This window comes from Haliea salexigens DSM 19537, assembly GCF_000423125.1.
Lineage (GTDB): Bacteria > Pseudomonadota > Gammaproteobacteria > Pseudomonadales > Halieaceae > Haliea > Haliea salexigens.
On sequence record NZ_AUHJ01000009.1, the window covers coordinates 115344 to 173014 of the forward strand.

Consider the following 57671-nt stretch of genomic DNA (forward strand, 5'->3'; position numbering starts at 1 on the left):
GCGCTCGAGGTTGTCCGCCGCCGAGGCCTCGGTCGTGAACAGCAGGTCCGACAACTGATCGGTGAGAATGCGGTTGATTTCTTCCGGCATGGCGCGATCGCCGCTACGCAACCCCGCTTCCACATGCACCACGGGGATGCCTTTTTTCACCGCGACCAGCGCACAGGCTATGGTGGAATTGACATCTCCCACCACCAGCACCGCGGTCGGACGCTGCGCATCCAGTACCGGCTCGAACTTGAGCATGATCTGCGCGGTTTGCTCGGCGTGGGTACCCGAACCCACACCCAGGTCGACGTCCGGCTCCGGGATATGCAGCTGTTCGAAGAAAGCGTGCTTCATCGCCGCATCGTAGTGCTGCCCGGTATGCACCAGGCTCGCCTGCAACCCGCTGCCAGGTGCATTGAAAGCGCGCATGATGGGGGCAATTTTCATGAAATTGGGCCGCGCACCTACCACACAGAGAATGCGCGCGACCGCCTGCTCAATCGCCATGGCTGCGTCCTAGAAAGCGTGTCTGACGTTGAACGTGACGCGGTTCTCGTCGTAATTGTTCAGGGCAAAATCGGATTCCTGAGTCAGGAACTGGTAGGCAAGCGTGAGGGTTGTATCATTCCCGAGCCGGCGCGTTAGCCCCAAACCTGCCACCCAGGTTTCGCTATCCTGCCCAAAACCACCGAAGTTGCCGCCATCAACTTCCTGCCCCTCGCGCTCGTACCAGCGCAGGCGGGCATTCGCCGACAAGGTACTGGAGAGCGAGCGGGTAAAGGTAACGCCTGCCTCGCTGAACGTCGCCTCGGAGCCGTCATCGGCACGCTGTTGCCGTGAATCGGAAGCCGAAAGCGTTACGGAGCTTCTCCGGGCCTCAAAGCGATAGCGCAACTCGAAACGTTCGTCCAGCACCGGTGAATTTCCGATGAACGTGGGCTGCCCCTCATTTCCGAGGAGATCCCCCGGTAGTTCACCAAACCCCGGGCCGAAAGGATCACTGGGGTCAACGAGACTTGCGTCGGATCCGCGCAGCGTGCGCGGCAGAGTCAGCGTGCGCACGTAGCTCGCGCTCAGTTCACTGCGCTTGTGACGGTAGCGTATATCTGCCCGAGGTGTGCTGCCAAAAAACCGCTCACCGGTACCGACATTGACCTCGACCCGGGGATTGGGCGTCCAGCGGATTCCTACGTCCCAGTAGCTACCGTCAATATCGTCGCGCTGGCTGGTGAATTCGTTCCATTCCTCGCCAGCCAGGCCATTGATCTGCCAGCTGTCCAGCACCTGGAAGGCAAGACGGAATTCGGCGTTCGACAGCTCATTGTCAAAGGCGGGCTGGAAGTCCGTGGCTTCGTAATTGATTTTGCTGTACTGGCCGCCCAAGCCAGCGCTAAGGCGCCCCTGGCCCGGCAACGTGTCGAGATCAAATTCGACACGGTCTTCAGCGCTGTTGCCATAGATGTCGGCATCGTTGAACTGTTCGTTGTAGGCGTAACGCAAGCGCAGGTTGGCCGTCTGCGCCAGACGACGCTGCAATAACGCCCCCACAGTGTAGTCGTAGACGATATTAGTGTTGTCGCGCCCATTGCCGGTGCCCGGCGGCCCGAAGGGATTCAGCGAGTTCTCTCGCGCAGAGGCCGCTGCATCCAATCGTAGCCAGTCTTCCACCAGCTCATAGTCGCTATTGAAACGGACGCTGGGGATAAACGACTTGCGATTGCTCAACTGGGAAGCCTGACCGGTTTCACACTCCAGGTCGCTGTCCCCTAACGAATTGTACTCCACCGCCGCCTGCAGATTCACGTTGCCGCGCGCACCACTGCCAGTAACACTGATGTCCGGCCGCGCTGTCGCCACGGCCTTGCCTTCTTTGTCGTTCGGTGCGAGACAGATGTTGTCCGAGTAGTAGCCACCTACGGACATGCCCACATCGGTATCCCATTCGGCAGCCTGTGTCGGCAAGGCCAACAGCGCGCCCACCGCCGTCAAGGCCAGCAGCCGGGCCTGGGGCCATTGGGCGACAGGATAGCTGGACGCGGCACACCCAAGTGCGCCGCTGAGTTTAGAGACGGGTTCCTGGCGTTGTTTCACGGGTTCATCGCCCTCTCTGCATCCTGATCCGCGACCTCGGCCGCTTCAGCGCGGCCACCATACCCATAGCCGTACCCATAGCCGTAGCCGTAGCCGACGCCCATCCCGAAGAGCCCCATACGGCGACGAGAGGCGCGGTTCAACATCACCGCGACCATCTTGTCCTCGCCAATATGTTCTAGCGCTTCCTTCACAGCATGCTGCGGCGTGATATCAGCCGACGCAACAAACACGATCTGCCCCATGAAACTCGCCAGAACACCGGCCTCTGTGGTCAGCAGCAGGGGCGGTGAATCAAACACGATAATACGATCCGGATAGCGTGCGGACAGCTCCAACATGAACTGGTGCATATTCTCGCTGGCCAGTAGCTCCGTGGCGTGTTCATCGGCTGTACCCGCCGGCAATATGCGGAGTTTTTCCATATTCGTGCGCAGGATGACATCTTCCGGCTTCGCCTCGCGGCGCAACACGTCAATCAGTCCCGGCGTACCCGCCGGTATGCCCAGGCGATGGCCCGCCGTCGCCTTGAGTACGTCGGCGTCGACAAACAGTACGGTCTTGTCCCGCTCCATGGCAATGCTCAGAGCAAGGTTGATGGAGGAGAATGTCTTGCCGTCGCCCTGCAGGGCACTGGTTACCATGATCAGGTTGGCATTGGCAATCGGGCTTGCCGAATTTCCGGACGCATTCTTCAACAACGGACGCTTGATAGTGCGAAACTCCTCCGCAATCGCACTGCGGGGAATGGCCGGCGTCAGGAAACCCTGCGCGTGCAGCGCATCAAAGAGAATGTGAACCTGCGCGCCCTGCTGCCAGTCGCTTGTGTCCTCGCTGTCACTGCTCGTCAGTGCAGGCGGTGGCTGCTGCGCCTCACCGGCGCGTTCCACCGTCTTCTGTGGTGGCTCCGGTTGCGCCTGCTTGGCAGCCTCCATCTGGCTCAAGGCCTTCTCAATCGTACTCATTGTTGTCGTCTCCGGCCATTCAACCTGCTGCATGCCAATACTGCCGTATTGCTGGCTCTCATGCCGCTATACCCGGCGCCACCAGCACACCGGCAAACGCTATCAGCAGGGCACCACCGCACACCGTAAAACCTGCCAGCCGCCAGACGCTACTGCGCTTCTCTTCGGGTGATTTATTCCAGGTCACCGTTCCCAGCAGGGGCAGCCCCGTGGAGTGTGCCAGCATGCGGGCATCAGTAACAATGGGATGCACCAGAGCCAGCAGTAACGCTACGCCAACCCCTGCGCCGAGAGCGACTACCAACACACCGGCGTTAAGCAGAAGCTTGTTCGGCTTGCTAGGTTTTTGCGGTACGAAGGGCGGATCAATAACGCGGAAGGTCACCTCCCCCCCCGTGCTCTCCACGTCACCCGACAAGCGAGCGGATTCCCGCCGTTCCAGCATCTGCTGGTGCTGGCGGGCAATGACATCGTAGTCGCGATTCAGCTGTTTCAGTTCGGCTTCCACTTCCGGTATCTGGTTGACCTTGGCCGCCAGCTCATCCGCGCGCCGCTCGTATTCGCCTACCCGCACCCGCAGCTCGGCGGCCTCCGCCTCGGTTTGTGCCAGCATGCTGCGCATACCCTGGTACACGGGGCTGCTCGCCAGCCCGCCAAATGACGCCCCGGGTTGCTCACGCATACGGGCGTAGTCGGCCTGCCGCTCCGCTTCCAACTCCTCGATAAGGCCGCGCAAGCGCACCACCTCAGGGTGTTTTGCTGTGTAGCGAGCCAACAACCCATCCATCTGCATTTGCAGGGATTGCACCCGTGCGTCCAGCGGTGACTGCGCCATGCCACTGGAGCCTCCGGCGATGAACACCGGGTCTTCCCCCTCTATCTGGCGCTGCAGCTCCCGCCGCCTGTTCTCCACTTCGCGCAACTGCAACTGGGCCTGCTGGAGGGCACCACGTGTTTCCTGCAAGCGGCTGTAGTAGTCGCCGCCGCCGCCGGGCAATACATCTACATTCTCTTGCTTGAACAGGGCGAGGCGACGCTCCGCCTCCACCAGACGCCGCTCCGAATCGGCAATCTGCTGCTGCAGGAAACTCTGTGCACCGGAACTGTCCTCGCGCTTGTCGCTCATGGAATTTTCGATGAACACGGTAATCAGCGCCTGCGCCACACGCCGCGCCGTCTCCCGGTCCGGATCCGTGACTTCGATCGAGTACAGCGAGGCGTTGCCGCGGCTACCAGACAGACCGATGGACTGCTGCATGCGTTTAATCAGCGCTTCCTTCTGGCCTTCCGTTGTCGCGCCGAGATCGAGGTCGGTCATGCGCGCGAGCCGCTCAAGGTTCGGTCGGCTGAGCAATGTCTGGCTCATCATCTGGATGCGCTGATTGATATCCGGTGTGACGGTGAGGCCACGCATCAAAGGTCGCAGCACAGAGTTGGTATCCACGTGCATGCGCGCCGTCGCCACATAGGACTCCGGCATCTGCCACACATAGGCCCAACCTGTAAGCGCCAGCACCCATGCCATGCCCAACGCCAGCCAGCGGTGACGCCAGACACCGAGCACATAGCTCACCAGTTGCGCGTACACATCCTGCATGGCTCTCTACTCCGCCACCAACCTGAAACGCAGCAGCATCAGAACCAGCTCTCAGAAATGATGACAATGTCACCCGGCTGCAGCGGCATGTTGGCCGAAATATCACCTTTCTTCAGCAGGTCATCCAGGCGCAGACCGTAAGAGTCCTGCTTGCCACCGAAGGTGCGCACCAGTACCGACTTGTTACCGGCTGCAAATTCGGTCATGCCGCCCACTGAGATCATCAGGTCCAGCAACGTCATGTGCTGACGGTACGGCACGCTGGACGGCGTTGCCGCCTCACCCACAACCCTGACCTGCTGTTCCGGTACGCCCACAAACCCGTTGACGATAACGCTGACCACGGGCTGACGCACATAGTCGCCATAGGCTTTTTCAATGTCCCGTGCCAGCTCGGTGGACGTCCGGCCACTCGCCTGCAAGTCCTCCACCAGACGGGTTGTGAACTTGCCGTCCGGACGCACGATGCCTGTGGTGGTGAGTTCCGGGTTGCCCCAGACGAATATTTCCATGGTATCGCCGGGACCAATCACGTAGTTGTAGTCCAGCGCGGCAGAGCCCTCGCCGGCCGGCGCCGGAGGATGCGAGCCGCAGGCGGCCAGCAGTGCAACCATCAGCGCTACCAGCACCTGCGCAACAGGCGAACGCCCCCCTGGAAGTTCGGTGAATATGCTCATCTTCTTCTACTCCTCAGCGAGCCACTCGCGGCCCATATCGTTGTAACATTGATTCCCGGCGCCACCCTGACAGCACGCAACCGCACTGCCAGCGTAACATCAGGTAACCACACACGGTGGGCAATATCCCACCGTTTTCCCCACTATTCCAGAAAAAAACCGAGACTGAACCCGGTGGCCGCCCAGGCGACAAGAGCCACTGACGACACCAGAATAAGTCCAATGACCCAACCACCGCCGTGTTCGTGAGAAGGCTCCGATGTGCCTCGCGCACTCGCTGCCACCGGCTTTTGCGCCGCAGTGGCCCTGCGCCTGGCTTGCCTCTTCGGGATAGCTCTGGTGGCCGGCTTGGCATCCTCAGGCTGCGCCGCCTGCGCACGAGAAGCGGCAGCTGCGGGAAGCGGTTCAGCGTTCTCTCCGCCGTCTAACGGCGCCGACTTGTGCAGTGGTGAGGCAACAACCGACGCCCCGGCCGTTGGCGCTGGCGAATCGACCTCCGCTGGTGCGTGCAACGTTTCGACGGCCAGCTCATCGGTACCCGTACGCCGGGCCGCAACACCACCAGCGCCCGCGACGACCGTCAGATGCTGACGCCCGCGCGCTGTCACCGGCGATACCTGGGCGTCCGGCGTGATGGCTTCCTGTGCCGACTCAACGGCCTCGTCAATCGGTGCCACAGACTGCGGAGTTTCTACCGGAGCACTGTCAGACGCCATCTCGGGCTCTGCGTCCGGCACATCCTCAAGCCCGTGGAAATCGGCCTCGGACCAGGTCGCGCCCGCCGCCAGATGCTCGTCCTGCAGTTCGCCGATCACCTCACGCACATCCGCCACTTCCACGCGATGCCGCTGCTCCAGCGCACAGTGCAGCAACAGGCGGCTGCAAATCAGGTTGATACGCCGCGGAATACCTTCACTGAACTTGTACACCAGTGGGAAAACCGCCTGACTGAACGCGGGGTCACCGCGCCATCCCACCACATCAAGACGGTGCAGGATGTACTCGCGTGTCTCCTCCAGTTCCAGCGACTTCAAATGGCTGGCGGCCACAATGCGCTGGTGCACCTGCTCCAGCTCCGGGCGCAACACCAGCTCCCTGAGCTCCGGCTGGCCGAGCAGGAAAATCTGCAGCAACGGCTTGCCGCCGACCTGAATATTGGTCAGCAGGCGCAGCTCTTCCATCGCGGAGACGGCAAGGTCCTGGGCTTCATCGACAATCAGCAGGGCGCGGCGACCGTCGCGATGCCAGGCACGCAGCTGCTGGGTCAGGCGCTGCAGCAGCTCGCCCTTTTCCACCACATCCACCGCCACACCAAACTCGTAGGCCACGAGCTTCAACAGGTCGTCAGCTCTTAGCTGGCTGCACACCAGGTTGGCGACGCGCACGTTTTCACCGCTCAAGTGCTCGATCAGGGCGCCGACCAGAGTCGTCTTGCCAGTACCGGGCCGGCCGGTGACCATGACAAAGCCTTCCTCGCGCATGAAGGCGTAGGCCATGTACGCCCGCGCCTTGATGTAACCCTTGTGGGCATAGGCGAAAGCGTGATCCGGGCTGAGCCGGAAAGGCTCTGAATTGAAGCGGTAGAACTGGTCGTACATGGCGACGCGTCTCTACGGGTTACTCGTTATGACCCCAATGGTGCAGGCAAAGGCATTGTATCGCAAGGTAACATGTGCATTGACCTGCGTTACTGTGAACCAGTTCAAGGCGCTCACCCGCCGAATTACAACCGCCAGAGCGCCAGTCCGGCCTCCGCGGCCGCATTCCGGTCAAGCACGCCCTTGACGTCGATGACGACGCCACCCGGCGCCAGAATCGGCGCTACCAGCGCCAGCCCCTTGCCCACATACTCGGCGTGCGGCACGGCGAATACCACCGCATGGGCAGGCGGCAATGCCTCCCACGCGACCAGCTCAATACCGTACTCTTCTTCGGCTTCTGCCGCGTCGGCCAGTGGATCGTGCACGCTCACGTCACAGCAGTAATCCTGCAGTTCGCGGATGATATCTTCCACACGGGAGTTGCGCAGATCCGGACAGTTCTCCTTGAAGGTGAGGCCGAGCACCGTCACCCGGGCGCCTGCCACCGGATGGCCGCGGCTCACCAGCTGCTTGACGGTCTGTTCGGCAATGAACTTGCCCATACCATCATTGGTCTTGCGCCCGCCAAGCACCACCTGCGGATGATAGCCTGCACTTTCCGCCTTGTAGGTCAGGTAGTAGGGGTCGACACCGATGCAGTGACCTCCCACCAGGCCGGGCCGGAATGGCAGGAAGTTCCACTTGGTGCCCGCCGCCTCCAGCACATCCAGCGTGTCGATACCCAGCTTGTTGAAAATCATCGCCAGCTCGTTCATCAGGGCAATGTTAAGGTCGCGCTGGGTATTCTCGATGACCTTGGCCGCCTCTGCCACCTTCACGCTGGCGGCGCGATGCACACCCACTTCCACCACCGTCTCGTAGAGTTGGGCCACACGCTCCAGCGTTGCGGGTGTGTCGCCGGAGACCACTTTGGTGATGGTTTCCAGGCGGTGCACCTTGTCACCCGGGTTGATGCGCTCGGGGGAATACCCGATAAAGAAACCACTGTCGGCCGCCACATCCTCCCCGCTGCGCCCCGCCCAGGGCAAGCCCGATCCCGCCTCCAATAGCGGCACGCAGACTTCCTCGGTACACCCCGGGTACACGGTGGACTCGTAGATAACCACCGTGCCCGGGCGCAGGTGCTCTGCCACAGCACGCGAGGCGCCTTCCAGTGGGCTGAGGTCGGGGCGATGCGCGTGGTCGATGGGGGTAGGCACCACCACGATGATAATGGTTGCCTCGGCCAGTGCCGCAGCTTCGCTGGTAAACTCAAGCTGCGCAGCGGAGGCAAGCGCCTCAGGGGACACCTCTCCGCTGGGGTCATGCCCCGCCCGGTAGTGGTCCAGTTTGCGCGCATTCAGGTCGAAGCCGATTGTCCGCCGGGTGCGACCAAACGCCACGGCCAGCGGCAGGCCCACATAGCCCAGGCCAACAATTGCTACGGTTTCTTGCATGGATGAATCGCTCATTTGGAAGACTGCCCCATAAACCACGCTGCCGTACGTGACAGCCCCTCGCCAACGTCAAAGGCAGGCGTATACCCCAAAAGCTGCCCCGCTTTGCTGATGTCGGCCTGCGAATGACGCACATCGCCTTCCCGAAACGCGCCATACACCGGCTCCAGCGTCGCCAGTTCCGGCTGACGCGCGCTGAGGAGGTCGCGTATGCCGTAGTACAACTCGTTGAGCGTGGTGCGGCCGCCAAAGGCCACGTTGTACACCTGGTTCACCGCCTCCGGGGAATCCGCTGTGGCGGCCAGCACGTTGGCCTGAACGACATTGTCGATGTAGCAGAAATCGCGCGACGTTTCGCCATCGCCATTGATCTGGCAGCGCTGCCCGGCTGTCAACTCGCCAAACCAGCGTGGAATGACTGCGGCATAGGCACCTTCGGGGTCCTGCCGCGGGCCGAACACATTGAAATAGCGCAGGCCAATGGTCTGCATGCCGTAGGCGCGTCCGAACACATCGGCGTAAAGCTCGTTGACGTACTTGGTAACAGCGTAGGGTGACAACGGCTTGCCAATCTCGTCCTCGACCTTGGGCAGGCCGGGATGATCTCCGTAGGTGGACGACGATGCGGCGTAAACGAAACGCTTGACTCCCGCATCGCGCGCCGCCACCAGCATATTGACGAAGCCGTCGATATTGGCGGCATTGGTCAGGAGGGGATCCTCCAGTGACCTTGGCACACTCCCCAGCGCGGCCTCGTGCAGCACGTAATGTACGCCCTCGACCGCGCGCCGGCAGTCTGCCAGCGAGCGGATGTCTCCTTCGATGAATTCAAACGACCCGGCGCCGGCCGCTTCTTCTAACAGCGCATCCACATTGTGCTGGTGGCCCGTGGCGAAGTTATCCAGCGCACGCACCCGTTGCCCCAACTGCAGCAGCCGCTGACAAAGGTGGGAACCAATAAAACCCGCCGCACCCGTCACCAGCCACGTGACCGGACTTGCACGCAGGGTGCCCTCCGTTGCTTCCAGTGTTGTCATTCCCCACGTTTCCCCATCCCGAACACGCGAATCCACACACTGTTGTTAGTCTTGAAGTGTGCGGCGTTTGGCATCTGTAAAGCGTCGACATTTACACGCCGTTGCACTGAGTATAAGGTCTGGACGACATTACGGCCATGCCCCCGGTCGCCAGCGGCGACTCGGGGCAGTTTGCGCGGGGAGTACGACAAGCACATGACAGGCAATATCGGCCTGATTACCTACCTGGTCGCCGCCGTCAGTTTCGCGCTGCTGGCACTGCTGCTGGTGCTCCAATGGCGCGTGCGCCCCCTGGGCACCAGCCTGTTCCTTGCCTGCACGGCCTCCGCACTGTGGTCGGCTATCGTCGGCCTTGGCACACTGGCCGACTATCCCCCGGTGCAGCTGATACAGGTGGCTGAGCTGGTACGGAATATTGCCTGGGTGTATTTCCTGTTGCAGCTGCTCGGCCTGCAAACCGACGGTGCACTACTGACCCTGCGCGGTCGCGACTGGCGGCCACTGTTCTACTGTGGCGCGGCGCTGGCGCTGGTTGTGGTCATGGCGCCCATGCTGGCGCCACTTCTGGGTTCCGTAATCGGCTATGAGGCAACCCTCGCCCTGTGGCTGGCGTTCGCCCTCGGCACACTACTCATCGTCGAGCAGCTCTACCGCAACGCTTCAACGGCAGAGCGCTGGTCGCTGAAATTCCTCTGTTTCAGCCTCGGTGCCATCGCGGCCTGGGACTTCTTCATGTATTCGGAGGCGCTGCTGTTCCGCCGCCTGGATCCCGACCTCTGGCAGGCGCGCGGGCTGGTCAACGCCGTGGTCACACCGGCGCTGGGCATTGCCTTTGCACGCTACAGCTCGTGGCGCGGAAAGCTGCAGGTGTCGCGTCAGGTGGTGTTCCACACGGTCACTCTGGTGGGTGCAGGCATTTACCTGCTGGGCATGGCGGCCATCGGCTACTTCCTCAAGTTCATGGGCGGCAGCTGGGGCGCGGTGCTGCAACTGACGTTTCTGGTCGCGGCGGCAACACTACTGTTCAGCCTGCTGTTCTCGGGCCGCCTGCGGGCGCTGCTGCGTGTGCAACTCAGCAAGCACTTCTTCAGCTACCGCTACGACTACCGGGAGGAATGGCTCAAGTTTACCGGGGCGCTCGCGAGCCTGAGTGAAGACGTGGCAGAAGGTATTATCCGCACCATGGCGCCGCTGGTGGAAAGCCGCGCGGGTTTGCTCTGGGGCGGCAGCGAGGGTCAGCCCCTGCGCTTGCTGGCACACTGGGAAATGAGTATTCCAGAGGATGCGAATGAGGGTCTGGGGAATTTGCCCGCCTGGCTACAGCGCACTGATTGGGTGGTCAACCTGCAGGAATGGCGCAGCGCTCCCGACCTGTACGTGGATCTGCAGCTGCCCGCCTGGCTGCAACAGGATGAAACCCTTTGGCTCATTATCCCCCTCGTGTTTCGCGACCGTCTGGAGGGCGTGTTGATGCTGCGTAAATCCACCCTCAAGGACACCATCAACTGGGAGGACCGCGACCTGCTGAAAACAGCGGGCCGGCAGGCCGCGAGCCACCTCGCCCAGCACCTCGCCAGTCAGGCGCTGGTGGAGGCGCGACAGTTCGATGCCTTCAACCGTTTATCTGCCTATGTGGTGCACGACCTGAAGAACATTCTGGCGCAGCAGTCGCTTATCGTGTCCAATGCGGCCAAGCACCGCCACAATCCCGCCTTTATCGACGACATGATTTCCACCGTCGATAACTCGGTAGCACGGATGCAGCGCCTGATGGAGCAGATGCGCAGCGGGTTGCGCAGCGCCAGCGCAGGGAATGTCGAACTGGGGCCGCTGCTGCAAGAGGTCGTCAGTGGCAGAAGTAGCGTGCGCCCTGCACCCAGCCTGCAACCCCCGGCCCATGCGGTGCACGTAGAGGCAGACAGTGAGCGCCTGGCCACGGTGTTCAACCACCTGATCCAGAATGCGCAGGAGGCCACGCCGGCCGATGGCACGGTCATTGTGGAAGTCATCACGAGCGCGGGGCAGGTCGTTGTGGCGATACGCGACAGCGGCCGCGGCATGGATGCCGATTTTCTGCGGCAGCGCCTGTTTCGCCCGTTCGAGTCCACCAAGGGACTCACCGGCATGGGCATTGGCGCTTTTGAGAGCCGCGAGTACATCCGGCAACTGGGCGGCGACATCAGCGTGGAGAGTGAGCCGGGGGTTGGCAGCTGCTTCCGCGTGACCCTGCCGCAATCCGGTGAAGCCGATCCACAATCGCACCCAATCGACGGCGCGCAACCCGCGACCAACACTGAATAACCGGACTCGACATGGCAAAGACACAAAGCAAACACCTGCTGGTGGTGGAAGACGACAAGGGCCTGCAAAGTCAGCTGCGCTGGGCCTTTGACGGCTATGAGGTGGCCATTGCCGGCGACCGCAGTGAAGCCATCACCGCCCTGCGCCGCTTTGAACCCGGTGTTGTGCTGCTCGACCTGGGCCTGCCGCCCGACCCCGGTGGAGTCACCGAAGGCCTGGCGACCCTGCGTGAGGTACTGAGCCTGGCGCCGGAAACCAAGGTCATTGTGGTGACCGGTGACAACGACCGCGCCAACGCCGTGAAAGCCATTGCCGGCGGCGCCTGGGACTTTCACCAGAAGCCCGCTGACCCGGAACTGCTGGCCATGTTGGTAGACCGTGCCTACCACGTGTACGCACTGGAGCGGGAAAACCTGCGCCTGCAGAAAGCCAGTGAAAACATGCCGCTGCGGGACATCATTGCCGTGAGCCCGGAGATGCTGAAAGTGTGTCGGACCGTGGAAAAAATCGCGCCGACGGACATTACCACGTTGCTATTGGGGGCGAGCGGCACCGGCAAGGAGCGCTTTGCGCGGGCCCTGCACGAGCTAAGCCCGAGAGCCGGCAAGCGCATGGTGGCCATCAACTGTGCCGCCATTCCCGAGAACCTGCTGGAAAGCGAGCTGTTCGGGTACGAAAAAGGTGCCTTCACCGGTGCCAACCAGCAAACCATCGGCAAGATCGAGTACGCCAACGAGGGCACGCTGTTTCTCGACGAAATCGGCGACCTGCCGCTGGAACTGCAGGCCAAGCTGCTGCGCTTCCTGCAGGAGCGCGTGGTGGAACGCATTGGCGGGCGCAAGGAGATCCCTGTCGATGTGCGCATCGTCTGCGCCACGCACCAGAACCTGGAAGAGCAAATGAAGGAGGGGCGCTTTCGCGAGGACCTGTATTACCGCGTCAGCGAAATGACGATAAAAATCCCCGCCCTGAAAGATCGCACCGGCGACACCGCCGTACTGGCCAAGGCCTTCCTGGCGCGTTTTTCCGGCGAACTGGGCAACGGTGGTCGCAGCTTTGACGCCGCCGCGCTGGAGGCGATCGAACGCTACAGCTGGCCGGGCAACGTACGCGAGCTGGAGAGCCGGGTAAAGCGCGCGGCCATCATGGCGGAGGGCTCCCAGGTCACCGCGGAGGACTTGGAGCTGGATGTGGACGCCAATGAAGAAGCGCTGCCCCTCAACCTGCGGCAAGTACGTGACGCGGCGGAGCGCGGCGCCATTATCCGCGCCCTGGGCCACGCCGGAGACAATGTCTCCGAGGCGGCTGCACTGCTCGGCGTTACGCGGCCAACACTCTACACGATGCTGGAAAAATACGGCCTCAAATAACCGGAGCACGCAACGGTGATAGCGCCGACCCGTTCGCACTTCCCCTGGCTGTGGCTTGGCTACAGTCTGCTGCTGGTGTATGGCACCTGGTTTCCCCTGGACCGCTGGGACTGGGCCCTGGGCGGCTGGCAAGCGTTCATGGCCATGGACTGGCCGCAGCGCGTGGCCCGTTCGGATTTCATCCTGAACCTGATTGTGTACCTGCCTTACGGGCTGCTGGCAATGCTGTGCCTGCGCGGAACGTTGATACGCCGCCTGCTGCTGGCGACGGTTTCCGCCGCTGCGCTGTCCGCCAGCCTGGAGTTCGGGCAAACCTACCTGCCGGGACGCGTCAGTTCACTGGCAGATCTCCTGCTGAATAGTGCCGGTGGCTTTCTCGGCGCGCTGGGCGCGGGCCTGGCGGCACGCTTGCCACTCTCGCGACACCTACGGCAACAGGTTCTCGCCATGCTACGCGACCCCACCACCGGCCGGCTCGGCCTGCTGGCCCTGGGTTGCTGGTTACTCGCGCAATGGGCACCACTGGTGCCCAGCCTCGACATTGGCAACCTGCGCGCCGGTCTCGCCCCACTCAAGGCAACGGTGCTGGGAGTGACGCCATTGCTCGGCGCCAAGGTCATCAGCTACATCCTGATGTTGTTTGCGGTGGGCACACTACTATTGAGCATTCTCTCCCCAGGCCCGCGCCGGCTCGTATCGGTGTTCGGCCTGCTGTTTGCGGTGTTGCTGGGCAAGGTGCTGGTGTTGGGCCGGGTGTTGTCGGCAGAGGCGCTGCTGGCTTTTGCCTGCCTGATACCTGTGTTCTGGTTGTTGCGCAATGTCTCACCGCGCTACCTGCGCTGGGCTCTGTTGCTATCCCTGCTGGCCTACCAGATTCACGACGCCCTGCTTCCGGGCAGCGTTGATACCGCACTCCGCACGGTGAACTGGATACCATTCCGCGGGCACATCAACAGCGTGCACGGCGTGGTCAATCTGCTGGAAACCGTCTGGGTATTTATCGCCCTCGCCTGGGTGACCTACCCGTGGAGCCGCAGCCAGGTAGCTCGCGCCCTTCTGGCGTTTACCGTGGCAATGGGGACTCTCGGCCTGGAATGGTGGCAGCAGTTCGTACCCGGCCGCTACCCCGACCTCACCGATGCACTGGTGGCAACTGGCGGCTGGTGGCTGGCCTCGGTATGGCGCTGGGGCCACTACTCGGGGGATGCCGACAAACACGCCACGCGCGCTACCCTGTCCGGCGTGCGGCCTGGACGCGGTGCGCGAACGCGGCGACCGCTCTCGGGCAAACGAACGCGTCTGCTGCTCGGCACCGCCGCTGTGGGCAGTGTGCTTGTTCTGGCTGCCCTCTACGTGCTCCTGGCCCGGGATGAACGCCCGCCCTATGCACTACCCAGCATTGATACCCTGCCAACACCCACCTTTCCAGACTGGCGACAACAGCACCCCCGGCTGCCGGCGCCAGCCGCCGAAGACATCGCCTTGCTGCGCGCGCACAACCCGGGGTTCTGGGACCAACACCGCAAGCGCGCTGCGAAAGGCGCGCTGTATTCACGCATTCTGCTGGCGCGGGTTGAACCCGGCTCACAGGATCTGCAGGCACTGCACAGCGACCTGATGGCATTGGAACCCGAGTGGCGCGGGCACGAGCAAACCAAGCCACTGGCCCTCGCCTACGACTGGCTACATGCGTTGTGGACACCCGCGCAACGGCACAGCCTGTTGACCAAAGTGGAAGCCGCCTGCGCGTATCAGGTTCACGTCATCACGGACAAATATACCCTGTCACCGTACAACGTTTACCTCTACAACAGCCCCCTGCAGGCACTGATGATGGCTGCGATCGCCAGCCACGGCGACAGCGCCAACGATAGCTGCATGCGCTTCACGGCAGACTACTGGCGATACCGGGTACTCCCGGTGTGGCGGCAGGTCATGGGCACCACGGGCGGCTGGCATGAAGGCGGGGAGTATGTCGGCATAGGCATTGGCCAAGCCATTTACCAACTGCCGGCCCTGTGGCGCACCGCGACCGGGGAAGACCTGTTTGCCAGCGAACCCGGTATCCGCGGCTTTGCCGACTTCGCGCTACACCGTATGCGCCCGGATGGTACCTACATACGCAGCGGTGACGCCGCGTATTTCCGCCGCCGCATACCCGACCTCGCCCCCCTGGCACTGGAGACCCGGCACCGCCCTGCCTACTCGCTGGCGGCACCCCCACAGCAAACGGTGCCACTGGGCTGGCCCTGGGGCCCGCTGTCGCAGGCGAGTTTTGCCAATGACACAGCCCTGCAGCGGGAACCCACCAGCCGCTGGTTCGACGGTATCGGGTTACTGCTGGCGCGCTCCAGCTGGCAAGCGGATGCCACCTTCGTCACATTCCGCGCGGGTGACAACTTCTGGTCGCACTCCCACCTCGATCAGGGCGCCTTCACCATTTTCCGCAGCGGGCCCCTCGCGCTCGACAGTGGCCTCTACAACCGCTATGGCTCCGAGCATCACCTGAACTACAGCTATCAAAGCATTGCGCACAATGTAGTCACGGTAACGGACCCGGCGGACGACGCACCAATGCCGTCGAAAACCGAAGGCGAGCCGAGCCGTGTCATCGCCAACGATGGCGGCCAGCGACGCGTGGGTTCAGGTTGGGGGCGTGCGGCGCCTCTGGATTACCTGCACTGGCAACAGCAAGGAGAGCACTACCGCACTGTGGGTGAAGTTCGCCACGGCGATGCCGACGGCGTGTCCTGGGTGGTGGCGGACCTCACCCCGGCTTACACCAATGCGGCATCCGGCACGGGTGATTTCTCGGCCCGCAACAAGCGGATTCGGCACTACCAGCGCAGCTTCGTGTTTGACCGCCGCGCACAGGTGATCGTTGTCCACGACAGGGTCACGACGGAAGATGCCACGTTCCGACAGAAGTGGTTACTGCACAGCGAACTGGAGCCCGAGCTGCAGGGTCCGAACTTTCGTATTGCAGCGCCACACACCGCATCGGGGCCGCGAGGCGTGCTGAAAGGCCAAGTGCTATTGCCGGAAGACGCCAGCCTGACCGCGATCGGCGGCCCCGGGTTTGAGTACTTCGTCGATGAGAAGAACTACGACGAGGACGGCACGGTGCAGGCGGTCGCGCAACGCAAGCGCGAAGAGCGCGGTGCCGAACCCGGCGCCTGGCGCCTGGAGCTGCAACCCGGGCGCCAGGCAGAAGCCCGGGAATTCCTCGTGGTGATGCGCACGGGGGAATGGAGCGCCACCGAGTCGATAACACCGGCGCCTGCGGCCATGCTGAAAACCACCGGCGACACCCTGACGCTGACACTGGACGGCGACCAGCCCCTGACCCTGCATTTACCCCGGAACATGGGCGACATCACACTGCAGCGCGGCCGCTGACCACGCCGGGCATCATCGCGCCTGCGCCAGATCCGCCAGCAACCGCTCCAGCAAACCGTCCAGCGCCAGATCGATCTGCGCATACACCGCCTGGAATCCCGGCCAGTCACCATAATACGGATCCGCCACCGGCACACCGCCCGGGGGCACACCCTCCTGATACTCACCCAGCAACCGCACGCGTGAGAGGGCGTCGCTACCGGCTGCGAGCACGGCCAGCTCATCGCTGTGCACCTGCTCCATGACGAGCACATGGGTACTGCGTTCCAGCAGGGCAGGAGTCACCTGCTGCGCGCGGATTCTCCCCAGCGGGAACCCATATTCCCGCGCCAACCGCGCCACCCGTGGATCAGGCGGCCGGCCGAGCTGCCCCGGGCGCGTGCCTGCCGAGGCCACCGCAATACGGCGCGCCAGCCCCATGCTGCGTAACCGATGACGCAATAACGCTTCCGCCAACGGTGAGCGGCACACATTGGCGGTGCAGACAAACAATACGCGCAACTGTGGGCGCCACCAGAACATCAATCACTTCTCCCTGAGCAACTCAGTGCGCCACGCGGTCCAGCAATTCGCGCACCCAGGTCACCGGTATCACGTAGCTGATACCGGAGGGACGTTCCAGCACCGACTCTCGCGACTCCTTGACGAACACACTGTTCACCACACCAATGACGGCGCCTGTTTCCGGATCATAAACGGGACTGCCGCTGTTGCCGGGATAGGCCGTGGCGTCCAGTTGAAAGACATCAAAGGGGTTGCGCATGCGCTGCAGTTGCACCGCATTGAGGTCGCGCGCCGCATCTGCGGTACGCGCAACCGGGGTAATGGCCGACACCATGCCGCGGTGGGTGACCGGATACAGGCCCAGCACACCGCCGATGGGAAAACCCGTGAAGGCCACCGCATCACCCTCTCGCACCGTGGCGGAATCGCCCAGCCGCAAGGTGGGCAGGGGCGCGCTGGTAATGCGCAGAATGGCCAGATCGTGCACCGGGTCTTGCGCCGCGATTTCCGCGGGGTGCACCACCGCCTGCCGTCCGCGCCCGGAAAATACTGCGAGCATCTGCTGGTTGTCGTGGTCCAGCAGTTCCGGCAACACGTGGTAGTTGGTCACGATCAAATGGCCATTGCCCACCACAAAACCTGTGCCACGCAAACTGTCGGGGCGGCGTTCACCGATGGGTTGTCGCGGCGGATAGCTGGTACCCACACCTACAATCGCGGGACGCACGCCCTCTATCACATCGGCCAGCGATGCAGCCGCAAGGGGCTGCGCAAACAGCGCGCTGCACACCAGCCAGACCAGCGCCGGCAATCCGTTGGGATGAAAACGTGTCATGCACTCACTCCTGTGACAGCCAGCTGCACCGTGCACCGCTTCATACTTGCCGAGGCGGCTCGCACAGGCGACACTGCAAACCTGAGACCATAGTCCAGAATCATGAGCCCGCGCAACGGCGGCGACTCAGGCAACCCCAGGCAAGGAGAACCGCGGGTGGCAGACCTTATCCATCAGTTCATCACCCGGGCCGCGCAGGGTCAGGGCTCACGGCCCGCGCTGTTGTTTCGCGATACGGTGCTATCCTATGCAGAGCTTGCAGAGCAGGTGGAGAACGCGGCCCGCGGCTTGCTCGCAGAAGGGCTCGGCGCCGCGGAACGTGTCGCCATCTATCTACCCAAACAGCCGGAGACCGTGGTGGGTATTTTTGCCACGGCGGCCGCGGGGGGCTGCTTCGTCCCGGTCAATCCGGTGCTCAAGCCGCGACAGGTGAGCTATATCCTGCGCCACAGTCAGGCGCGCGTGCTGATCACCTCCGCACAACGCCTGCAACAATTGGCTGCCGAGCTGCCGGCCTGTAGCGATCTGCACACCCTCGTGCTGGTGGACACACTCGCCGCGGAGCGCCGGGAGACGCTCGCGAGCGAGCTCCGTGGGCTCAACGTGATAGAGTGGCAAGCGCTTCTCGCAGCGCCCGCACGAGCGCCCCATCGGCGCATCGACACCGACATGACGGCCCTGCTGTACACCTCCGGCAGTACGGGCAACCCGAAGGGTGTCGTGCTTTCACATCGCAACATGGTGGCGGGCGCGCGCAGTGTGGCCGAGTACCTGGAGAACACAGCGGACGACCGGCTGCTCGCCGTACTACCGCTCAGCTTTGATGCCGGGCTGAGCCAGCTCACCACCGCATTTTCTGTCGGCGCCTCGGTCGTATTGATGGACTACCTGCTGCCCCGGGACGTGCTGAAAGCAGTAGCGCGCTACGCGGTCACCGGGCTCGCGGCCGTCCCTCCCCTGTGGAACCAGCTGCTGCAACTGGCGTGGCCCGACGAAGTCGCCGACACCCTGCGCTATGTCACGAACACCGGCGGCGCCATGCCGGTAGCCAGCACGCGTGCCCTGCAGGACAAACTCCCGCATACGCGCGTGTTCCTCATGTACGGGCTCACCGAGGCCTTCCGCTCAACGTACCTGCCACCGGAACAGGTGCAGCAGCGGCCGCAATCCATCGGCAAGGCGATTCCGAATGCCGAAATCCTGGTGGTGAACGAGGCCGGTGAACTGTGTGCTGCCAACGAGCCCGGAGAGCTGGTGCACCGGGGCGCGTTGGTCGCTCTGGGCTACTGGAATGATCCGGAGAAGACAGCCGAACGCTTCCGGCCCGCCCCCGGACAGGACCCGGCACTGCCCCTGGCGGAAATTGCCGTCTGGTCCGGCGACCAGGTGGTGCGCGATGAGGAGGGCTACCTCTACTTTGTCAGCCGCAAGGACGACATGATCAAAACCTCCGGCTACCGGGTCAGCCCCACCGAGGTGGAGGAAGTTGCCTATCTGTCCGGCCTGATTGCCGGGGCCGCGGCACTGGGCCTGCCCCACACGCAACTGGGGCAGGCTATTGCACTGGTGGTAACACCGGCGGCTCAGGCGAACAGCGAAACGCTGGAGCGCGAGCTGCTGGCCTTGTGCCAGCGCGAACTGCCCAACTTCATGGTCCCCGCACGGGTTATCGTGCGAGCAGCCCTGCCCCACAACCAGAACGGAAAAATTGACCGGCGCGCATTGAATGCCGAATACGCGAGCCTGTTTCAGGAGCCAACGGAATGACCGAACAGCAAAACACATCATCCACCAAACCCCGCGAACGCGGTCGCCCGCAGCATGCGCCCCAGAATCACTTCCCCGTGCGGGACAACTGCCTGCAGGTTGGCAATCAACCGGTGACTGAACTCGCCCGTCAGGCGGATGGCAGGCCCTTCTACGCCTATGACCATCGCGTGATGGATGCGCGTGTGGCGCAACTACGGCAACAACTCCCCAACGCCATTCACTTGCACTATGCGATCAAAGCCAACCCCATGCCTGCCGTCGTGCAGCACATGTCAGGCTTGACCGATGGCCTTGATGTGGCCTCTGCCGCCGAACTTGCCACAGCACTGGCCACAGGCATAGACCCGGCAGAGATCAGTTTCGCAGGCCCTGGAAAGTCGCTGGAAGACCTTCGCGCAGCGGTAAGCGCCGGCGTCATCATCATTCTGGAATCCATGACCGAAATGCAGAGAGTCGCAGATATCGCCACAGAGCTTGCCACAACACCGCCTGTTGCCATCCGCGTCAACCCGGATTTCGAGCTCAAGGCCTCTGGCATGAAAATGGGCGGCGGCCCGAAGCCGTTCGGCATTGATGCGGAACAGGTACCTGACGCCATGGCGCGTGCAGACGCGCTGGGACTCGATCTTGTCGGGGTACATATTTTCAGTGGCTCACAGAACCTCCGGCCCGAGGCGCTCATCGAGGCGCATGACAAAACCTTTGAGCTCGCGCTACGGCTGGCCGCGCAGGCACCGAAGCCTTTCCGCTGGCTCAATATCGGGGGCGGTTTTGGCGTGCCTTACTTTCCCGGGGAAGAATCCCTCGACTTGGCGCCCGTGGTACAGAACCTGCAAAATCGTGTGGATGAAGCCCTGCGGCAACTCCCGGACGTAGAACTCGTCATGGAACTGGGTCGCTACCTCGTGGCTGAGGCCGGGATCTACGTTTGTACGGTCAGCGACAAAAAAGTATCACGCGGCCAGACGTTCCTGATCACCAACGGCGGCTTGCATCACCATCTGGCAGCCTCCGGGAACTTCGGTCAGGTGGTCCGCAAGAACTACCCGGTATGTATTGGGAATCGAGTGATCAGCAGGGAGCAGGAGACGGTGACTATCGTCGGCCCACTGTGCACGCCGCTGGACCTGCTCGGAGAGCGCATGCCGTTACCGACAGCCGACATTGGTGACCTTGTGGTGTTGTTCCAGTCCGGTGCATACGGATATACCGCCAGCCCGCACCTGTTCCTCAGTCACCCACAACCTCTGGAATTCTTCGTTTAGTGGTTGCGGATCTGAGAACCTTGTCACAAACTGTCACATTCCTTCTGTACTAATAGCGTTAGCTACTAGAGTTTATAGGCTGGTATAAGCGGCGCCCGTAAACCACGCGACAGCGCACAAGCAAAGTACACTGGGAACTGGCCATCATGTTAGCGAGCAGCCTGTTGGGAACCCGACGCGTTTTTAAACATCACGTTCATGTCGCCTATTACTGGCTGGCACTGCTTGATGCCGCCCTTTTCACGGGCGCCTGCTATCTGGGGACTTTGCTGTATTTCCTGCGCGACCAGGCCCTACTGGATTCCCACCTGCAAACCCTGCTGCCGCGTGCCCTGGTGTTTGCACTCACCACGGTGCTGGCGATGACCGCACTGGGGTTGTATCAACCACGCCTGCGCGAGGGGCTCAACGGCATTATGTTGCGCGTTGCCGGTTCCTTTGTGCTGGTGACTATCGCCATGGCAGCCATGTTCTACCTCGTACCCTCGCTGCACCTGTGGCGCGGTGTACTGGCTTACTCCTCCGCCATTGCGTTCACTTCGTGTCTCATTACCCGCGTGATCTTCGCCAACACCGTGGAACTGGAGCAGTTCAAGCGCCGGGTTCTCGTACTCGGCAGCGGCCAGCGCGCCGCCAATATCGCCGAGCGCATGCGCCGCAAAAGCGACCGACGCGGTTTTCGTATTGCCGGCTACGTGCGCGCCGACAGTGAACAGACGCTGGTGGAAACGGGAAACGTGTTCACCCCCGACGAGCCGTTGCACGAGTACGCTCTGGCACATGACATCCGCCAGATTGTGGTCGCGCTGGACAACCCCGCGGCGCTGCCCGCTGACGAGCTTATGCACTGCCGTACGTCGGGCATCGAGGTCGTCAACATTCTCGACTTCTTCGAACAGGAAGCGAGCAAGGTGTTGGTTGAGGAAGCCCCCCGCGAGTGGTTCATCTACTCGGACGGCTTCGCCGCCGGCGGCTCATCCAACAAAGGCAAGCGCATGCTCGATATGTTGGCCGCGTTTGTGTTGCTGTTTGGCACCTGGCCGCTGATGCTCGTCACCATTGTCGCCATCAAACTCGAAGACGGACTGCACGCCCCGGTGATCTTCCGCCAGAAACGTGTGGGACTCAACGGTCGCGTGTTTGATGTGCTGAAGTTCCGCAGCATGAGCGTGGACGCCGAAAGTGATGGCAAGGCACGCTGGGCAACCACCAATGACAGCCGGATCACGCGCGTCGGCCATGTGATCCGCAAGCTGCGCATCGATGAATTGCCACAGATCCTGAACGTGCTGGTGGGCGATATGTCTCTGGTAGGTCCGCGACCGGAAAGGCCCGAATTCGTGCGCGAATTGTCCGAGAGCATACCCTTCTTCGACAAGCGGCACTGCGTGAAACCCGGGATCACCGGCTGGGCGCAACTGAACTACCCCTACGGCGCTTCCAAGCGCGATGCGCTGCACAAGCTGGAATACGATCTCTACTACGTGAAAAACAGAAGCCTCTTCCTCGACTGCCTGGTGTTATTACAAACCACAGAAGTCATTCTGTTTGGCAAGGGTGCCCGCTAGGGTCCACGCTCTCGCAGCGCGGCCATCTTCACCCGCGTTTTGTGACGTCTGCATTACCCAAATGTGTCAGGTTTTTTAATTCTACAGCCTGCGGTTTCGCTTGAGCTGCTCCCCGGCATTAGGTAACCTCTTGATATCGAATACGTCTATCCTTGTTGGTGCGTAAATTGCAATCAGAATAACAACTTAGCGGTTAACAGACTTTAGTTGGCTGCTTCAGGCCAGCAACGTGAGGGGGAGTGAGCGGGGAATGAATACAGTACTGACAATTATCGCGATACTGGGACTGGGTGCCCTGCTCGTGTCCGTCGTGCTTTTCACCATGGCCGCCCGGCGCTACGTCTCCGACGATGAACCCGAACACATCTCCCTGGTACCCAACACGGGCCGGGATCACCAGCCACGCAATCGCGGCGACCGTCGTCAGACCAATGCGCCCACCTTGTTTCCCATTACCGTCAACGGTGAATTGATCACCCGCGAGCGCCGCCAGATCGCCGATCGCAGGCAGCAACCCCGACAATACGGCTGAGCTCCCTCTTGCGCATCCTGTCCTGCCTGGCTCTCGTTGCCCTATTCGCTGCGCCCGTTCATGCCGCCCCGGTAACACCGGAAACCCCCGCACCTATCGGCTCCCTGTTTGCCACCGACATTCTCCAGGCTGAATTACTGGCGCATCTCGATGCCGGCGAGTATGCCCAGGTTTTGCAGAAAACCGCCGCACACGATGGCTCACTGGACGCGACCAGCCGCGGTTTGCGCATTGCGGCACAGGTATACTCCGGTGACTTGGCGGCAGCGGAGTCCGGCCTGGCGACCTTCGGACCCGGTGAAAGACTCCCGGTGCCAGCGGCATGGGCGATTGCAGAGGCCTATCTCGCGGCGGGTTACCCTGAACTTGCCGGCTACAGCACTCAGTTGGGTTTGATGGAGCAGTTTGACTCCAGCCACCTGTTGTTCCTCATGGGTAGACTACAACTGCAGGCAGGACGCAGCCACGAAGCAGCCCGCTATCTCCAGGCAGCGGCCGCATTGCCTGCCAGTGCGCAGGAGTCTTTCGACCGCGACCGGCTGCGGGACACGACGGCCAACCTGCTGCTCACGCTGAACCAACCCGCAGAGGCTCTCGCCCTGTTCAATGCTGACACCACGGCACCTGTACCCGCTACAACCCCGGTGTACGCCATCGCCAGCGCTCGCAGTATGGCGAGTGACGGTCGATTTGAGGCCGCGGATAGTGCAGTGGCGACTGATATTCGCGGCTACTCGCGCGAGCTGGCGGTGACACGCGCCCAGATCAAGGTTCTTGCCGGGCAGCCTGAAGTGGCGCTGGCGCTGATGGATGCACCAACGCTGGGTACCGCGGATGCCGCCATACTGCTCACGCGCTCGCTGGCCCACATGGCCATGAGCCAACCCGACGCGGCAGCCCAAGCCCTGCAACCACTGGGTCCGGCCGCTACCCTGCCTCCCGCACTGCAACCCGGTATGGCGATGATCGCTCTCGGCCAGGGCGATGTAGACGCGGTTCTGGCGGCCATGCAGCGCGCCCCATTACCCCTGTCTGAACTCGCGCGGCTGCCGGCACTACCGGACCACCTGCAAAACACCGATTTGGCGGCGCCCCTGGCCCTCGCCTACTTCGCCTTTGACCAGGGCTACCACCGCCAATCTCTGGAGCTGCTCGACCAGGCCCTGCAAGAATGGCCGGAGCACCCACTGCTCCTGTTGCTGCGTGCGGAAAACCTGCGGCAAATGGGTCACTACACGGCAACAGCCGCTGCACTGGAAGACGCCCTGCACGTACTTCCCGGCAGCGCTGCCCTGCGCCTGTTGCTGGCCACGGCGCAGGAGGCCGGCGGCGATGATGAAGCTGCCCTCACAAGCTACCGCACCATTATTGAGGCGCACCCCGATTTTGTTCTGGCGCAACTGGCACTGACACGCTTGTACACAGAACGCGGTGAGCACGAGCGGGCGCAAGGTGCTTGCGAGTGGGCATTGAACTTCAAGCCTGACTCTCCCGCATTGCTGGCTGCCCTGGCCTGGGCGCTGGCCGAACAGGGCAAGGCGGAGGAATCGAGGGCGACTCTGCGCGCGCTGCAGCGCGTTGCCGGCAGCTCCGCGCAGGCCACGACCAGCCACATCAACGGCTATCTGGCACTGCAGGCAGGCGACCTCCAGGCCGCAGCCACGAGTCTATACAGCACGCTGCGCCTGGGCACACTGGAACCACGGCTGCTGCAACACCTCACCCGCCTGCACGAGGAAATGGGCCATCCCCAGGCAGCGAACAACCTGGCACGGCAGACGCAGCTACTGGCGCGCCACGGGGCGCCGCGCTAAGCGCCATACCAACCACACACCCCACACAAGCCATAGCATGAACGCGGTCCGTGCAAGCTGGAATCCGTGGAGCGTAAACCAGGTCTGCTCCTGCAACGGTGTGACCAGCGCCTGCACTATGCCGGTGGTGGCCGGCTCCGAAGCCACAACGACTTTGCCCGTGGGTGAGATGAACAACGACGAACCGACATTGGCGCTGCGCACGACAAATCGGCGATTTTCTATCGCTCGCAACACCAGGTGCGGCATCGGAATGGAATAGGCTCGTTGCAACGGGCCAAACGCCGCCTCGTCGTTGGACATGTTCACGAGCAACTCCGCACCGGCGTGAGTCAGCGCGCGGACATGCTGCGGGAAAAAGGCCTCCCAGCAGATGAAAACCCCGAGCTGCAGTGCGCCCGCATCAAGCGGCCCGCTACTGTCTCCCGGCGCCATTCGCGATGGCCACCACTCCCGCAAACGCTCCGGCAGCCACCGCTCCAGCGGATTGTGTTCGGCGCCCGGCACCAACAGCACCTTGTGGTATTCCTCGGCGATATAGCCGGAAACAGGAACCAGAAAGGCGGCGTTCAATAACTGAGGTGCTCCCGAGGCGGTAAGGGTCATGGAGTAAGCACCCACCAGTACAGGCGTGCCTGTGTCCGCAGCAGCCTGCGATAACGCCTGCATAATGTCCCGGTACTCCGTGGAGCGCAGCCAGAGTGGCAGACTGGTCTCAGGCCATACGGTCAGGGCGGCCGCACCGGACGCATCCGCAGCGTCTCGAGTAACGCGGTTGAAATTGTCGAACATGCGCCGTGTTGCGGCTTCATCGTGTTTTTCTTCGATCGTCACAGCGGTGTGCAGGGCACGCACCGGCACCCCAGGCACCGCCTCAGTGGCGCTGACCACCGCCGCCTGACGCCAGATGCCGTACCCGAGCACCAGCGCGCTCAGGCACGCAGTGAGCACCCACCAGGATACCCTGCCTGCACCGCGCGCCTGCCAGCACTGCGCAGCCAACACGTTCACGACCATAATGCCGAAGCTGATGCCGAAGACCCCAGCAACGTCGGCCGTTTGCAGCAACAACGGCACCTGCCACAGGTAATACCCCAGCGCATAGGATGGCAAGCCGAGCCACAGGTCGGAGCCCAGCACCTCAATCGCCGTCCAGCTTAACGCCGTCCACAACAACAAGCAGAAGCCCCGCAGGCCTGCACCAACAGCCACCCACACCGCGAGCCCAAGCATCGCCGGCATCAGCGCGAAACCGGCCAACACAGGGAGCAGCCACAGGGGCTTGAACTCGACCAACCAGTAAAAATGGGAGGCTGCGTAGCAGAGTCCGACCAGATATCCACCCAGCAGAACCCGCCAGAACCTGCGCGGCTGTACGGGGTTGGCAGACGAGCCGGAATCATGCCAGAAGCCTGTCAAGGCGGGTGCCAGCGCGACGAAAACCAGCGGCCATGCACTCAGCAGCGGTGACGCCAGAATCATCAGCACACCGGAAAAAATGTATCTGATCACCCTGCTCCCACTCTCTGCTGCAACCTGCGCACGTTCTTCATTATACGGTCCCACTCACGCTGCAAGCCAGCCGCGCTGCGGGCGATGCCAAGACTTCCTGACGACGCGCGCGTAATGCCACAGCGACGTCCGCCACAAACCGGCTTTTCCCACAGGTTTCAGAAGACAGTTACCCGCAGAACACCTAAGCTTTGTTTGGAGCAAATTGCAAACGAGGCGCGAGTCGTTGAAAGCAGCAGCTATTGCAGTGATTGTTCTGTGTTTCGCCGCCGTCAGCGGATGTGGCGGGGGCGGCGGTTCTGGAGCCGACCCGGCGCCGGACGCGCCGCCCGTTACCCCAGCCCCCATTGAACCAGAGCCGGAGCCAGAGCCTCTTCCGGGAGAAGAGCCCCTGCGCGGCATTGACGCCGCCGCCAGGCTGGCATCGCGGGCCACCTTTGGTATGCCCTGGGAAGGTATCCGTGCTATCGATGAGGCGAGCGAGAGTGGCTGGCTGGACGCGCAGCTCGGCGCCAATGCAAGCTCACACGATGCGGTAGTCAGCGAATTGATGGCGCGCGCCGCACGCGGTGAATTAGCCGCACTGGACCCGGACCCAACCCGCCTCGAAGGGCTTTTCAGCCGCATGGCGTGGTGGCACACAACACTTACCGCGCCGGACCAGCTGCGCCAGCGTGTCGCGTTCGCCCTCAGCGAAATCTTTGTTGTCTCTGACAACGTCGACCTGCTTTACCAGTCGCCTTACGCGCTGAGCAATTATTACGACACCCTACTGCAACACGCCTTCGGCAACTTCCGCGACTTGCTGCTGGCCGTCACCCTGCACCCAGCCATGGGTGTGTACCTCAGCCACCTGCAGAACGCCGCGGCCGACCCGGAGGCCAACACCTTCCCGGATGAAAACTACGCCCGGGAAGTGATGCAGCTGTTCAGCATTGGTCTGTTCGAGCTCAACCCCGATGGCACAGAACGGCTGGACGAGAGTGGCCAACCGATTGCCACCTACAGCAACGACGATATCCGGCAGTTTGCCAGAGTCTTCACCGGGCTTTCCTGGGGCGGACGCAACGCGGACTTCCGGGCTTACAAACCGCTGTTCCGAGAACCCATGCGCATGTTCGAGGCGTTCCACGACAGCGGGGAAAAACGCTTGCTGCGCGGCACCGTCCTGCCCGCAGGGCAAACCGGCATGCAGGATATCGAGGACGCTGTGAACAACCTGTTCCAGCACCCGAATGTGGGGCCATTCATCGGCCGCCAGCTCATTCAGCGTTTGGTCAGCTCCAACCCCTCTCCCGAGTATGTCGCCCGCGTCGCGGCCGCGTTCAACGGTGACGGCGGCGAGCCGCGTGGGGATATGCGCGCCACCATCAGGGCGGTGCTGCTGGACCCGGAAGCGCGGGCCGAACCGGACCCGGCGCAATCGCGTGGCAAATTGCGAGAACCGCTGCTTAGACTGATTGCCACCCTGCGCCAGCTCAACACCACCAGCCCGGATGGTTTCTACGCCAATGCGGGCTTCTACGTGCAGGAGCAAATCCAGCAGCACCCATTATCTTCGCCCAGCGTGTTCAATTTTTTCCTGCCGGCTTTCGCGCCAGTGGGCGAGATCGCCGATAGCGGGCTGGTCGCGCCTGAATTCCAGATCACCAACAGCAGCTCCATCGTCGCCATTTCCAACCTCCTGCAAGGCGCGATTCTGGGTGACTTCCTCAACGACCTGCGGGAACCACCGTTCAGTGCCGCCACGTTCGACCTGAGCGAATACGTGGCGCTGGCAGATGACGTGCCCGCCCTGCTGGATCGACTGGATACCGTCTTTACTTACGGTACGTTGGGCGAGGAGACCCGGGCAAGCCTGACCTCCACGGCGCTGCAGCTGGATGACCTGGAACTGCGTACCCGCGTGGTGCTGTACCTGCTGTTGATATCTCCCGATTATGCGGTGGAATTATAATATGCTGACGCGAAGAGGACTTTTACAGCGCGGCCTGCTGCTGGGCGGTGCGGCCACCGGCGCGAGCAGCCTGCTACAACTCGGACTGGTGCGGCGCGCCGCCGCCCAGAATGCCAGCGGCGACTATCGCGCCCTGGTGTGTGTGCTGCTGGCTGGGGGCAACGACTCCTTCAATATGCTGGTGCCCTGGGACAGCGACGGTTATGCCGGCTACGCCAGCATGCGCTCGGACCTCGCCCTGCCGCGCAGTGCACTGCGACCGCTTGCCGGCAGCGACAGCGCGGGGCGCGCCTATGCGGTGCACCCCGGCATGCCCGGTTTGCAGCGCCTGTTCAACGAGAGCGATGCCGCGCTGCTCAACAACGTCGGTGCTTTGGTCGCACCACTGGATAGCGCTGCCATCGCGGCTGGTAACTGGCCGGTACCGCTCGGACTGTTCTCGCATGCCGACCAGATCCAGCAGTGGCAAACCGCAGTCTCGGATGCACGCATCGCCCAGGGTTGGGGCGGGCGCATTGCCGATCTGTTGCAAGCGCGTTCGCCCTACAATGGCCTCGCCATGAACATTTCGCTGTCCGGGAATAATGTTTTCCAGAGCGGCAATACCACCACGCCCTACAGCATCACCACGGATGAACAGGGCGCGAGATCACTCAATGGCTACACCGATGACTCACCGGGCGGCAATTTTACCCGCGCAGTCGTCGACGACCTGCTCGCCCGCAACCAACAACAACTGCTACGCCGCGAATATGGCGACCGGTTTACCGAGGCGCTCGCTACGCAGCAAGCCGTGTCTGGTGCGCTGGCGATGGCGCAGCCACTGAGCACGCCATTCGGCACCGACCCCTTTGGCCAGGCGATGCGCCAGATCGCGCGCATGATCAGCGTGCGCGATCAACTGGGCGCCTCGCGGCAGACGTTCTTTGTTACCGTGGGGGGCTGGGACCACCACGATGGCCTGCTGGAGAACCAGGCCTCCATGCTGCCGATGATCGATGCCGGGCTGCTGGCGTTCCGCGATGCCCTGGGGGAGCTGGGCGCACTGCCCATGGTGACCACATTCACCACCTCGGACTTTGCACGCACGCTCACCTCCAACGGCAAGGGGTCGGACCACGGCTGGGGCGGGCACCATATCGTGATGGGCGGCGCCGTGAATGGCGGCAGATACTACGGTGAGTACCCGGACATACACCCCGACAATCCCCTGGATGTGGGGCGGGGCGTATACGTACCCACCACCGCGACCGACCTGTATTTTGCCGAGCTGGCCCGCTGGTTCGGTGTCAGCGACAGCGACTTGAATGCGGTACTGCCAAATCTGGACAGGTTCTATTCGATCGGCTCAGGTGCGCCACTGGGCTTCATGCTGGACGGTTGAGGCACTAGACCCCACAACGAAAAAGGCCCCGCAGTGCGGGGCCTTTCAACATCGAGCTGAGTAGCGCGTTCTAGCGACGCTGCTTCAGGCGGCGCGCACCCGCCAGGCCAAACAGGCCCAGGGCGAAGATGGCGAGTGTGCCGGGAGCCGGGACGGGGCTTGCCACTGCTGCTGCCTGTACTGTCAGCGATTGGAATGCGCCACCAGCAAGCGAGACGTCGTAGACGCCCGCGGCACCGAATGACTCGTCAAACATCAGTTCACCGACCAGAGTCCAAGAGGCTGAATCGCGCTGCGTGGTGCACAATGCTCCTACGATGGGGTAAGTATTGCATTGAGCATTGTCCACAAAAGAGCTGGGGGCTCCGCTCGCTGCGCTGCCGATTGCCTGGGGACCAATTGCCAGTTCCACGTTCTGCGCGTCGGCGTAGGCAGTGCTGCCACTGAAGCGTGAGTAATCAAGATCAATGGTGAGGGCGTACGTCTGGCCCATGGTGATGACCGTGCTGCTATCGGTCCAGGCACTGCCGTCCAGCGATGCACCGATCACCGTGTAGGTGCCAGTGAGATCCTGGTCTGGCGCTGACGCGTTGACAAAGCCAGCCGCGATACTACCGAGAAGACCAAGTGCAAAATGCGAAATCTTCATAAAAAAACCCTTACATATGAAATTGGACGATGACGCAATACATTAAGCACACATCGTGCCAACTTGCCGGCACTGAGTCGAGCGCGTGTACCCAAGATAGATCAAACACTGCCGGCGCAACAGACGATAAAGATTTTTTATCATAAAAAACAGTTTGTTATGGAATTGATAGCGACACCAAACGTTCAGGCGGAAAAATAGCCGGGATGTCGGAAAATAGGTAAAACCTGCGGCAGAAAGAGCGAGGAATTCTCTGAAAACTGAACCACTGTAAAAAAAACCGACAGGGTCGACAACGCCAAACAGCCAGCGACAAATGAGTGACAAGCTCTTGAAGCGCGTCTAAACTAGGTTGCTGGACGCAAACAAGAATATTAACTCTGCCGGCGGCAGGCCCCATGCGCCGACCGGCATGCAGCTACAAGGACCTTCCATGTCAGATACCATCGCCATCGCCGGAGGCAGCGGCGGCCTGGGTGCGGCCATGTGCCGCCACCTGGGTTCGCAGGGTTTACACGTTGTGGTCGGGTATCAACGCCGCTGGAAGCGCGGCGATCTAGGCTGTCGAATTCTGTGAACCACAGTGAATCCACTGATTGTGGATCCGAGCTATCTGTGGGTAGGACTTGAGATTAATCCGTGTTGGTGAGGAACCGTTTGATGCTGCTTTCGTAATCAGCAAACACAGCATGGAGATCCAGCGCCTCGGCATTTACCAGCCACTGATAGATGAGACCGAAAATGAACGCGTTGAACTGCACTGAAAATTGATCCGGGCTGATCACTGGGTTTATGTCGCCCGTCTTAATTCCGGAGCGCACCCAACTCACCACGTCTTCTCGATAGATGCGATGATGTTCTGCCAGCTTATTGCGAATCTTCGAATTGTGACCCAGCGACTCATACCATAGGATATACATGGCACGCATATAGTCGCCCTCGGTGGTGAGGAAATCACGCACTCCGCCCAGCGTACCAAGCAGAGCAGCTATGCCGGTTTTCCCACCGACATAGCTGCCAAGGTGTACTTTCCAGCGCTCATCGAAACGCTCGAACAGCTTGTCGAGAAAGGCCTCTTTGGAGCCAAAACGGGAATGCGCGAGGCCACGGCTATATCCCGCGCGTTCGCCAATTTCCTTTAGCGTCGTGCGCTCGGTGCCGCGCTCTACAATCAACTCAACAGCCACCTCAAACATGCGCGTGTCAGACAGCGCCACTCTCTCCGCCTGCGTTCTGCGACGCGTACGGGTGTCGTCTGCCCGCTTACCCGATGCTGTCACCCTCTATTCTCCCACCCCTGCAACGTTCACAATACTCCGCTCCATCGCTTTTCCTAGTCAATGACGTTTTTTGGCTGCAACGCGCCTTAAAAGCCTTTCATGCTGTTTTTCTGAAAAAACATCATGCCAAGCCTCCCATATATAAGACGCAGGTTTTGGTGTTACATAGGTGCGCATCCTGGCCGGCTCTCCTAGCGGGGGATACTGATTTCCATACGCGGCATCGCCTCGGGCATGCCGCCCAACGCCACCGCACAGCGCGATGAGCCATTGAACCATGCCACCAACAGTGACAGGTGCAACAACTCCGCCTCACTGAACTGATCGCGCAACGCGCTGCGCAACGCGTCATCCATGCCGGCAGGATCCAGGTTGTACTGATCGACAAACGCCACCAGCAGCCGCTCCCGCGGCGACAGCTCGGCGTCCGGCTCATTCGCGCGTATCATCTGCACTTTTTCTTCGGTCAACCCATCGCTGATCGCCACGTCATACCGCACCGCCTGACACATCACGCAACCCGTGTGGCGCGCATTGCGCAACCGCGCCAACTCCACTTCAGCAGCGGGCAGAGGGCCCGCATCCCACACCGCGGCATTGAGCGCCAAGTAGGGCTCCAGGGTGCCGGGCACAATACCCAGCGCGGAATCGCGAATGACGTTGCCGGAGTTACCCGCAGGTGGTTGCACTCTCGCACTAACTGGCATGTTGATGTACTCCCACAGGCGCTGCCTGCCACAAAAGACCCAAACGGATGAGCCCGTCAAATACCCCCAGCGCCTGCAACAGGGCCACCAGGCCGTCCTCACCGATGTGCGCCTTGACCGCATCGGCCTGGGCGTCGGTGATGGCGCCACAGTCCATCGCATGCACCTCGGTAAACTCGAGGCAGGCGCGCTGCTCATCGGTAAATACGGATGCGCGCGGCCAATCCTGCAGCTGGGCGCGCTGCTCGGCGGATACCGGCACTTCCTGCAGCGCGAAATCTGCATCGCTGCGGTGCAGTTGCGCGAGCCGCAGGCGACACAGCTCCAGGGTTTCAGGAGCCACCTGTGGCAACCGATACACACTTCGGTAGAGCTCACGAAAAGGACCGCTGATCGCAGGCAAGCGGTCCAGCAGCTGCTCCCGATCGAGCCCCTCGACAATCCAGTTCATATGTTCCTCCTCTCCCTGACGGGCGCCGACCGAATCACCATCAGGCGCTGAATGCAGCACCCGCCTCTGCCTGACCCAGGCGTATCAAGCGGCTGTCTGCAACCGCTACCTGACGGTGCACGACAATCGCACGGTATTCGGGGTCGGTGACCATGGCCATGAAGGCACCGGAATTGGGATAGAGCGCCACAAACGCGACATCCCATTGCTCGTCCGCCGGACCAATGACGACACATTCGGGCCGCCCACGCCAGAGGATGCTGCCGCCCAGACGCTTGAAAACCGGCCCACTGTATTTACCGTAACGGCTGTAGGCTTCTGCCCCGGTGATGGTCTCGCCATCGGGGTACACGGCCTCGGCGTTGAGCCGAACCAGGTTCAGCATCATGATCGGCGTATCACGCGGCAGCGACTTGAAAACATCAAACTGTTCGCGGGTGGGATCGACGTTGTGACTCATACGTGCTCCAGTGTTGCTTGTTATTCGGGCGCCAACCGTGGGGGCTCGGCGCAGCGGCAGCGAACCGCCTTGCGCCCAAGCTTAACGCTACTGCCTGCGCAGGTATAGCGCACTGCCCGGGATTGAAAATTGTGCGCCCGGTGGTAGCCATACTAAACCACGCGCGCTGTACAGCACCGAAAGACCGGCTATGTTTTCAGTATGCAAAAGACCAGTGACATCCTCTGGCAGGACGCGCAGCATCAGACGCTGTTCGCGATCCTTGACCTGATCGCCCAACCCGAATCCGGCGCGGATGTGGTGCGCCACCTGCACGACTACGCGGAAAGCCACTTTGCGCTGGAGGAACACTACATGGCCGCCCTCGCCTACCCGGAACGCAGCGCGCACATTGCGGCGCACGATCAGTTTCGCGAGGAAATTGCGTCGCTTCTGGAGCAGGAGGCGGACGATGCCGCCTTCAGGGCGGTGGTCGCCACCTTCCTCACCGAGTGGCTCCGCCGCCACGTATTCGGCATCGACAAGGCACTCGAGGCGTTCATACTCGCCTCAGAGCGCAAATAAACGGCGGGGAGGAGTATCGCCCGCCGCGGCGGTCGTAACGTGTGTGTTGTTTAAAATGCGACGTGAGCCGTAAGCCAGACTTTGTCGGTATCCTGATAGGCTGGCGTGCCATCGCCGTCGAAAAACGCCGCTTTCAGCTCCAGTGACAGTTTGGGCGTAAGCGCCCAACCGAGCAGCAGGTCCAGTTCCGAGCCGAGACTGCGGCTGTTCCGGTCGGTCTCGAAGTCGTGGTACACCGCGCGCCAGTTGAAGGCATCACGCTTGCCCGACACCGCGAACCAGGCGTCCTGGATGCCGTCACCGGGCGTACCGAGAAACTTGTCCGCCCAACCCTGGAATTTGTGCAGTGTGGCCAGCGGCGTGCGAAAACCCTGCCCGTTATCGCTGCCCAGTACCTCGTAACCTACCTCCAGCCTGGCCAGCGACAGGGCCCAGCCGGCGTCCACGTTGTAGTAGGTGGCGCGGTAATTCGCTGAATTGTCGCCTGCATCAGACTGGGTTGCGAGTGCCAGATTGAGATTGAAATCCGACCATTGCCCACTGTACTCAACGCCCACCGTGTCGCTGGCATTGGCGACGGTGAGTCCGGGCGCGAAGTTGGCATCCGGATCGATATCCAGCAGATACGCAAACCCGGACAGGCTCTGCTTCTCTGCCGGCGACCAGGTGGCCCGCAGCAGGCCGATGTCGCCGCCCCAATCCGCCGGCTGAGCGCCATCATCGGGCCCGAAGATGCGCCGTACGCGGTACACGTAGCTCGCGTCCACCTGCAGGCCACGCGCGGGCTGCCACTGTGCGCGCAGGCCGTCGTAAGTCTGCTCGTTCTGGCGCCAGACCACGTTGCCGACAAAGCGGTGGTTACCGTGCAGGATGCGCTGGCGACCCAGGGTGCCGTGCACATCACCATTGCGGTAGTCCACCTGCACGCGGTTGATTTCGGTGCCCTCCGGGTCCGCCACGACGGGATAGCGCAGTTCGCCATTGGTGGTGGAGTTGTAAAGATCGTTGCCGATGGCCGTGACATCATCGATTTCAAGTACAAACGACACGCCCGCCCAGTCGGCGGAGACCAGGGTCAACCGCGAGCGCAGAGTCGAGGCCAGCGCTGTATCAGCGAACGGTGCCTGATCCACGTACTCGAGCCGATAACGAAAATCGAGATGGGCACTGCCATTGCTGATCATGCCAGCCACACCATTGCCGTTACTGTCGGCGGTAACGCCGGGCACTGCTGTCAGCGTGGTACCAAGGAGCAGTCCGTATAGACCGTTGGCGCGAACGCTCGGGGCCCCGAAGGGCCCCTTTGCGTGGCTGCCAGATGACAACGGTGAACCCATTTCAGTAGATATCCTTGCGTGTGTTGTACACGTTGAACTTGCCCGTGGGGGTTACCAGCCTCGGATCCTTGATGACATGCTTCAGCTTGCGCGTCTTGTCATCCACGACCACGATGGCCGACACCTGCTCCATACCGTTCCAGACGGAGAACCAGACCTCGTCGCCGGCGGCATTGTACTCGGGTTGCACCACGCGTGCCGGGCCTTCTTCAATCCCTGCCCACTCGGCGATGGGCAACACCTCGTAACCCGCCTCGAAGTCGTCAATGTTATACACCGCCGCCGACTGGCTCACGCTCTCCTGCGGATGCAGGGTATTGTCGACCCACAGGTTGCGGGATTTGGGGTGGGTCTTGACGAACAGCGAGCCACCACCCTGTGCTTTCAGCGTACGCACCACCTTCCAGGCGTGCTGCGGGTGGTTCTCGGGATCGGTGCCGATGAAGGTCATGTTCTCGTTGCCCAGTGCCGAGGTCACCCATACCGGCCCGAACTCAGGGTCAACAAGGTTGGCGCCACGACCGGGGTGCGGGATCTTGGTGACATCCACCAGCGCTTCGATATTCCGGTCCCGGGAATCTACCACAGCGATCTTGTCAGACTGGTTGGCAGCGGTGAGGAAATAGCGGTGGCTCGCATCCCAGCCGCCGTCGTGCAGGAACCGCGCCGCTTCCAGTGTGGTCACGGAAAGCGCATCGAGATTGCTGTAATCCACCAGCAGGATCTTGCCGGTTTCTTTCACATTGACGATGAATTCGGGGTGCTCGTGGGAGGCCACGATCGCCGCAACACGCGGCTCCGGGTGGTATTCCTGCGTGTCTACGGTCATACCGCGTGTAGACATGATCTTGGTCGGTTCAAGTGTGGCACCGTCCATCAACACATACTGCGGGGGCCAGTAAGCACCGGCAATGGCGATCTTGTCTTCGTAGCCGGGGAACTTCGAGGTTTCCACGGAACGGGCCTCAAGACCAATCTTGACCGTTGCCACGCGCTGCGGTGGGTTCATGTACAGGTCGATCATGTCGATCTTGGCATCGCGTCCGATGGTGTATACGTAGCGACCGGAATGCGAGGCGCGTGAAATGTGCACCGCGTAGCCGGTTTTCAGAATGGTGACGATATCCTTGCTGTCCCCGTCAATAAGGGCAATTTCACCGGAATCCCGCAGGGTCACGGAGAAAATATTATCCACATTGTAGCTGTGCTGGGGCTTGGTGGGCCGCTCGGACTCAGGCACCAGGACTTCCCAGGTGTCCATCATCTCCGCCATGCCCCACTCGGGCGGTGCCGGCGGTTCGTGCTGCAGGAAGCGCGCCATGATATCGATCTGCTCTTCGGTGAAGTCGCCAGAAGTGCCCCAGTTCGGCATGCCGCCCGGCGAACCGTAGTTGATCAATACCTTGAGAAATTCTGTGCCACGCTCCTGGGTAATATCCGGTGTCAGGGGCTTGCCGGTGGCGCCCTTGCGCAGTACCCCGTGACAGCCTGCACAGCGCTCAAAGTACAGCTTGGTGGCCAACTCGAACTCGGCCTGGGTCATATCCGGGGCGCCGGGTGAGATCACGCGTTTCATGTCGCCGGCCATGACAGGCGCGCCTTTGTACGCCATTTCACCCGGCGTAACACCGGGGTGGTCAGTCTTGTCCTGGCTCAGCGCCGCTGCGGCGCTCAAACCCAGTGTCACGGAGAACAGGCCTGCGCCTGCACGTTGCTTCCAGCGGTTTGCTTTGGTTTTCATCATCCTTCCCCTTAAACGCGCTCATGTTCAATGCGCTTCTTAAAATGCATTTTATCTGCATGTTCTAGTAGACAACATGACGCAGGTCAACTTTCAGTCCGCCCGGCGGATGCATCCGTGGCGATAACGGCATCCTCCGGCAACTGGCCCTGATAACGCTTCTTGCGCTTGCGCACCAGCGGTGGGCAGCGGTGCCCATCCCAGTAGGTCACCTGACAATCCAGACAGTAGTGGCATTCGTTATCAATAATCTCGCCCGTGGGGCGTATCGCGCCAATCTGGCACTCGTTGGCACAAGTCTGACAGGGGTGGCCGCACTCCACGCGACGGCGCAGCCAGTCAAACACCTTGAAGCGTGTGACAAAGCTCAGAGCCGCGCCCAGCGGGCACAGATACTTGCAGTAGAACTTGCTGTTGAACACCGTGAGAACAAGTAGCAGCAGCGCGTACAGCACATAGGCGGGTGGGCGATCGAACTGCATCACAAACACCGTTTTGAAGGGCTCGACCTCCGCCAGGCGCGCGGCATTGGCCATGGACTCCAGCGCCAACCCGAGAATTGCCAGGAGAATAAGGTACTTGATTGCCCACAGGCGCTCGTGCACCGCGTGCGGGAACTGCCAACCGGCAAAGCCCAGCGCGCGCGATGCCTTGGACAACAGCTCCTGTGCAGCGCCAAAGGGGCACAGCCAACCGCAATACACACCGCGCCCCCAGAGCAGAATGCTAAGCGCTACAAATGCCCAGAGCAGAAAAATGACAGGGTCGAGCAGCAGGCTCTCCCAGGAAAACCCGCCCGCCAGGTTGCGGGCAAACCCCAGCAAGTTGACGACCGATAACTGGGCGTGACAGATCCAGCCGATATACACCACGGTGAATGCGAGCCAGGCGACACGAAAACGCTGAAAGAACCGCTTGTGCTGCACCAGCCAATCCTGCAGGAAAAGCACCAGTAACAGCACGAACAGGGCAACCGCGAGTACCGCCACCTGCACACGGTGTTGCTGCCAGCTCCAGTGCCACTCCGGCTCCGCGGGCTCGGCGGCACGGGACTCGGCTGCAGGTGGCTCGGCTGCGCCTGTCGGCACATCAGAACCTGGGGCCGCGGCGGCATAGGCGGCCAGCACCTGCTCTGCGGCGCGCGTGACGGTGCGCGTAATAACCATTGCGGTGATAGTGGCGCCGCTCAGCCCGTCAATACCGACATACCCCTCCCGATCGTGGGCGCCAACGCGAATAGCGTCAGACGCGTGCTTGCCCACAAACTGGTTCACGAACGCCCGAAGATCGCGGTCGGTAATGCCGACCACCAGAATGGGTTCCTCATGGGCCAGCACGCTGGCGGCCACAAATTTACCGCTTGGTGTCAAGGCGACCAGCACGTTGACGGGCACGCCGGAATACGCAGGAATATGCACGAAATCACTGGTTTCAAATAACAGAACCGCGCCCCCGCCCGGTGCTTGCGCGCTGTAGAGCCCTGGCACCGATTGCACAGGTGCAGCTGCGCCGGCTCCCGGCAAGAGGCGCTGCATCGCTGTTCGATCGACCGCCTGTGCCCTGATCGGCAGTAGCAGCAGCACTAGACCCACCGCCAGCGACAGGATGACGGGCAACAGTAACCGGTAGTTCAACACGTCTTTGCATCCCGCAACTTTATGGGAACCAGCATAGACAAGGCTTTATAAGAAGCAAATGACTTGCATCATTTTATTCCCGGCCTGAATACGGTTTACTGCGCACATGAATCGTTGGATGGCCTGCTTACTGTTCGCCGCCGGCGCTGCCAGCGGCGCCGACAGTGACCTCGTGAACGAGCGTTTCACAACCTCAGGGGAAGATATGGAAGCGCATTGGGCGATCGACTGTAGCGCCACCGTGGCGGCATTGACCGAGCCCGGCGCACAAGGCGCGGGGCAAAGGCGCGCCGAGCTGGCAGACGCCCTGCGCAAGTGCGGTTTCATTTACCAGCCACCCGGTGCGGACACGGTTGACCACTGTCCCGACTACAACCGCTTGTTGCAGGCCCTGGAAAAGGATGACACGTCCGCGCTGGACAAATCACTCAAGCAGGCGCCGGCCTGCGCAACTACACTGCACTAACTGTCTGGATATTCAATGACCTATCGTATGCCACCCTTCCGACTTAAGCCCGACTATGTCGCTCTCAGCCTTGTCCACGGCCTGCTGTTCTGCACAGCGTCGGGCCTTGCTGCCACCAGCGCGGAATTGCCACTGGAGGAAGTCGTGGTGACTGCCAGCCGTGTCGAAGAGCGGCTCCTGGACAGCAGTGCCAGCCTCAGCGTGATGACTCGCGAGGACCTGGCACGCATGACAGGCAGCAGCGTCGCCGACTACCTCCGCGATGTGCCCGGGCTGCAGGTTTCCGACTCCGGCCAGGCAGGGCTGAAGCGCATCCGCATTCGCGGTGAAGACTCCCGCCGTAGCGCTATCCTGGTCGACAGCCAGGAGCTGGCGGACCACAGCGAAGTCGGCACCCCCCTGACCATCCATCCCGACATGCTGGGCCGAATCGAGATCCTGCGCGGCTCGGGCTCCGTGTTGTACGGTTCCAAGGCGCTGAGTGGCGTGACCAACCTGATGACATTGAAAGGAGGCACCGCGCCGTTACAGGCTACCGTGAAAGGTGGCTACGACGGCACTACCGGTGGTGACACACTATTCGCCAGCGTGCACGGTATGCAGGACGGCTGGAGCTACCGACTGGCCGCAGCCGACAGTGACCACGGCCTGCGCCGGACGCCGGAGGGACGTGCAGAAAACACAGCGTTCGAGAACCAGGGTTACTACGGCTTTCTGGAAAAAGCTGCTGGCAACCATGCACTGGGACTGACCTGGGACCAATATGAGTCGCGCTCGGACATCTTCGTTGAAGAGGTGGCCCGCAGTACATTTCCGCTCGTGGACCTGGCGCTCAGCACACCGCAACGGGATCGGGAACGCTACGCCCTGGATTACACCTGGGAGCCGGCCTCCGCCTTGCTGGACAGGCTGCTCGTCTCGGCATTCACCCAGGACAGCCTGCGCCATTTTGTGAGCAACACCGAGACCGTATGGTATCGCCGCGACATCGATACGCGCAGCACATTGCGCAGCGACGGCCTGCTGCTACAGGCGGACTGGCTGCCCTGGGGACGGCATCGCGTAGTCACCGGCCTGCAGTACAGCAACGACCAGGTGCGCCAGGGGCGCCAGGTGGACACACTCTCCTGGACCCCCATCGCCAGCACCGGTACCGAGCGCATCGATGATAAAGCCAGTATCCGCACCCTGGCCGCCTTTGTGCAGGACCACTGGGCCCTGAGCGACCAACTGACCGCGGTTATAGGGGCACGCTACTACCAGGTTGATGGCGAACTGGACCGCAGCAACCGCCCCGGCCTGCGCGCCGCGCCGCTGGATTCTGACAGCCACCTGATCGCCTCTGCCGGGCTGAACTGGTCCACCGGCCCCGGCAGTGCCTTGCGCGCCAATATTTCGGAGGGCTATCTCTACCCCTCTCTCATGCAACTCGCCACAGGCGCCTACGCCGGCTCGAACTTCGTGAACCCCAACAGCGAGCTCACGCCCGAAACCAGCATCAACTATGAGCTGGGCTGGCGCTTCATGCAGGGACAATGGACGGCCGACGCTGCGTTGTTTTTCTCCGACTCCAGTGACTACATTGACCACATCTTCTGCACCAGTGCCGACAACTGCCTCGGACCGACAGACAAGGTATACCGCAACATCGGCTCCTCCAACGCACACGGCCTGGAGCTGTACCTGGCCTGGGAAACCGCCGATCAGGCACTGCAGCCCTATGTAAATTTCACCTGGATGCAGCGCAACAACGACTTCGGCAGCTTCGACACCTGGGATACCGGCATTCCTGCACTCGCGGGGCGCGCCGGGGTGATGCTGGAGCCACAGTTCACCGGGCTTTGGCAGACCCTCTGGGCCGACCTCTACCTGCGTGGCGAAAGCGGATCCCTGCTGCTGGAGCCCGGCGCCAGAGGCCTGATTGAAACCAAGCGCAGTGGCTGGGCTACACTGAACGCGGCACTGGGCGTCAGCCTGGGTGACAATCTACTGCTGGCCGTGGAACTGCAGAACCTCCTCGACCGCGACTATCGCGAGTCTACTGAAAATCTGCTGGCGCCCGGACGCAGCGCCTCCATGAAGCTCACCTGGAACATCAACTAGAATTCGCGAGGTCGGCATGTCGACAGTGGATAACGCAGAGGCGCGGGCAGCGCTTGAGCAAACGGGGAAGGATTCGCCGGGTCGGGGTACCGCGGTTATCGTCTACGGCTTGTATCTGGGCGCCATCATGAGCATCGTCACCCTGCCCCTGGGGGCGCTTGTGGCGCACTACCGGCTCGGGCGCAGTGCACCCTGGGTTAACAGTCACCTGCGCTTTCAGGTGCGCACATTCTGGTGGATGCTAGCGGCTTCCGCAGCTGCCGTTGGCCTGTGGCAACTGCTCGGGGTGTTGCACATCTCACCTCTGGCGGCCTGGACATTCGGCTATCTCTACATCACAGCCATGCTCGTCTGGTTTGTGGCGCGCTGCGGTGTGGGGATTGCTCGACTGACGTCCAACCGCCCTATTGACCGACCGGGGAGCCTGCTGTTTGGCTAGCCGGGAACGCACACCCGGCAAGCCGCGCTCCTGGCATTTCCGGTGGCGCTTTTACTGCGCCACAATTTGCCGGTAAATCGCCGGTAGCGCCGTCGACAGGTGTTGAGGCCGATATACCACTGAATAGCCACCGCGACCAAAAATACGGGGGAAATACCCCTGTGACTCGCGGTCGATCGTCACGGCGAATACACGCACCCCGGCGCGGCGCGCCTCACGTACGGCGTGGCGTGTATCTTCCAGCGCGTAGCGCCCCTCGTAATAATCGGTGTCGTTGGGTTTGCCATCGGTCAATACCAGCAACAGGCGATGGCGCTGGCCGAGGTCGGCAAGGCCGCTGGTGAGGTGACGAATTGCCGTACCCATGCGGGTGTAGTAACCGGGCTTCAGCGCTCCGATACGCTGCTCCACAGCGTGGTTCATCGGCTCGCGGAAATCTTTTAGCGTTTGCAGCCACACCTTGTCCCGTCGTCGGGAGGTGAAACTGTGAATGGCGAACTCGTCGCCGCAGGCCTGCAGACCATGCCCGAGCACCAGCAGGGCCTCTTTTTCGAGGTCTATCACCCGGCGGTCATCGACCCAGGCTTCTGTCGACAGTGAGACGTCGACCAGTATCGATACCGCGAGATCGCGCTCTACGGTACGGGCATCGGCATAGAGGCGGTCGCTGCTGTTGCCCGATGCGGATTGATCGGCCTGGGCGCGCACCACGGCGTCAATATCAAGTTCATTGCCGTCGAGCTGGCCACGCAGCAACATGCGTTTCGGTCGCAAGGCCTCAAACTGCCGCCGCACACGACGTACGCGCTGCTTCATCGCCGCATCTGGCTGCCAGATGTCACCATCCGCGGCCTGCTCACCCGGCAGCACCGTACAGTGCGCGGGCAACATGACACGCTTGCGGTAGTTCCACTCGGGATATGTCACCTCCGCTGCGGAGGCGGCACCCAGGGCCTCTCCGGGCGGCAGGTCGAGATCCATACGCAAACGCGCCGCAGCCTGTTGCTGGTGCGGGCTTACGGTGATCTCCTCGAGCTGCTCCGCCGCTTTCCCGGCGTCCTCATCCTCTTCATCATCGACCATGCGATTCACGTTGACCATCTCGGCAAACGAGAGCATTTTCTCGAAACGGTTGAAAATCAGCGAGTCCTCGCGCTCGGCCTGGTCCTGTTGCTGACGACGCGCCTTGCGCTTGCCACCCTCCCGCTGGTCTTGCAGGGGCGTCTGCCCGTCCTCGTCCTCCGCGTCCGGACGCTCCACGTTGTGGGTACCCAGGCTGAAACGGGTGGCCCACAGAGGCACCGGTAGCGGCGGATGATAGTTCGCCGGCGCCTGAACATTGTCGACAGGAACACCGGGGCTGGTCACCAACGTCACCAGCTGCCCGGCAAAGGCCGATGCCGGCGTTTCTTCACCCAGCGCGTGGCGAATCACCACCTCCAGCGCCTGTTCCAGCGGCGGCAGTTTCCGGTATGGCCGCAGTGGCAACAAGGCGCTGCAGAGCCGCTGGTAGCGGTCGCGAAAGCCGGGGAGCTCGCTGCACACACGCTCAGCAGCGGTAAGCGCAGCACGCAAGGACAGCAGGTCAGCCTGAACCGCATTCTTCGCTGGGGGCGGCGGCTGCAGGGCAGCCGCGTGCGCGGCGAGCCAGAAGTACAGATCGCGGTTCAGGGCCCGATCGGGAAAGAGGTCTATGCAGGGAGGCAGCAGCAGCGATTCCTCGTCGATGCGCGCCTGGTCCATCACTTCGCGGTCAAAACCCAGGCGCTGGCGCAAGCGCAGGCGGTGCCCGGACTCCCGTGCCGCAATGGCGCCGACGGCAGCACCGCCCTCTCCCCCCACCGCACGGAAGAAAACGCCCAGGACCGGGGCGATGTCATCGAGGTGCACAGCGGCGTGCGGATGATGGGGATAACTGCTGGTGGCCGAGGCCCAACGGTGCCAGTAACGACCAACCAGTTCCTCGAATTCCAGCAGGTGCAGCATGTCGCAAGCTCCGCTATGCGGGCGATTCAGTCCGAGCCAAAGGCCATTGCGATCACTTCCAGCAGGGCCTCCTGCACATCGGGCTCATCCGTCAGTGGCTCCACCAGCGTCGCCCGGGTCGCCTGCATGATCGGCATACCCGAGGCAATCAAGGTGGCACAGTAAATCAGCAGGCGTGTGGAAACGCCCTCTTCAAGGTCCTGCCCCTTCATCGCACGCAGGCGCTGCGCCAGCGTCACCAGTGCGCGGCAGCGCTCCGGCGCAAGACCACTCTCCCGGGACACAATGCTGACTTCCTGATCGGCCGGAGGAAAATCGAAGGTGCTGGAGACAAAACGCTGCCGTGTACTCGGCTTCAGTGCCTTGAGCACATTCTGGTAGCCAGGGTTATAGGATACGACCAGCATAAACTCCGGCGGTGCCTGCAACAGCTCGCCGGTCCGCTCCAGCGGCAACAGCCGGCGGTCATCGGTCAATGGGTGGAGTATGACAGTCACGTCCTTGCGCGCTTCCACCACCTCGTCGAGATAGCAGATGCCGCCTTCGCGCACCGCCCGCGTCAGCGGTCCATCGACCCAGCGTGTTTCCCCTTCCAGCAGCAGGAAACGGCCGGTCAGGTCTGCGGCTGTCAGGTCATCGTGGCAGGAGACGGGAAACAGCGGCCGCCCCAGACGCGCGGCCATGTGCGCCACGAAGCGCGTCTTGCCACAGCCCGTGGGACCTTTAAGCAGCAGGGGCAGGCCGTGCTGCCAGGCCTGCTCGAAGAGCTCACACTCGTCGCCCACCGGTTCGTAGTAGGGAACCTCATCGCGCGGGACCGGGTTCGGTTCAGGCATGTTCACGCGTTGGCCACGCCTGTTTCACCGGCGGGCAGCTCTTCACGCGCCGGGCCGAACACCGCCCAGAGAAACACGACCGCCGCCACAGCAACCACACAACCAGCGCCCAGGCGCATCATGTAGAACAGGCTCAGCTGCTCCTGTACCTCCATGTAATTGATACCCATGACGCGCTGCAGGTGCGTCTGCACCACACCGGCAAACGTCAGGGTAAAGGTCATGAAACACATGGAGGCCGTCATCAGCCAGAAGCTCCACATATTGATGATCTGGTTGAAGGGCTGTATGCGCCGCAGCTGCGGCATGGCATAGGTGACCACCGCCAGCACCATCATCACGTAGGCGCCGTAGAAGGCGAGGTGCCCGTGCGCCGCCGTAACCTGGGTGCCGTGCGTGTAGTAGTTGACCCAGTGCAGGGTATGCATGAAGCCCCAGACCCCGGCACCGAAGAAGGCCACCGTTGCACTGCCCAGTGTCCAGAGCATGGCAGCCTTGTTAGGGTGATTGCGGCGCCCTTTCCAGAACATGTAGAAGGCGAACATCACCATGGCGAAAAACGGCGCCACTTCCAGGGTGGAGAAGAAGCTACCGATGGGCTGCCAGTATCCCGGTGCGCCAATCCAGTAGTAGTGGTGGCCGGTGCCGAGCAGACCGGAGAACAGCGCCAGGCCGATAATCACGTACAGCCACTTCTCGATGATTTCACGATCCACACCGGTCAGCTTTATCAGCAGGTAGGCGAGCAGCGATGCCATGATCAGCTCCCACACACCCTCAACCCAGACGTGGACAATCCACCACCAGTACAACTTGTCCAGTGCCAGGTTGGACGGGTTGTAGAAGGCGAAAAACCAGAAGATTGCGGCCAGCCACAAACCCAGCATGAGGATGGAGTTGATCGCCGTCCTGCGCCCACGCAGCAGGGTCATGCTGGTGTTGTAGAGGAACAGCAGAAAGGAAATCGTGATAAGGATCTTCGACCACAGCGGTTGTTCGAGAAACTCGCGCCCCTCATGAATACCGAACTGGTAACTCACCAGCGCGCCGGCACCAGCCACCGCGAAAATGGCGAGCTGAATGTAGGCAATCAGCGGGCTGTGAATCTCGGTTTCTGCCTCTTCCGGCATAAGAAAGTAGGTGCAGCCCATGAACCCGATCAACAACCACACAATCAGCAGGTTGGTGTGGCTCATGCGCATGATATGGAACGGCACCATCTCCACCATGAATTCCGGCAGGACATACACGGTGGCGGCCAGAATGCCGAAGATGACCTGTAGCGCGAAAAGCGCCATGGCGACTGCGAAAAAGGGCAGTGCGACCCGTTGAGTTTCGTATTTCATTGCGTTCTCCTGCCTGCGTGTGCGCTGGACTCAATTCTGCAAAAGGGTTCAACCGACCGGATGCGGTGGCCAGCCCTGGGTGTTGATGGAGTCGGCCCAGCGGAAGAAATCCACCAGGTTGTCCAGCTCTTCCTCACTGAGGTCAAACTTGGGCATCTGCCGGCGGCCGGGGACATTCAGCGGTTGCGCCTTGATCCAGCCCTTGATGCCGGCGCGTGCCGCATCCGGGTTCTCGCGGCCACCGTAACGTGTCCACACATTCCCCAGCTCTGGCGCGAAGTAGGCGCCCTCGCCGATCAGGCTGTGGCAATTGATACAGCTGTGCTTCTCCCAGACGTGTTTGCCCGCCGCAACGCTTTCGGTCAGGCCCTCCTTGTCTGTCGACACATTCACCATGTACCAGTGGCTGTGTGCGGTGAGCCCTGCAAAGGCAAGAAAAAAGAACAGCGAGCCGCCAAAGAAGATATTGCGCGCCGCTGAACGAGAGAGTGATTCCATCATGATTGCTGCCCCCTTGCGTATTCTGCGGCACCCCCGCAGACACGCTCGTTATAAAATGCATATACTATGCATGTTTTAATTCTCACACTGCCGAGCGGGGTCGTCAACCAGAGAACCCCCGCCTTTTGCGGCGGCGTGAGAGTGAAAATGCCTCCCATTAACGAAAACCTGATGCAGATCAAGCAGGCACCCCATGCACAGTGCAACGACGACCATCCCCGCTCCGTTTCGCTATCCGTTCCGGATATTCTTTCTCTCCACCGCTGTCAGCGCCGTACTGCTGATTCCGCTGTGGCTGTATTTCCTGCTGGGCGGCGCACTGCAGCCGGCCCTGCCTGCCTTGCATTGGCACCAGCACGAGATGCTCGGTGCCTTCGTCAACAGCGCCATTGCCGGTTTCCTGCTCACGGCCGTCTGCGCCTGGACCGGCACCCGGCCGGTGGCGGGCTGGCTGCTGGCCGCACTCTGGTTGCTGTGGTTGACTGGGCGCGGCGCCCTCTTGTTCGGCACGCACCCCTGGCTTGCAATGGCGCTTGACCTGACCTTCCTGCCTGCTGTGGCCCTGCTCGCCGCGCGCCCCATCGTCGCCAAGCGGCAGTGGCGGCAACTGCCGCTACTGGCCGTGCTCACTCTGCTCTGGCTGTGCGACCTCGGCTACCACCTCTGCGGCGACACGCAATGGCTGCGCGCCGCGATGTTGCTGACCGGTGGCCTGATTCTGGTGGTTGGGGGCCGCATTACGCCCGCGTTCTCGCGCAACTGGCTGCTCCAGCAGGGGCAACCCGCAGCTGACATCGGCACCTGGCGCTGGCTGGAAGCTTTGACGCTCGCAAGCACTTTACTGCTCGTCCTGGCGGAGGCAAGCGGTCGATTACCGGCGTGGCTGGTAGCACTGGTGGCACTGGTCGCGGGCCTCTCAGCGGCGTTGCGCACGTTCCTCTGGCGCGGCTGGCGGGTGCGCAGGGAGCCCCTGCTCGCCATCCTGCATATTGGCCTGCTCTGGGTTGCTGCAGGCTTTCTGCTCAGGAGCCTGGCCGGTTTCGGGCTGGTGACCGATGCTGTCTGGCTGCACGCGCTGGGCGCCGGCGCCATGGGCACGATGATCCTGGGAGTCATGGCGCGTGTCGCGCTGGGGCATACCGGCAGACCTCTGGCACTACCGAGTGGTATCACATGGGCATTCGGGCTAATATTCCTCGCCGGCCTGCTACGCGTCATCGCGGGGCTCGGCTGGCTGCCCTGGGCCATCGGAATCCACGCAGCATCACTGTGCTGGACGTTGGCCTTTGCGCTTTTCATCTGGCGCTATTTCCCGATACTTACCAGACCCCGGATCGATGGAAAGCCCGGCTGATGCGCCTGACTCAATACACTGACTACGCCCTGCGCACGCTCATCTACCTTGGGGTCAGTCAGGGCAAGCGCCACACCATCCGCGACATCGCCGAGGCCTATGACATCTCCCGCCATCACCTGACCAAGGTTGTGCAGCACCTGCACCGGCATGGGTTTGTGGCCGCCACACGGGGCAAGGGCGGCGGTATCGCGTTAGCTCGCCCCGCCACGGATATCGTGGTCGGCGACGTGGTACGACGCATGGAGCCTTCCACGGCGCTGGTTGAGTGTTTCGACAGGGGCGGCCAGTGTGCCATTCAGGGCCATTGCAAGCTGGCGCGCGCCCTGCGCGAGGCGTTCAACGCGTTCATTGCGGCTCTGGACGAATACACGCTGGCCGACCTGCTCGATGAGCGTGAAGAGCGCTTGCGTCACGTCCTCGGCATCCCCACCCTCACACTCCCAGACTGAATACCCGGCGCAGAGCGGGATAGTCACCGTCATGCGCCAGATCAATACACATCCCTTGCGGCCTGCGTTAACCTGCGCCGAGCGACCTTTCGACCACAATGGAGAGTCGACATGCCCAACCGTCCCGCAACCCCACCGCTGATCGCCACGCTGCGCGCGGAACACGTGCACCTGGCGCGGATCTCCGCTCTGATGACGGAGCAGCTGGATGCTCTCGACAATGGCGCCGTCGTGGACAGTCATATTCTTTATGAAATCATGAGCTATATGGTCAACTGGGCTGACCGCTATCACCACCCACGTGAAGACCTGATCTACGGCCGCGCGGCAGAGCTGGATGCGCTACTCGCCGACGACGTCGACAGTCTTCAGCGTCAACACGACGCCATGGCCAGCAATGCCCTTGCGTTGCAGAAGCTTATCGGCCGCTGGCGAGCGGGCAAGGCCACCGATGAAGCCGTAGTGCGGGCCGGACGCGACTACGTGGCCAACAGCGACCGCCACATGCAGAGCGAGGAGCAACTGGTGTTCCCGCGTATTGAGGCAGTGCTGGGCCCCGGCGACTGGCAGGAGCTGGAGCTGGACGACCGCCTGCAGGCAGCGGGCGACCCGGTATTCGGCCCACGCGTCGACCGCGAGTTCAGAAACCTCGCCCGCAAGTTGCGGCGGAGCGCCCGGCGCACCATTGAGCGCGGGGTGATGGCCGAGTGGGCGGGGCTGGAGTCAGCACTGGAGTCACTGGAGATTCTCGGCAACGCCAATCGCATGGCGCTGCAGACGACCGGCGACACCCTGCGCTGTGCGCTACAGGAGTCGCTGGATATCGTACGCGATACGCCGCTGACCGCAGCGCCGCGCTGCGCAATCAACAATGCGCGCTTGAGCGGTCGCTGGTTGGGCGCCCTCGCAACCATCGCCGGCGACACCGTGAACGACCTCACGCGCATACGGCGCGAAATGCGCCGCCAACTGCATACGCTGGATACACTTTAGACGCTAGGCCGGCACGGTGTCGTCCAGTGGCAGGCCCGGGGCTTCCTGTTCGGCCGCTACCACCCGGTTGCGCCCGGTATTCTTGGCGCAGTAGAGGGCGGCATCCGCGGCGGCGAAAAGCGCCTCCGCCGACATCTCCGCACTGAGCTCGGCGACGCCCACACTGCAGCTCACTGACAGCCCACTAAACATCCCGGTGAACTCGAGTGCGGCGATGCGCCGGCGCAGGCGCTCCGCAATCGCCAGCGCGGCGGCACCATCGGTCATCGGCAATTGCACACCGAACTCCTCACCACCGAGACGCCCCACGTCATCAGAGCGACGCAGCTGTTCCTGTAACGTATCGGCGATGGTTTTCAGCACAATGTCGCCACCCCCGTGGCCGTAGCGGTCGTTGACCGACTTGAACAGGTCGACGTCAATCATCAGCAGGCAAAGCGGCTGCTGGTAACGCAATGAGCGCGCGATATTGCTCTCCAGCACCGCGAGAAAATAGCGCCGATTGGGAATCTGTGTAAGGTGGTCGGTGCGCGACTCCGCCAGCAGTAACGCCGTCAGGCGTCGTTGATTGCGATACAGGACAAGCACGACAGCCAGGGTGAATGCCATGGCCACCAGCAACGAGGTGAGCGTCACCTCGGTGATAGAGGCGCCCAGCAATTCCTGAGCCGAAAGCGGCGTCGGTAGCGACGCCGCCACGGCTGTCAGCATCGGGGCCTGCCAGCACCTCCCCGGGGACCTCAACCCGTGCGAACGTGCCGGGGCGCTGCGCTCGCCTGGTGTCACCTGTCAGACAGGCTCAAGCGCCGATGTACAGTGACTGCAGCGTGTAGCCTTCAGGGGAACACTGGAAAGGCAGAAAGGACATTCCCTCTCCGTGGGCTCGGCGGCGGGCGCCTCCTCTTCACGCTTCAAACGGTTGATGCTGCGAATCAACAGGAATACCGCAAAGGCGACGATGAGAAAACTGATCACCGCGTTGATGAACAAGCCGTAACTGACGGTCACCGCGCCGGCTTCCTGCGCACTGGCCAGCGTCGGGTAGGGCCCCGCAACCACGCCCTGCTTGAGCGTGATGAACAGATCAGAGAAATCCACCCCCCCCAACAACAAGCCGATGGGCGGCATGATCACGTCGTTCACCAGGCTTTTGACAATGGTGCCAAAAGCCCCGCCGATAATAATCCCCACCGCCATATCGATGACGTTCCCACGCATGGCAAATTCTTTGAATTCTTTTAGCATTGTGGCTTCTCCCTAGAGCGTTCATACACACCGGCTACAGGATTCGGTGTTTCCTGTTGTGCGCCGATGCTCCAATTTCGCACCACCGGAACCGAAACACAAGCGCGCAGTGCCACGGTGAGCAATAGCACGCGCAGTTTGCCGGCGTATTTCCCCCCGCTGCCAGAGGCAAATCTGCTAGACTGGCCACACATTTCCCGTCTCTCAGGACGCTCTGCTTTGCACCGCGCCACACGCACGCCAGTTTGTCGTTTCATTGCCACGCGTTGCCTGCTGCTCGCGCTGGCATGCAGTGCACCGCTCTCCGCGCAGGATGTCAGTGAAGTCCCCGGAGAGCAGCCAGCCAATGTGCCGGCACCCAGCGGGGCTGCCCCGGTCGCAACCGAATCGGACAGCCGCGTGGCACAACCACCTGCCACCGACCCCGAACCCGTTGCTGCCGACCCGGAAGTCGAACCTGTCCCTGCACCTGTTACGCCCGCACCCAAGCCCGCGGCGCCTGAGCCAACGCCTGAGCCAACGCCTGAGCCAACGCCTGAGTCAACGCCAACGCCTGAGCCAACGCTTGAGCCTGAGCCTGAGCCTGCCAGCATCAGTGCCGAGACCGCCGATGATGTTCCCGGCACAGACGCCGAAAATCCGGCCCCTTCCGCCACCGGGCTGCCCCGGGCCCCAAACCTGCCGCTGGATGAGCCGGTCGAAAGCGAGGTGCCTGCCACTGCACCGCCAGCGGTGCCCGTGCCGCTGCAAGAACTCGTGCTGCTCGGGCGTGAAGTGCCACCCAAAACCTCCACACGCCTCGCCTGGGCGCCCACGCAATCCTTTGAAGGCATCTACGTCGACACCCCGGTGCTGGTGGTCAACGGTGTAGAGACCGGGCCCACGCTCTGCCTCACCGCCGCCATGCACGGCGATGAACTGAACGGCATCGAAACTGTACGCCGCGTGCTGTATAACCTGGACGCCGGCAAGCTCAAGGGTGCGGTCATCGGCGTGCCTATCGTGAACCTGCAGGGTTTCCATGCGGGCTCGCGGTACCTTACGGATCGCCGCGACCTGAACCGCTACTTCCCCGGCGACCCGAAAGGCAGCTCCGCGTCGCGCCTTGCCTATTCATTCTTTCACGAGGTCATCGCGCACTGCGATGCGCTGGTGGACCTGCATACCGGCTCCTTCTATCGCACCAACCTGCCGCAGCTGCGCGGCGACCTGCGCGACCCGCGTGTGGTACAGCTCACCAAGGGTTTTGGTTCCACAGTGGTGGTTCACAGTGAGGGCACGGCGGGTACGCTGCGCCGCGCCGCGGTAGAGGTGGGGATTCCCGCCGTCACACTGGAGGCCGGTGGGCCGTCAGTACTCAGCGAAGACGCGGTAAGCCACAGTGTCAAAGCCATTCGCACCTTGCTCAATCAACTCGGCATGACCACCCGCTTCAGCCTCTGGGGCGACCCTGAGCCGGTGTACTACAACTCGGTATGGGAGCGCGCCCAGGTGGGGGGTATCGTGTTCAGCCGGGTGACGCTGGGGCAGACCGTGAAACGTGGTGATGTGCTCGGCACGGTCACCAACCCCATTACCAATGTGCGTACCCGCATCGTGTCCAAACACAATGGGCGTATCATCGGTATGGCCCTGAACCAGGTTGTCCAGCCCGGCTTCGCCACGCACCATATCGGCATCACCCCACCCAAAGGGCAGATAAGCCCACCGGAAGATGTGGTGGCGACAGATGCCGCGGAGGCCCGGCGCCTGCTCGACGCCTCTGTCAACGCAGGCGCTGACGTGAAGGCGAGCAATGGCGAGGAGGCGGCGGAGTCCGAGCAGGCCGATGTTGCCAGTGCCGGGGACGATGAAGCGCACGCAGCGGGAACAGAGTCGAGCGCAGACGAGGTCGGTGACGAAGACCTTGAGGAAGACTGAGTCGGCAGCTAGTGCGACACGCGGCTATGGGTGACAAAGCGCCCGGCGGCATCCACATCAAGAAGACACTGGCGCCCGGCCAGCATGGCGAGACAGATTGCCAGGAAAACCACCGCGGTGAGCACCAGCCAGATGCCCGTCAATGACACCTCGAACTGCAACAACAGGCCAACCGCAAGTGGCCCCAGGGCGGCGAGACAATAGCCGAAGCCCTGAGTCATGCCCGACAGTTCGCCAGCGACAGCCGGAGTGGCACTGCGCAGCACGAGTAACGCCAGGGCGAGACTGAAGCTTGCCCCCTGCCCCAAACCCAGCGCTACAACACCCGGCCAGCGCAGCACGGCGGGGCCCTGCAACAGGCAGTAGAATCCGACCGCCACCAGCGTCAGGGCACACACCAGGGCCGGACGCTGGTCGCGCCCCAGACGCGCCAGCCAGGGCGCTGCCAGCGCGGCGAACAACTGCACGAATACCGATGCGCCAAGCAGCAGGCCTGCCTCCGCTTCACCCAGCCCGCGCCGCTGTAGCAACACGGGCAGCCAACCGAACACGATATAGGCCAGAGCGGACTGGGATGCCATGAGCAGGGTAATCTGCCAGGCCAGGGGCGAACGCAACAAACCCACGCCCACCGGGGCGCGGGGGCCGGGCGCGACCTGCGGCCAGGGATGAGGCGCGAACACGCGCCAGCAGAGCAAGGCCAGGGCTGCGAGGGCGGACCAGCTTGCCAGGCTGAGCTGCCAGCTGCCCAGCGTGTTCGCCAGTGGAATACTCAGGCCCGCACCCAGCGCCCCGCCCAGACATAGCGCCATGGTATATACGCCCGTCATCAGGTCCGCGCCGCGCGGCAGGTCACGCTTCACCAGCACTGGCAGCACAGTACCGCCGATACCGATGGCAGCACCGGCGAGCGCCGTGCCCAGGAACAGGCGGAGGCTGCTCTCGCCGGCACGCAGCCACAGCGCCAGCGTCAACAGCAACAACGCCAGCGAGAGCGTGCGCTCGATGCCAATGCGTCTCGAAAGCCAGGGCGCCAGCGGCGCAAACAGACCCAGACACAACACGGGCAGCGTAGTCAGGCCACCGATAGCGGCGGCGCTCAAACCGGTGTCCGCCTGCACACGGCTCAACAGGGGCGCGAGAGAAGCCAGCGCCGGCCGCAGATTGAGTGCAACCAGCACCATGAGCAGCAAAAGGCCGAGCGGCATACGGGGTGTTCCTACCAGTGCACGCCCCGCATCACCTGGGAGAACAGCCGCCGTGCCAGCGCCAGCCTTGAGGAGGGCAGTTCAGCCAGCTCCGCAGCCGCTTCCTCTGCACTCAGGCCCCGGGCCGCCGGTGAATCCGGAAACAGGTCATAGGCCTGGCTGAGAAACGCCTCGGTAAAGCTCGGCATGGTGGCCTGCGCCACCGCACCGGCAACACCAAGACTGGTGGAGACCTTCTTCGGTCGCGACACAATGGCTTTCATGACAAGGTCCCGCGCCTGCTCGGGCGAGAGTGTGGGGAAGGCCTTGTACAGCCCCGTGGGGGCAATCATGGGGGTACGCACCAGTGGCATGTGAATGGTGGTGAACTCAATATTGCAGCGCGTGAACTCGGGTGCCGCGCACAGGCTGAATGCGTCCAGCGCGGCTTTTGAGGCCACGTAGGCCGAAAAGCGCGGCGGGCTGGTGAGCACGCCAATGGATGAAATATTGATGACCTGGCCTTGCTCGCGCTGCTCCATGCCGGGCAGGAAGCCCATGATCAGGCGCAGGGCACCAAAGTAATTCAGTTGCATGGTGCGTTCGAAGTCGTGGAAACGGTCATAGCTGTAGCGCACGGAGCGACGAATGGAGCGGCCCGCATTGTTGATCAGAATATCTGCCCCGCCGAAGTCAGCGGTCACGTCTGCCACCAGCGTGTCACAGGCATCCAGGTCCGCCACATCACAGGCATAGGCGTGGGCGACACCGCCCTGTTCCTCAATCGCGGCGATGGTCTCCTCCAGCTTTTCCACCGTACGCGCCACCAGCACCACGCGGGCATCGGCTCGCGCCAATCGCAGTGCACACTCGCGCCCGATACCGGAGGTCGCCCCGGTGACCACCACCACCTTGCCCTTGACCCGCTTGCGCAGCGCTGCCAGTGTCGGGCGGCCCACCAGACGATCGAACAGCGTGTCCACGTCTTTCTCCAGGGCACCGGCATCCTTGCGCAGAAAGTGCAGCCAGTAATCCCAGATAACGGGGGCATACTCTTCGAAGGGCGGGCACTGGATAGCGGCGGGTTCAAGCAGCGCCCGTGTCCGTGTGGAGTCGAAGTGCGTGGGATAATTGATGTAGGCCACCACCTGCGGCGGAATACCCATCTGGGCAATCAAGCGCTCGCCCAGCTTGCGTACAGGCCCCAGATGGCCGATTCCCTTGCCAGCCAACCGGGTGGCGGAGTCCAGCAGGGAAGCATCGACCGCACGCAGCTTCGGCCCATGCGACACCCGCATGAGTGTTTTCAGCAGGTCGCCCACGCGAATGCCATCGGGGTCGGTGAGGAAGAAGCATTCACGATCATGACCCGGCAGGTGGGCGAGATGATCCATGGCCGCCACCACATAATCGACCGGCACGATATTCAGCAACCCCGCCTTGTTCATCAACAGTGGCAGCCCCTCGGGCACGACTTTGCTCAGGCTGCGGAGCGTCTCGAAAAAGTAGTAGGGGCCATCGACCTTGTCCATTTCCCCGGTTACCGAGTGCCCCACCACCATGCCCGGACGATAGATCCGCCATTTGAGACGCTTCTCGGCACGCACGATGCCCTCGGACTCGTGCTTGGTCTGAAAGTAGGGGTGGTCCAGGGCCCCCGCCTCCTCGAACATATCCTCAGTGAAGGTGCCTTCATAAAGCCCGGCCGCCGCGATGGAACTGACCTGGTGAAAGCAGCCGGTTTTCAGCGCCTTCGCCAACACCAATGCCTGGCGTGTGCCCTCGACATTGCTCTTGCGCTGGCTCTCGGCGCTGGCCTGCATGTCGTAAATGGCCGCGAGGTGAAAAAAGTGGTCTATCTTGCCCGCGTGCTGGCGTATCCAGGCGGCCTTCACGCCCAGGCGTGGCTCGCTGAGGTCGCCCTCCACCGCGACCACCTGACGCCGGTTTGCCCCCCAGAGCTCGCGTAGCCCATCCACTTTTGCCAGGGAACCGGGCCGCACCAGCAGGTAGACACGCCCACCACGATCCAGCAGCCGTGGCACCAGAAAACGACCGATAAACCCGGTACCGCCGGTAACAAAATAGTTCATGCCGTTCTCCCTACTCTATCGTTATGCCGATACAGTACTGAGAAAGCGTGCCCGTGTCACCGCAGGGCACAACGCCGCGGCACTAGATCACCCAGTCGTGGGGGCGGTCGCCGCGGGCAGCATCCTCCTCTGCCATCACATGCTGCACCGCGTGGTGCTGGGAAAGAAAGACTTTGCCCGTGAGGTCGTGCAGGAAGTGGGTGTGCCGCAATACGTCCATGACCGGACCCTTGACCTCGGAGAGATGCAGCACGATATCGCGTTCCGCGAGCTGCCGGTTGATAGACTCCAGTGCCTCCAGTGCACTGAGGTCGATTTCATTCACCGCCGTGCACATGAGGATCACGTGGCGAACTTCGGGGCGCTGGTCGAGAAGTGCATATATGCTCGACTCGACAAAACTGGCATTGGCGAAATACAGGCTCTCGTCGATGCGCAATGACAGTATGTCACCGCGGGTGATGACCTCGTGTCTATCCACATTGCGGTAGTGCTCGGTGCCGGGCACCTCACCCACCACCGCCATGTGCGGCCGCGAGGTCTTGTAAAGGTGCAGCGCCAGCGAGGCCAGCACCCCGCAGGCGACACCGGTTTCCACGCCCACCGCAAGGGTGACAAACAAAGTAATCGCCACAGCCGCGAAGTCCGACACGCCGTAATCCCAGGTGCGGCGCAGAATGGAGAAATCCACCAACGACAGTACCGCCACGATAATGGTTGCCGCCAGCGTCGCCTTGGGCAGGTAGGCGAGATAGGGGGTGAAAAACAATGCCGTGAGGCCGATACCCAGCGCGGTCAGCATGCCGGCGGCCGGCGTTGCGGCACCGGCATCAAAATTGACGATGGAGCGCGCAAAACCGCCGGTGACCGGATAACCGCCGGACACCGCTGCAGCAATATTCGATGCCCCGAGCCCGATCAGCTCCTGATCGGGCACAATGCGCTGCCGTCGACGCGCGGCCAGCGTGTGACCCACCGAGACCGACTCGACAAAACCGATAATGGAAATGAGCAGCGCCGAAACCGCCAGCTCGCGCCACGCAGGATTCAAAAGCGGCGGCAGATCAAAGCCCGGTAACCCCGCCGGCACGTGACCTACCAGGGCAACCCCCTGCGCCTGCAGGTCGAACCCCCAGGCCACAACGCTGGTGCCAATCACGGCAAAGACTGGCCCGGTGCGCGTCAGCATGCCGGCCCAGTAGTCGGGCATGCCCGCTTTTTGCAACAGGGGCTTCAGCCCGCTGCGCACCCAGAACAGGAACAGCAGGGTACACCCGCCCACCAGTACGGTAGGCAGGTGCACCAGCGGCAGCTGCTCCCAGAGTTGCTGCGCCAGCTGTGGCAGGTTCTCACCCCGCCCCCGAATGCCCAGCACATGGCCCAGCTGACTGACCGCGATAATCACACCCGATGCGGTGATAAAACCGGCGATCACCGGGTGAGACAGAAAGCTGGCCAGAAAGCCCATGCGCAGCAGGCCGAACAGCAGCAGCATCGCCCCGGACATCAACGCCAACAGGATTGCGGCGTCGATATAGGCCAGGCTCCCGGCGTCGGCGACCTGGCTGACTGCCGTTGCGGTCATCAAAGACACCACTGCCACAGGCCCCACCGACAAGGTGGTACTGGTGCCGAACAGCCCGTAGGCAATGAGCGGCAGCATACTGGCATACAGGCCCATTTCGGCGGGCAGGCCCGCCAGCATGGCGTAAGCCAGCGACTGCGGAATCAGCATGACTGTCACGATAACCGCCGCCAGGCCGTCGCTGGCAAAACTCTCGCGGTTGTAGCGTCGCCCCCAATCCAGCAGCGGCAGATAGCGCTTTAATTCCTGCAATGTGTTAACCCTCGCCGATCACCGGCTTTGCCAGCCACTCCCTGCCACGCAGCATTGCTTTCCAGTAGATCGGCGGCAACAGGCGCTCCTTCAGGAACCAGGCGGCGCGACTGGGCTTGCGGCCATCCAGCAGCCACGCGGGCATACTCGGCAACAGTTTGCCGCCGTAACCGAACTCCGCCAGCACGATCTTGCCTCGTTCCACGGTGAGGGGGCAAGAGCCGTATCCATTGTAGTGCGCCACCCCCGTGGCCCGCCCGCTATCTACCAGCAGGTTGTTGGCCACGATGGGGGCCTGCATACGCGCTGCCGCCGCGGTTTTGGCGTTGGGTGCGTTCATCACGTCACCCAGCGCCCAGATGTTGTCAAAGCGCTTGTGTCGCAGCGTGGTTTGATCCACGTCCACCCACCCCGCTTCGTCCGCCAGTGCGCTGGCACGAATGAAATCCGGCGCCGTCTGCGGGGGCACCACGTGAATCATGTC

48 protein-coding genes (2 of these 48 cut by a window edge) are annotated in these 57671 nt (G+C 62.3%); 19 read left to right on the forward strand and 29 right to left on the reverse strand.

Annotated elements, in window-relative coordinates:
* The 8 genes from wecB to G533_RS0111820 all read right to left on the reverse strand — a co-directional run.
* Positions 1-495, reverse strand: partial view of a non-hydrolyzing UDP-N-acetylglucosamine 2-epimerase gene (wecB, locus tag G533_RS0111785; protein ID WP_027950121.1) — the 5' portion only. The gene continues 642 nt to the left of window position 1, outside the view; the window shows 495 of its 1137 coding nt (coding positions 1-495); the start codon lies at positions 493-495; its stop codon lies beyond the left edge, outside the window.
* Positions 496-504: 9 nt separating this feature from the next.
* Positions 505-2079, reverse strand: coding sequence for a TIGR03016 family PEP-CTERM system-associated outer membrane protein (locus G533_RS0111790; RefSeq protein ID WP_051230253.1), 1575 nt, complete (start codon positions 2077-2079; stop codon positions 505-507).
* The gene (locus G533_RS0111795) at positions 2076-3044 is read right to left on the reverse strand and encodes an XrtA-associated tyrosine autokinase (RefSeq protein ID WP_027950123.1); all 969 of its coding nucleotides are present in this window, start codon (positions 3042-3044) and stop codon (positions 2076-2078) included. Before G533_RS0111795 ends, G533_RS0111790 begins: the two co-directional genes overlap by 4 nt.
* A gap of 58 nt (positions 3045-3102) precedes the next feature.
* Positions 3103-4641: an XrtA system polysaccharide chain length determinant gene (locus G533_RS0111800; protein ID WP_027950124.1), complete on the reverse strand. Its 1539-nt coding sequence runs from the start codon at positions 4639-4641 to the stop codon at positions 3103-3105.
* 38 nt (positions 4642-4679) lie between these two features.
* Positions 4680-5318 carry an XrtA/PEP-CTERM system exopolysaccharide export protein gene (locus G533_RS0111805; protein WP_051230254.1) on the reverse strand — a complete coding sequence of 213 codons (639 nt, stop codon included), beginning with the start codon at positions 5316-5318 and terminating at the stop codon, positions 4680-4682.
* A gap of 143 nt (positions 5319-5461) precedes the next feature.
* Positions 5462-6916, reverse strand: a complete 1455-nt coding sequence (locus tag G533_RS23985) for an ExeA family protein (RefSeq protein ID WP_084638955.1) — start codon at positions 6914-6916, stop codon at positions 5462-5464.
* A gap of 125 nt (positions 6917-7041) precedes the next feature.
* Positions 7042-8355: a nucleotide sugar dehydrogenase gene (locus G533_RS0111815; protein ID WP_035527901.1), complete on the reverse strand. Its 1314-nt coding sequence runs from the start codon at positions 8353-8355 to the stop codon at positions 7042-7044.
* An 11-nt stretch (positions 8356-8366) separates the two neighbouring features.
* Positions 8367-9392 (reverse strand): SDR family oxidoreductase, encoded by a 1026-nt coding sequence (locus G533_RS0111820; protein WP_027950127.1) that lies wholly within the window; start codon positions 9390-9392, stop codon positions 8367-8369.
* Positions 9393-9587: 195 nt separating this feature from the next.
* Here G533_RS0111820 and prsK point away from each other — a divergent pair, with 195 nt between their 5' ends.
* Genes prsK through G533_RS21795 form a run of 3 tightly spaced genes read left to right on the forward strand, consistent with a single transcriptional unit; the run spans position 9588 to position 16462 of the window.
* Positions 9588-11693 (forward strand): XrtA/PEP-CTERM system histidine kinase PrsK, encoded by a 2106-nt coding sequence (prsK, locus tag G533_RS0111825; protein ID WP_027950128.1) that lies wholly within the window; start codon positions 9588-9590, stop codon positions 11691-11693.
* An 11-nt stretch (positions 11694-11704) separates the two neighbouring features.
* A complete protein-coding gene (gene prsR, locus G533_RS0111830; RefSeq protein WP_027950129.1) occupies positions 11705-13063 on the forward strand; it encodes a PEP-CTERM-box response regulator transcription factor in 1359 nt (452 codons plus the stop codon).
* 15 nt (positions 13064-13078) lie between these two features.
* Positions 13079-16462 (forward strand): VanZ family protein, encoded by a 3384-nt coding sequence (locus G533_RS21795; protein WP_051230255.1) that lies wholly within the window; start codon positions 13079-13081, stop codon positions 16460-16462.
* Between the two features lie 12 nt (positions 16463-16474).
* Here G533_RS21795 and G533_RS0111840 read toward each other — a convergent pair whose 3' ends face one another.
* Both G533_RS0111840 and G533_RS0111845 read right to left on the reverse strand, forming a co-directional pair.
* Positions 16475-16984, reverse strand: coding sequence for a low molecular weight protein-tyrosine-phosphatase (locus G533_RS0111840; protein WP_027950130.1), 510 nt, complete (start codon positions 16982-16984; stop codon positions 16475-16477).
* A gap of 22 nt (positions 16985-17006) precedes the next feature.
* Positions 17007-17801 carry a S1 family peptidase gene (locus G533_RS0111845; protein WP_051230256.1) on the reverse strand — a complete coding sequence of 265 codons (795 nt, stop codon included), beginning with the start codon at positions 17799-17801 and terminating at the stop codon, positions 17007-17009.
* A gap of 156 nt (positions 17802-17957) precedes the next feature.
* On the opposite strand from G533_RS0111845, the gene G533_RS0111850 reads away from it, so the two are divergent.
* The 5 genes from G533_RS0111850 to G533_RS0111870 all read left to right on the forward strand — a co-directional run bounded on the left by G533_RS0111850 (position 17958) and on the right by G533_RS0111870 (position 24750).
* Positions 17958-19568, forward strand: coding sequence for an acyl-CoA ligase (AMP-forming), exosortase A system-associated (locus G533_RS0111850; protein ID WP_027950132.1), 1611 nt, complete (start codon positions 17958-17960; stop codon positions 19566-19568).
* On the forward strand, positions 19565-20836 hold the full coding sequence (locus G533_RS0111855) for a pyridoxal-dependent decarboxylase, exosortase A system-associated (protein ID WP_051230257.1): 1272 nt from the start codon (positions 19565-19567) through the stop codon (positions 20834-20836). Before G533_RS0111850 ends, G533_RS0111855 begins: the two co-directional genes overlap by 4 nt.
* A 146-nt stretch (positions 20837-20982) precedes the next feature.
* Positions 20983-22404, forward strand: a complete 1422-nt coding sequence (locus tag G533_RS0111860) for a TIGR03013 family XrtA/PEP-CTERM system glycosyltransferase (protein WP_035527808.1) — start codon at positions 20983-20985, stop codon at positions 22402-22404.
* A 250-nt stretch (positions 22405-22654) separates the two neighbouring features.
* Positions 22655-22936, forward strand: coding sequence for a hypothetical protein (locus tag G533_RS0111865; RefSeq protein WP_027950135.1), 282 nt, complete (start codon positions 22655-22657; stop codon positions 22934-22936).
* 8 nt (positions 22937-22944) lie between these two features.
* Positions 22945-24750, forward strand: a complete 1806-nt coding sequence (locus tag G533_RS0111870; RefSeq protein ID WP_027950136.1) for a tetratricopeptide repeat protein — start codon at positions 22945-22947, stop codon at positions 24748-24750.
* On the opposite strand, the gene lnt is transcribed toward G533_RS0111870, so the two are convergent.
* The gene (gene lnt / locus G533_RS0111875; RefSeq protein ID WP_027950137.1) at positions 24721-26262 is read right to left on the reverse strand and encodes an apolipoprotein N-acyltransferase; all 1542 of its coding nucleotides are present in this window, start codon (positions 26260-26262) and stop codon (positions 24721-24723) included. The two genes, G533_RS0111870 and lnt, sit on opposite strands and share 30 nt — an antisense overlap.
* A 226-nt stretch (positions 26263-26488) precedes the next feature.
* On the opposite strand from lnt, the gene G533_RS0111880 reads away from it, so the two are divergent.
* Both G533_RS0111880 and G533_RS0111885 read left to right on the forward strand, forming a co-directional pair.
* Complete coding sequence (locus G533_RS0111880; RefSeq protein WP_027950138.1) at positions 26489-28219, forward strand: DUF1800 domain-containing protein; 1731 nt, start codon at positions 26489-26491, stop codon at positions 28217-28219.
* A 1-nt stretch (position 28220) separates the two neighbouring features.
* Entirely contained in the window at positions 28221-29603 is a 1383-nt protein-coding gene (locus G533_RS0111885; RefSeq protein ID WP_240472425.1) for a DUF1501 domain-containing protein, read from the forward strand.
* A gap of 70 nt (positions 29604-29673) precedes the next feature.
* On the opposite strand, the gene G533_RS0111890 is transcribed toward G533_RS0111885, so the two are convergent.
* A complete protein-coding gene (locus tag G533_RS0111890; protein ID WP_027950140.1) occupies positions 29674-30252 on the reverse strand; it encodes a PEP-CTERM sorting domain-containing protein in 579 nt (192 codons plus the stop codon).
* A gap of 433 nt (positions 30253-30685) precedes the next feature.
* On the opposite strand from G533_RS0111890, the gene G533_RS24805 reads away from it, so the two are divergent.
* Positions 30686-30829 carry a hypothetical protein gene (locus G533_RS24805; protein ID WP_158413416.1) on the forward strand — a complete coding sequence of 48 codons (144 nt, stop codon included), beginning with the start codon at positions 30686-30688 and terminating at the stop codon, positions 30827-30829.
* A 55-nt stretch (positions 30830-30884) separates the two neighbouring features.
* Here the strand turns inward: G533_RS24805 and G533_RS21800 are convergent, their stop codons facing one another.
* The 4 genes from G533_RS21800 to G533_RS0111910 form a co-directional block, all read right to left on the reverse strand.
* Positions 30885-31469, reverse strand: coding sequence for a TetR/AcrR family transcriptional regulator (locus G533_RS21800; RefSeq protein ID WP_240472426.1), 585 nt, complete (start codon positions 31467-31469; stop codon positions 30885-30887).
* Between the two features lie 254 nt (positions 31470-31723).
* Positions 31724-32239, reverse strand: coding sequence for a carboxymuconolactone decarboxylase family protein (locus G533_RS24810; RefSeq protein ID WP_158413417.1), 516 nt, complete (start codon positions 32237-32239; stop codon positions 31724-31726).
* On the reverse strand, positions 32229-32690 hold the full coding sequence (locus G533_RS24815; protein ID WP_051230260.1) for a carboxymuconolactone decarboxylase family protein: 462 nt from the start codon (positions 32688-32690) through the stop codon (positions 32229-32231). Before G533_RS24815 ends, G533_RS24810 begins: the two co-directional genes overlap by 11 nt.
* Before the next feature lie 40 nt (positions 32691-32730).
* The gene (locus G533_RS0111910; RefSeq protein WP_027950142.1) at positions 32731-33150 is read right to left on the reverse strand and encodes a DUF1330 domain-containing protein; all 420 of its coding nucleotides are present in this window, start codon (positions 33148-33150) and stop codon (positions 32731-32733) included.
* Positions 33151-33351: 201 nt separating this feature from the next.
* Between G533_RS0111910 and G533_RS21810 the strand changes: the two genes are divergently transcribed.
* Positions 33352-33714, forward strand: coding sequence for a hemerythrin family protein (locus G533_RS21810; protein ID WP_051230261.1), 363 nt, complete (start codon positions 33352-33354; stop codon positions 33712-33714).
* Positions 33715-33764: 50 nt separating this feature from the next.
* On the opposite strand, the gene G533_RS21815 is transcribed toward G533_RS21810, so the two are convergent.
* The 3 genes from G533_RS21815 to G533_RS21820 form a co-directional block, all read right to left on the reverse strand.
* On the reverse strand, positions 33765-35051 hold the full coding sequence (locus G533_RS21815) for an alginate export family protein (protein ID WP_051230262.1): 1287 nt from the start codon (positions 35049-35051) through the stop codon (positions 33765-33767).
* Position 35052: 1 nt separating this feature from the next.
* Positions 35053-36792 (reverse strand): nitrite reductase, encoded by a 1740-nt coding sequence (locus tag G533_RS0111925; protein WP_027950143.1) that lies wholly within the window; start codon positions 36790-36792, stop codon positions 35053-35055.
* 86 nt (positions 36793-36878) lie between these two features.
* Positions 36879-38429 (reverse strand): 4Fe-4S binding protein, encoded by a 1551-nt coding sequence (locus tag G533_RS21820; RefSeq protein WP_205622609.1) that lies wholly within the window; start codon positions 38427-38429, stop codon positions 36879-36881.
* A 118-nt stretch (positions 38430-38547) separates the two neighbouring features.
* Between G533_RS21820 and G533_RS0111935 the strand changes: the two genes are divergently transcribed.
* From G533_RS0111935 to G533_RS21825, 3 genes are read left to right on the forward strand one after another with little or no spacing between them, the layout of a single operon-like run.
* Positions 38548-38895 (forward strand): hypothetical protein, encoded by a 348-nt coding sequence (locus tag G533_RS0111935; RefSeq protein ID WP_027950144.1) that lies wholly within the window; start codon positions 38548-38550, stop codon positions 38893-38895.
* Positions 38896-38910: 15 nt separating this feature from the next.
* Positions 38911-40998 (forward strand): TonB-dependent receptor plug domain-containing protein, encoded by a 2088-nt coding sequence (locus G533_RS0111940; protein ID WP_027950145.1) that lies wholly within the window; start codon positions 38911-38913, stop codon positions 40996-40998.
* Positions 40999-41014: 16 nt separating this feature from the next.
* Positions 41015-41437, forward strand: coding sequence for a DUF4870 family protein (locus G533_RS21825; protein ID WP_051230264.1), 423 nt, complete (start codon positions 41015-41017; stop codon positions 41435-41437).
* 51 nt (positions 41438-41488) lie between these two features.
* Here G533_RS21825 and G533_RS0111950 read toward each other — a convergent pair whose 3' ends face one another.
* From G533_RS0111950 to G533_RS0111965, 4 genes are read right to left on the reverse strand one after another with little or no spacing between them, the layout of a single operon-like run.
* Positions 41489-43423 (reverse strand): nitric oxide reductase activation protein NorD, encoded by a 1935-nt coding sequence (locus tag G533_RS0111950; RefSeq protein ID WP_027950146.1) that lies wholly within the window; start codon positions 43421-43423, stop codon positions 41489-41491.
* A 26-nt stretch (positions 43424-43449) separates the two neighbouring features.
* A complete protein-coding gene (locus G533_RS0111955) occupies positions 43450-44259 on the reverse strand; it encodes a CbbQ/NirQ/NorQ/GpvN family protein (protein ID WP_027950147.1) in 810 nt (269 codons plus the stop codon).
* Positions 44260-44261: 2 nt separating this feature from the next.
* A complete protein-coding gene (locus tag G533_RS0111960) occupies positions 44262-45605 on the reverse strand; it encodes a cbb3-type cytochrome c oxidase subunit I (protein ID WP_027950148.1) in 1344 nt (447 codons plus the stop codon).
* Positions 45606-45653: 48 nt separating this feature from the next.
* Entirely contained in the window at positions 45654-46106 is a 453-nt protein-coding gene (locus G533_RS0111965) for a c-type cytochrome (RefSeq protein ID WP_027950149.1), read from the reverse strand.
* Positions 46107-46299: 193 nt separating this feature from the next.
* Between G533_RS0111965 and G533_RS0111970 the strand changes: the two genes are divergently transcribed.
* The 3 genes from G533_RS0111970 to G533_RS0111980 all read left to right on the forward strand — a co-directional run bounded on the left by G533_RS0111970 (position 46300) and on the right by G533_RS0111980 (position 48905).
* Complete coding sequence (locus G533_RS0111970) at positions 46300-47460, forward strand: NnrS family protein (protein WP_027950150.1); 1161 nt, start codon at positions 46300-46302, stop codon at positions 47458-47460.
* A complete protein-coding gene (locus G533_RS0111975; protein WP_027950151.1) occupies positions 47460-47912 on the forward strand; it encodes an RrF2 family transcriptional regulator in 453 nt (150 codons plus the stop codon). Before G533_RS0111970 ends, G533_RS0111975 begins: the two co-directional genes overlap by 1 nt.
* A gap of 111 nt (positions 47913-48023) precedes the next feature.
* Positions 48024-48905, forward strand: coding sequence for a hemerythrin domain-containing protein (locus G533_RS0111980; protein WP_035527813.1), 882 nt, complete (start codon positions 48024-48026; stop codon positions 48903-48905).
* 3 nt (positions 48906-48908) lie between these two features.
* Here the strand turns inward: G533_RS0111980 and G533_RS21830 are convergent, their stop codons facing one another.
* Entirely contained in the window at positions 48909-49616 is a 708-nt protein-coding gene (locus G533_RS21830) for a GGDEF domain-containing protein (protein ID WP_051230265.1), read from the reverse strand.
* A gap of 78 nt (positions 49617-49694) precedes the next feature.
* Positions 49695-50150, reverse strand: a complete 456-nt coding sequence (gene mscL / locus G533_RS0111990; protein ID WP_027950153.1) for a large conductance mechanosensitive channel protein MscL — start codon at positions 50148-50150, stop codon at positions 49695-49697.
* A 219-nt stretch (positions 50151-50369) separates the two neighbouring features.
* On the opposite strand from mscL, the gene G533_RS21835 reads away from it, so the two are divergent.
* A complete protein-coding gene (locus tag G533_RS21835; RefSeq protein WP_240472427.1) occupies positions 50370-52070 on the forward strand; it encodes a succinylglutamate desuccinylase/aspartoacylase family protein in 1701 nt (566 codons plus the stop codon).
* Positions 52071-52078: 8 nt separating this feature from the next.
* Here the strand turns inward: G533_RS21835 and G533_RS0112000 are convergent, their stop codons facing one another.
* The 4 genes from G533_RS0112000 to G533_RS0112015 form a co-directional block, all read right to left on the reverse strand.
* Entirely contained in the window at positions 52079-53278 is a 1200-nt protein-coding gene (locus G533_RS0112000; protein WP_027950154.1) for an MFS transporter, read from the reverse strand.
* Between the two features lie 11 nt (positions 53279-53289).
* Positions 53290-55350 (reverse strand): SDR family oxidoreductase, encoded by a 2061-nt coding sequence (locus G533_RS0112005; RefSeq protein ID WP_027950155.1) that lies wholly within the window; start codon positions 55348-55350, stop codon positions 53290-53292.
* 82 nt (positions 55351-55432) lie between these two features.
* The gene (locus G533_RS0112010) at positions 55433-57187 is read right to left on the reverse strand and encodes a SulP family inorganic anion transporter (RefSeq protein ID WP_027950156.1); all 1755 of its coding nucleotides are present in this window, start codon (positions 57185-57187) and stop codon (positions 55433-55435) included.
* A gap of 4 nt (positions 57188-57191) precedes the next feature.
* Positions 57192-57671, reverse strand: the 3' end of a protein-coding gene (locus G533_RS0112015) for a bifunctional protein tyrosine phosphatase family protein/NAD(P)/FAD-dependent oxidoreductase (RefSeq protein WP_027950157.1). 1194 nt of this gene lie beyond the right edge of the window; 480 of the gene's 1674 nt are visible here — the last part of the coding sequence; the start codon falls outside the window, past its right edge; the stop codon is at positions 57192-57194.

Excerpts from the sequence above, each read along its gene's own strand:
- G533_RS0111965 (WP_027950149.1), bottom strand. The coding sequence starts at position 46,106 with ATGATGGAATCACTCTCTCGTTCAGCGGCGCGCAATATCTTCTTTGGC.
- G533_RS0111800 (WP_027950124.1), bottom strand. The coding sequence starts at position 4,641 with ATGCAGGATGTGTACGCGCAACTGGTGAGCTATGTGCTCGGTGTCTGG.
- G533_RS0111975 (WP_027950151.1), top strand. The coding sequence starts at position 47,460 with ATGCGCCTGACTCAATACACTGACTACGCCCTGCGCACGCTCATCTAC.
- G533_RS0111910 (WP_027950142.1), bottom strand. The coding sequence starts at position 33,150 with ATGAGTCACAACGTCGATCCCACCCGCGAACAGTTTGATGTTTTCAAG.
- G533_RS24810 (WP_158413417.1), bottom strand. The coding sequence starts at position 32,239 with ATGCCAGTTAGTGCGAGAGTGCAACCACCTGCGGGTAACTCCGGCAAC.
- G533_RS0111855 (WP_051230257.1), top strand. The coding sequence starts at position 19,565 with ATGACCGAACAGCAAAACACATCATCCACCAAACCCCGCGAACGCGGT.
- G533_RS21815 (WP_051230262.1), bottom strand. The coding sequence starts at position 35,051 with ATGGGTTCACCGTTGTCATCTGGCAGCCACGCAAAGGGGCCCTTCGGG.
- G533_RS0111805 (WP_051230254.1), bottom strand. The coding sequence starts at position 5,318 with ATGAGCATATTCACCGAACTTCCAGGGGGGCGTTCGCCTGTTGCGCAG.
- G533_RS0111980 (WP_035527813.1), top strand. The coding sequence starts at position 48,024 with ATGCCCAACCGTCCCGCAACCCCACCGCTGATCGCCACGCTGCGCGCG.
- G533_RS0111935 (WP_027950144.1), top strand. The coding sequence starts at position 38,548 with ATGGCCTGCTTACTGTTCGCCGCCGGCGCTGCCAGCGGCGCCGACAGT.
- G533_RS0111845 (WP_051230256.1), bottom strand. The coding sequence starts at position 17,801 with ATGACACGTTTTCATCCCAACGGATTGCCGGCGCTGGTCTGGCTGGTG.
- prsR (WP_027950129.1), top strand. The coding sequence starts at position 11,705 with ATGGCAAAGACACAAAGCAAACACCTGCTGGTGGTGGAAGACGACAAG.
- G533_RS0111815 (WP_035527901.1), bottom strand. The coding sequence starts at position 8,355 with ATGCAAGAAACCGTAGCAATTGTTGGCCTGGGCTATGTGGGCCTGCCG.
- G533_RS24815 (WP_051230260.1), bottom strand. The coding sequence starts at position 32,690 with ATGAACTGGATTGTCGAGGGGCTCGATCGGGAGCAGCTGCTGGACCGC.
- prsK (WP_027950128.1), top strand. The coding sequence starts at position 9,588 with ATGACAGGCAATATCGGCCTGATTACCTACCTGGTCGCCGCCGTCAGT.
- G533_RS0111840 (WP_027950130.1), bottom strand. The coding sequence starts at position 16,984 with ATGTTCTGGTGGCGCCCACAGTTGCGCGTATTGTTTGTCTGCACCGCC.
- G533_RS0111820 (WP_027950127.1), bottom strand. The coding sequence starts at position 9,392 with ATGACAACACTGGAAGCAACGGAGGGCACCCTGCGTGCAAGTCCGGTC.
- mscL (WP_027950153.1), bottom strand. The coding sequence starts at position 50,150 with ATGCTAAAAGAATTCAAAGAATTTGCCATGCGTGGGAACGTCATCGAT.
- G533_RS0111865 (WP_027950135.1), top strand. The coding sequence starts at position 22,655 with ATGAATACAGTACTGACAATTATCGCGATACTGGGACTGGGTGCCCTG.
- G533_RS0112005 (WP_027950155.1), bottom strand. The coding sequence starts at position 55,350 with ATGAACTATTTTGTTACCGGCGGTACCGGGTTTATCGGTCGTTTTCTG.
- G533_RS0111960 (WP_027950148.1), bottom strand. The coding sequence starts at position 45,605 with ATGAAATACGAAACTCAACGGGTCGCACTGCCCTTTTTCGCAGTCGCC.
- G533_RS0111950 (WP_027950146.1), bottom strand. The coding sequence starts at position 43,423 with ATGCTGCACCTGCTGGAATTCGAGGAACTGGTTGGTCGTTACTGGCAC.
- G533_RS0111795 (WP_027950123.1), bottom strand. The coding sequence starts at position 3,044 with ATGAGTACGATTGAGAAGGCCTTGAGCCAGATGGAGGCTGCCAAGCAG.
- G533_RS0111925 (WP_027950143.1), bottom strand. The coding sequence starts at position 36,792 with ATGAAAACCAAAGCAAACCGCTGGAAGCAACGTGCAGGCGCAGGCCTG.
- G533_RS0111970 (WP_027950150.1), top strand. The coding sequence starts at position 46,300 with ATGCACAGTGCAACGACGACCATCCCCGCTCCGTTTCGCTATCCGTTC.
- G533_RS21830 (WP_051230265.1), bottom strand. The coding sequence starts at position 49,616 with ATGCTGACAGCCGTGGCGGCGTCGCTACCGACGCCGCTTTCGGCTCAG.
- G533_RS23985 (WP_084638955.1), bottom strand. The coding sequence starts at position 6,916 with ATGTACGACCAGTTCTACCGCTTCAATTCAGAGCCTTTCCGGCTCAGC.
- G533_RS21810 (WP_051230261.1), top strand. The coding sequence starts at position 33,352 with ATGCAAAAGACCAGTGACATCCTCTGGCAGGACGCGCAGCATCAGACG.
- G533_RS0111860 (WP_035527808.1), top strand. The coding sequence starts at position 20,983 with ATGTTAGCGAGCAGCCTGTTGGGAACCCGACGCGTTTTTAAACATCAC.
- G533_RS0112000 (WP_027950154.1), bottom strand. The coding sequence starts at position 53,278 with ATGCCGCTCGGCCTTTTGCTGCTCATGGTGCTGGTTGCACTCAATCTG.
- G533_RS0111940 (WP_027950145.1), top strand. The coding sequence starts at position 38,911 with ATGACCTATCGTATGCCACCCTTCCGACTTAAGCCCGACTATGTCGCT.
- G533_RS0111885 (WP_240472425.1), top strand. The coding sequence starts at position 28,221 with ATGCTGACGCGAAGAGGACTTTTACAGCGCGGCCTGCTGCTGGGCGGT.
- G533_RS24805 (WP_158413416.1), top strand. The coding sequence starts at position 30,686 with ATGTCAGATACCATCGCCATCGCCGGAGGCAGCGGCGGCCTGGGTGCG.
- G533_RS21825 (WP_051230264.1), top strand. The coding sequence starts at position 41,015 with ATGTCGACAGTGGATAACGCAGAGGCGCGGGCAGCGCTTGAGCAAACG.
- G533_RS0111955 (WP_027950147.1), bottom strand. The coding sequence starts at position 44,259 with ATGCCTGAACCGAACCCGGTCCCGCGCGATGAGGTTCCCTACTACGAA.
- G533_RS0111890 (WP_027950140.1), bottom strand. The coding sequence starts at position 30,252 with ATGAAGATTTCGCATTTTGCACTTGGTCTTCTCGGTAGTATCGCGGCT.